The sequence below is a fragment of the Albibacterium sp. genome, assembly GCF_035514885.1.
In the GTDB taxonomy this organism is placed as follows: Bacteria; Bacteroidota; Bacteroidia; order Sphingobacteriales; family Sphingobacteriaceae; genus Albibacterium.
Map to the genome: position 1 here is coordinate 57672 of NZ_DATJCH010000012.1, position 57671 is coordinate 115342.

General features: G+C 36.5%; 55 protein-coding genes and 1 tRNA gene (2 of these 56 cut by a window edge). 38 read left to right on the plus strand and 18 right to left on the minus strand.

Translation table 11 applies throughout. The features are described 5' to 3' along the window. From VL047_RS04060 to VL047_RS04075, 4 genes are all read left to right on the plus strand, one after another. Positions 1-361: the end of a hypothetical protein gene (locus tag VL047_RS04060; RefSeq protein ID WP_325358786.1), read on the plus strand. 2282 nt of this gene lie to the left of the window's left edge; 361 of the gene's 2643 nt are visible here — the last part of the coding sequence; the start codon falls outside the window, past its left edge; the stop codon is at positions 359-361. Positions 362-420: 59 nt separating this feature from the next. Further along, on the plus strand, positions 421-1878 hold the full coding sequence (locus VL047_RS04065; protein WP_325358788.1) for a TlpA disulfide reductase family protein: 1458 nt from the start codon (positions 421-423) through the stop codon (positions 1876-1878). A 40-nt stretch (positions 1879-1918) separates the two neighbouring features. Beyond that, positions 1919-2896: a glycosyl hydrolase gene (locus VL047_RS04070; protein WP_325358790.1), complete on the plus strand. Its 978-nt coding sequence runs from the start codon at positions 1919-1921 to the stop codon at positions 2894-2896. Between the two features lie 155 nt (positions 2897-3051). After that, positions 3052-3174, plus strand: coding sequence for a hypothetical protein (locus VL047_RS04075; RefSeq protein WP_325358792.1), 123 nt, complete (start codon positions 3052-3054; stop codon positions 3172-3174). On the opposite strand, the gene VL047_RS04080 is transcribed toward VL047_RS04075, so the two are convergent. After that, entirely contained in the window at positions 3171-4604 is a 1434-nt protein-coding gene (locus VL047_RS04080; protein ID WP_414635305.1) for an alanine/glycine:cation symporter family protein, read from the minus strand. The genes VL047_RS04075 and VL047_RS04080 overlap by 4 nt on opposite strands. A 220-nt stretch (positions 4605-4824) precedes the next feature. On the opposite strand from VL047_RS04080, the gene VL047_RS04085 reads away from it, so the two are divergent. Beyond that, entirely contained in the window at positions 4825-5271 is a 447-nt protein-coding gene (locus VL047_RS04085) for a 3-hydroxyacyl-ACP dehydratase FabZ family protein (protein WP_325358796.1), read from the plus strand. A gap of 12 nt (positions 5272-5283) precedes the next feature. On the opposite strand, the gene VL047_RS04090 is transcribed toward VL047_RS04085, so the two are convergent. After that, positions 5284-5787 (minus strand): GNAT family N-acetyltransferase, encoded by a 504-nt coding sequence (locus VL047_RS04090; RefSeq protein ID WP_325358798.1) that lies wholly within the window; start codon positions 5785-5787, stop codon positions 5284-5286. 130 nt (positions 5788-5917) lie between these two features. Between VL047_RS04090 and VL047_RS04095 the strand changes: the two genes are divergently transcribed. The 6 genes from VL047_RS04095 to VL047_RS04120 are packed head-to-tail and all read left to right on the plus strand — an operon-like array spanning position 5918 to position 11034. After that, complete coding sequence (locus VL047_RS04095) at positions 5918-6829, plus strand: metal ABC transporter solute-binding protein, Zn/Mn family (protein WP_325358800.1); 912 nt, start codon at positions 5918-5920, stop codon at positions 6827-6829. Continuing rightward, positions 6829-7611, plus strand: coding sequence for a metal ABC transporter ATP-binding protein (locus tag VL047_RS04100; protein WP_325358802.1), 783 nt, complete (start codon positions 6829-6831; stop codon positions 7609-7611). The genes VL047_RS04095 and VL047_RS04100 overlap by 1 nt, the downstream gene beginning before the upstream one ends. Beyond that, positions 7611-8900: an iron chelate uptake ABC transporter family permease subunit gene (locus VL047_RS04105; protein WP_325358804.1), complete on the plus strand. Its 1290-nt coding sequence runs from the start codon at positions 7611-7613 to the stop codon at positions 8898-8900. Before VL047_RS04100 ends, VL047_RS04105 begins: the two co-directional genes overlap by 1 nt. A 13-nt stretch (positions 8901-8913) precedes the next feature. Next, complete coding sequence (locus VL047_RS04110; protein WP_325358806.1) at positions 8914-9810, plus strand: metal ABC transporter permease; 897 nt, start codon at positions 8914-8916, stop codon at positions 9808-9810. Beyond that, on the plus strand, positions 9811-10524 hold the full coding sequence (locus tag VL047_RS04115; RefSeq protein WP_325358808.1) for a tRNA1(Val) (adenine(37)-N6)-methyltransferase: 714 nt from the start codon (positions 9811-9813) through the stop codon (positions 10522-10524). It abuts the gene before it with no gap. A 15-nt stretch (positions 10525-10539) separates the two neighbouring features. Next, a complete protein-coding gene (locus tag VL047_RS04120; RefSeq protein ID WP_325358810.1) occupies positions 10540-11034 on the plus strand; it encodes a metallophosphoesterase family protein in 495 nt (164 codons plus the stop codon). Here the strand turns inward: VL047_RS04120 and VL047_RS04125 are convergent, their stop codons facing one another. After that, a complete protein-coding gene (locus VL047_RS04125; protein ID WP_325358812.1) occupies positions 11035-11370 on the minus strand; it encodes a MerR family transcriptional regulator in 336 nt (111 codons plus the stop codon). 116 nt (positions 11371-11486) lie between these two features. Between VL047_RS04125 and alaS the strand changes: the two genes are divergently transcribed. The 3 genes from alaS (at position 11487) to VL047_RS04140 (ending at position 16015) form a co-directional block, all read left to right on the plus strand. Beyond that, on the plus strand, positions 11487-14102 hold the full coding sequence (gene alaS, locus VL047_RS04130) for an alanine--tRNA ligase (RefSeq protein ID WP_325358814.1): 2616 nt from the start codon (positions 11487-11489) through the stop codon (positions 14100-14102). Between the two features lie 29 nt (positions 14103-14131). Beyond that, positions 14132-15229, plus strand: a complete 1098-nt coding sequence (locus VL047_RS04135) for a TlpA disulfide reductase family protein (protein WP_325358816.1) — start codon at positions 14132-14134, stop codon at positions 15227-15229. A gap of 96 nt (positions 15230-15325) precedes the next feature. Then, the gene (locus tag VL047_RS04140) at positions 15326-16015 is read left to right on the plus strand and encodes a response regulator transcription factor (RefSeq protein WP_325358818.1); all 690 of its coding nucleotides are present in this window, start codon (positions 15326-15328) and stop codon (positions 16013-16015) included. 12 nt (positions 16016-16027) lie between these two features. Here VL047_RS04140 and VL047_RS04145 read toward each other — a convergent pair whose 3' ends face one another. Then, positions 16028-16390, minus strand: a complete 363-nt coding sequence (locus tag VL047_RS04145) for a response regulator (protein ID WP_325358820.1) — start codon at positions 16388-16390, stop codon at positions 16028-16030. 215 nt (positions 16391-16605) lie between these two features. Between VL047_RS04145 and VL047_RS04150 the strand changes: the two genes are divergently transcribed. Beyond that, entirely contained in the window at positions 16606-17343 is a 738-nt protein-coding gene (locus tag VL047_RS04150) for an RluA family pseudouridine synthase (RefSeq protein WP_325358822.1), read from the plus strand. A gap of 28 nt (positions 17344-17371) precedes the next feature. On the opposite strand, the gene VL047_RS04155 is transcribed toward VL047_RS04150, so the two are convergent. After that, a complete protein-coding gene (locus tag VL047_RS04155; RefSeq protein WP_325358824.1) occupies positions 17372-18760 on the minus strand; it encodes an arginine decarboxylase in 1389 nt (462 codons plus the stop codon). 105 nt (positions 18761-18865) lie between these two features. Here VL047_RS04155 and rocF point away from each other — a divergent pair, with 105 nt between their 5' ends. Then, entirely contained in the window at positions 18866-19813 is a 948-nt protein-coding gene (gene rocF, locus VL047_RS04160; RefSeq protein ID WP_325358826.1) for an arginase, read from the plus strand. Between the two features lie 18 nt (positions 19814-19831). Continuing rightward, positions 19832-21610: an arginine--tRNA ligase gene (argS, locus tag VL047_RS04165; RefSeq protein WP_325358828.1), complete on the plus strand. Its 1779-nt coding sequence runs from the start codon at positions 19832-19834 to the stop codon at positions 21608-21610. A gap of 15 nt (positions 21611-21625) precedes the next feature. Here the strand turns inward: argS and VL047_RS04170 are convergent, their stop codons facing one another. Together VL047_RS04170 and VL047_RS04175 are read right to left on the minus strand one after the other, a co-directional pair. Next, positions 21626-22480 carry a 3-hydroxybutyryl-CoA dehydrogenase gene (locus VL047_RS04170; protein ID WP_349255175.1) on the minus strand — a complete coding sequence of 285 codons (855 nt, stop codon included), beginning with the start codon at positions 22478-22480 and terminating at the stop codon, positions 21626-21628. Positions 22481-22615: 135 nt separating this feature from the next. Then, on the minus strand, positions 22616-23386 hold the full coding sequence (locus tag VL047_RS04175) for an XRE family transcriptional regulator (RefSeq protein WP_325358831.1): 771 nt from the start codon (positions 23384-23386) through the stop codon (positions 22616-22618). A 101-nt stretch (positions 23387-23487) separates the two neighbouring features. Here VL047_RS04175 and VL047_RS04180 point away from each other — a divergent pair, with 101 nt between their 5' ends. Beyond that, on the plus strand, positions 23488-23829 hold the full coding sequence (locus tag VL047_RS04180; RefSeq protein ID WP_325358833.1) for a GIY-YIG nuclease family protein: 342 nt from the start codon (positions 23488-23490) through the stop codon (positions 23827-23829). Between the two features lie 35 nt (positions 23830-23864). On the opposite strand, the gene VL047_RS04185 is transcribed toward VL047_RS04180, so the two are convergent. The 5 genes from VL047_RS04185 to ribD form a co-directional block, all read right to left on the minus strand. Further along, positions 23865-27023, minus strand: a complete 3159-nt coding sequence (locus VL047_RS04185) for a basic secretory protein-like protein (protein ID WP_325358835.1) — start codon at positions 27021-27023, stop codon at positions 23865-23867. A gap of 68 nt (positions 27024-27091) precedes the next feature. Beyond that, positions 27092-29416, minus strand: coding sequence for a transglycosylase domain-containing protein (locus VL047_RS04190; RefSeq protein WP_325358837.1), 2325 nt, complete (start codon positions 29414-29416; stop codon positions 27092-27094). A gap of 117 nt (positions 29417-29533) precedes the next feature. Further along, positions 29534-30151 carry a YigZ family protein gene (locus VL047_RS04195; protein WP_325358839.1) on the minus strand — a complete coding sequence of 206 codons (618 nt, stop codon included), beginning with the start codon at positions 30149-30151 and terminating at the stop codon, positions 29534-29536. Further along, positions 30138-31001 (minus strand): EamA family transporter, encoded by an 864-nt coding sequence (locus VL047_RS04200; RefSeq protein WP_325358841.1) that lies wholly within the window; start codon positions 30999-31001, stop codon positions 30138-30140. Before VL047_RS04200 ends, VL047_RS04195 begins: the two co-directional genes overlap by 14 nt. Beyond that, on the minus strand, positions 30998-32047 hold the full coding sequence (ribD, locus tag VL047_RS04205) for a bifunctional diaminohydroxyphosphoribosylaminopyrimidine deaminase/5-amino-6-(5-phosphoribosylamino)uracil reductase RibD (RefSeq protein WP_325358843.1): 1050 nt from the start codon (positions 32045-32047) through the stop codon (positions 30998-31000). The genes VL047_RS04200 and ribD overlap by 4 nt, the downstream gene beginning before the upstream one ends. Before the next feature lie 86 nt (positions 32048-32133). Between ribD and prmC the strand changes: the two genes are divergently transcribed. The 3 genes from prmC (at position 32134) to VL047_RS04220 (ending at position 34776) form a co-directional block, all read left to right on the plus strand. Then, entirely contained in the window at positions 32134-32994 is an 861-nt protein-coding gene (gene prmC / locus VL047_RS04210) for a peptide chain release factor N(5)-glutamine methyltransferase (protein ID WP_325358845.1), read from the plus strand. Positions 32995-33211: 217 nt separating this feature from the next. After that, positions 33212-34453 (plus strand): MFS transporter, encoded by a 1242-nt coding sequence (locus VL047_RS04215; RefSeq protein WP_325358847.1) that lies wholly within the window; start codon positions 33212-33214, stop codon positions 34451-34453. Between the two features lie 250 nt (positions 34454-34703). After that, positions 34704-34776: transfer RNA gene (locus VL047_RS04220), tRNA-Lys, on the plus strand. Positions 34777-34869: 93 nt separating this feature from the next. Here VL047_RS04220 and VL047_RS04225 read toward each other — a convergent pair. Together VL047_RS04225 and VL047_RS04230 are read right to left on the minus strand one after the other, a co-directional pair. Further along, entirely contained in the window at positions 34870-35409 is a 540-nt protein-coding gene (locus tag VL047_RS04225) for a zinc ribbon domain-containing protein (RefSeq protein ID WP_325358849.1), read from the minus strand. A gap of 20 nt (positions 35410-35429) precedes the next feature. Continuing rightward, entirely contained in the window at positions 35430-35705 is a 276-nt protein-coding gene (locus tag VL047_RS04230) for a recombinase family protein (protein ID WP_325359538.1), read from the minus strand. 241 nt (positions 35706-35946) lie between these two features. Here VL047_RS04230 and VL047_RS04235 point away from each other — a divergent pair, with 241 nt between their 5' ends. The 15 genes from VL047_RS04235 (at position 35947) to VL047_RS04305 (ending at position 52119) form a co-directional block, all read left to right on the plus strand. Further along, positions 35947-42027, plus strand: a complete 6081-nt coding sequence (locus tag VL047_RS04235; RefSeq protein WP_325358851.1) for an ATP-binding protein — start codon at positions 35947-35949, stop codon at positions 42025-42027. A gap of 506 nt (positions 42028-42533) precedes the next feature. Next, on the plus strand, positions 42534-42992 hold the full coding sequence (locus VL047_RS04240) for an Arm DNA-binding domain-containing protein (RefSeq protein WP_325358853.1): 459 nt from the start codon (positions 42534-42536) through the stop codon (positions 42990-42992). Positions 42993-43311: 319 nt separating this feature from the next. Continuing rightward, positions 43312-43551 carry a hypothetical protein gene (locus tag VL047_RS04245; RefSeq protein WP_325358855.1) on the plus strand — a complete coding sequence of 80 codons (240 nt, stop codon included), beginning with the start codon at positions 43312-43314 and terminating at the stop codon, positions 43549-43551. A gap of 23 nt (positions 43552-43574) precedes the next feature. After that, positions 43575-43796 (plus strand): tyrosine-type recombinase/integrase, encoded by a 222-nt coding sequence (locus VL047_RS04250; RefSeq protein ID WP_325359539.1) that lies wholly within the window; start codon positions 43575-43577, stop codon positions 43794-43796. A 181-nt stretch (positions 43797-43977) separates the two neighbouring features. Beyond that, positions 43978-44634, plus strand: coding sequence for a helix-turn-helix domain-containing protein (locus VL047_RS04255; RefSeq protein WP_325358856.1), 657 nt, complete (start codon positions 43978-43980; stop codon positions 44632-44634). Then, positions 44631-46103, plus strand: coding sequence for a phytoene desaturase family protein (locus tag VL047_RS04260; RefSeq protein WP_325358857.1), 1473 nt, complete (start codon positions 44631-44633; stop codon positions 46101-46103). Before VL047_RS04255 ends, VL047_RS04260 begins: the two co-directional genes overlap by 4 nt. Before the next feature lie 5 nt (positions 46104-46108). Beyond that, positions 46109-46945 carry a phytoene/squalene synthase family protein gene (locus VL047_RS04265; RefSeq protein ID WP_325358858.1) on the plus strand — a complete coding sequence of 279 codons (837 nt, stop codon included), beginning with the start codon at positions 46109-46111 and terminating at the stop codon, positions 46943-46945. Between the two features lie 116 nt (positions 46946-47061). Then, positions 47062-47394, plus strand: coding sequence for a hypothetical protein (locus VL047_RS04270; protein WP_325358859.1), 333 nt, complete (start codon positions 47062-47064; stop codon positions 47392-47394). A 3-nt stretch (positions 47395-47397) separates the two neighbouring features. Next, entirely contained in the window at positions 47398-47865 is a 468-nt protein-coding gene (locus VL047_RS04275) for an SRPBCC family protein (RefSeq protein WP_325358860.1), read from the plus strand. Position 47866: 1 nt separating this feature from the next. Then, positions 47867-48325, plus strand: coding sequence for a beta-carotene hydroxylase (locus VL047_RS04280; RefSeq protein ID WP_325358861.1), 459 nt, complete (start codon positions 47867-47869; stop codon positions 48323-48325). After that, on the plus strand, positions 48322-49023 hold the full coding sequence (locus VL047_RS04285) for a lycopene cyclase domain-containing protein (RefSeq protein ID WP_325358862.1): 702 nt from the start codon (positions 48322-48324) through the stop codon (positions 49021-49023). Before VL047_RS04280 ends, VL047_RS04285 begins: the two co-directional genes overlap by 4 nt. After that, positions 49007-49570 carry a lipocalin family protein gene (locus tag VL047_RS04290; RefSeq protein ID WP_325358863.1) on the plus strand — a complete coding sequence of 188 codons (564 nt, stop codon included), beginning with the start codon at positions 49007-49009 and terminating at the stop codon, positions 49568-49570. Before VL047_RS04285 ends, VL047_RS04290 begins: the two co-directional genes overlap by 17 nt. Then, on the plus strand, positions 49560-50861 hold the full coding sequence (locus VL047_RS04295) for a deoxyribodipyrimidine photo-lyase (RefSeq protein WP_325358864.1): 1302 nt from the start codon (positions 49560-49562) through the stop codon (positions 50859-50861). The genes VL047_RS04290 and VL047_RS04295 overlap by 11 nt, the downstream gene beginning before the upstream one ends. A gap of 433 nt (positions 50862-51294) precedes the next feature. After that, positions 51295-51555 carry a HAMP domain-containing sensor histidine kinase gene (locus VL047_RS04300; RefSeq protein ID WP_325359540.1) on the plus strand — a complete coding sequence of 87 codons (261 nt, stop codon included), beginning with the start codon at positions 51295-51297 and terminating at the stop codon, positions 51553-51555. Positions 51556-51696: 141 nt separating this feature from the next. Further along, complete coding sequence (locus VL047_RS04305) at positions 51697-52119, plus strand: response regulator transcription factor (RefSeq protein WP_325358865.1); 423 nt, start codon at positions 51697-51699, stop codon at positions 52117-52119. Between the two features lie 129 nt (positions 52120-52248). Here VL047_RS04305 and VL047_RS04310 read toward each other — a convergent pair whose 3' ends face one another. Both VL047_RS04310 and VL047_RS04315 read right to left on the minus strand, forming a co-directional pair. Beyond that, positions 52249-53007: a glucose 1-dehydrogenase gene (locus tag VL047_RS04310; RefSeq protein ID WP_325358866.1), complete on the minus strand. Its 759-nt coding sequence runs from the start codon at positions 53005-53007 to the stop codon at positions 52249-52251. 26 nt (positions 53008-53033) lie between these two features. Beyond that, entirely contained in the window at positions 53034-53624 is a 591-nt protein-coding gene (locus VL047_RS04315) for an NADPH-dependent F420 reductase (RefSeq protein WP_325358867.1), read from the minus strand. A gap of 242 nt (positions 53625-53866) precedes the next feature. Here VL047_RS04315 and VL047_RS04320 point away from each other — a divergent pair, with 242 nt between their 5' ends. Together VL047_RS04320 and VL047_RS04325 are read left to right on the plus strand one after the other, a co-directional pair. Continuing rightward, the gene (locus VL047_RS04320; RefSeq protein ID WP_325358868.1) at positions 53867-54895 is read left to right on the plus strand and encodes a N(4)-(beta-N-acetylglucosaminyl)-L-asparaginase; all 1029 of its coding nucleotides are present in this window, start codon (positions 53867-53869) and stop codon (positions 54893-54895) included. Positions 54896-54913: 18 nt separating this feature from the next. Continuing rightward, a complete protein-coding gene (locus VL047_RS04325; RefSeq protein WP_325358869.1) occupies positions 54914-55651 on the plus strand; it encodes a copper homeostasis protein CutC in 738 nt (245 codons plus the stop codon). A 4-nt stretch (positions 55652-55655) separates the two neighbouring features. Here the strand turns inward: VL047_RS04325 and VL047_RS04330 are convergent, their stop codons facing one another. Together VL047_RS04330 and VL047_RS04335 are read right to left on the minus strand one after the other, a co-directional pair. Continuing rightward, positions 55656-56357, minus strand: a complete 702-nt coding sequence (locus tag VL047_RS04330; RefSeq protein ID WP_325358870.1) for a response regulator transcription factor — start codon at positions 56355-56357, stop codon at positions 55656-55658. After that, positions 56354-57671: the 3' portion of a HAMP domain-containing sensor histidine kinase gene (locus tag VL047_RS04335; protein WP_325358871.1), read on the minus strand. The gene runs 65 nt beyond the window's last position; only the last 1318 of its 1383 coding nucleotides appear in the window; the start codon falls outside the window, past its right edge; its stop codon occupies positions 56354-56356. The genes VL047_RS04330 and VL047_RS04335 overlap by 4 nt, the downstream gene beginning before the upstream one ends.

Sequence of the window (57671 nt, forward strand, 5' to 3'; positions counted from 1 at the left end):
ATTCGAATACAATACCACTTTTACGTACTCGGAAAATAACTATGCAAATGCTGCAAAGAATGATATTAGGTCCAATAATCATTTTCTTAATATTATGATTTATCCTGGTAAACGGCATAGTTTGACTATCAATAACGCATATTATCAAACCAATATTAAAGGGTTGAAAGACCAGTACTTCTTGGATATCAGTTATCGCTACCGGGTTGAAAGGTGGAAAACAGACATTGAGATTTCCGGACAGAACTTATTGAATAAGGATCGCTATACCCAGCAGTTTTCGACGGATTATCAGCTTGTAGAAACCTATTTTGATCTTAGACCGAGACAGGTTGTTGTCTCAACACGGTTTAGGTTTTAGTGTAAATTAATTTTAGAGTACGAAACCAACACTTTATCTGTACATTAAAAACCATTTATATGAAAACATCATTCATTTTTATTTGCTTAGCAGTATCGTTGTTTAGCTTTTCTGCATGTAGCCAACTATCTAATTCTGAAACAGAAGCAGTTGAAGACAAAAATATCGTTGTTGTTTTTCTAAAGAATCCAATACAGAAAGAGAGCAATACAGATAATATATTTGCCAGACCTAATAGTCTGAGTTATTATGGGGAGGATTTAATCAGGAATGATATAAGATTGAATAACCCATCAAGGAATGATACAATAATTGTTCCTGGTGTTCAAGAGTTTATGCCGGTGGATTTATATTATAATAATGTAACTTTTAACTATTATTTTAAACAAAGGGATACGGTAGTTTTTACGTTTAAGGATGATGTGCCTGTTGCTGAAATTGTTAATAGAGAAACACTTCCGAATGATGCTAATTTCTCATTCTTTGCTAAAAAGCACGATAACCAACCGGTTAAAATAGATGATAAATTAATTTATTTGACGCTATCTGAAATGAGCCCTGAAGAAGCAGTTAAAGGAAATTACAACAAATATTTGAAGCGACGCAGTTACCTAGATTCACTGGAAAGCAACAAATTGGTGTCTCCAAATGTGAAAGATTTCTATAGTGAGCAGAATAGATACGAGTTTGTTGATGCATTATTGTATCAAAAACAATCGCAAATAGCCGCTGATCTGCTAAAGAACTTCAGCATTGACTCAATGATAAATGACGAAACTCTTTTATATAGTGAATTCTTTCACAGTTTTCTTGATAGATACCTATGGAGCGATGATTTTTCAGTAAAAATAAGAACAGCTCAAAGCATATCAGTTGACTATAAGCTTCTTTATGAAAAAATAAAAACAACTTTCTCTAATGTAAAAGTGCGTAACTACCTGCTTTTCTATTGCCTTCAAAAAATTCAGGAAGAAGGTTCTTCGGAATCATTAAAAGACTATGTGGCTAAATTTAAAACCGATGTAAGAGATACAATTTATAACGACTATATAAATAAGAATTTCTCAACATATCCAAGCATATCAGGAACAACCATGTTAGCCAGTCTTCAGGGAACAGAAGATATTGACCTTAAGCAGTATATTAAAGAATCAGTTAATAAAGTTCTCTATGTTGATTTATGGGCAAGTTGGTGCATGCCTTGTCGGGCAGCTTTTCCTGCATCAGAAAAACTTAGAGAAGATTATAAAGATGATCCTATAAACTTTGTTTATATCTCTATTGATGCGAAATATACGGATTGGGAAAAAGCTTCTCACAATGAGTCTTTATCCGATTATTCCAATAGCTTTTTGCTTCGTGATGCGAAGAATGCAGATCTCCTAAAGGAAATAGCACTCACAACAATACCCCGCTATTTAATCTTTGATAAAAAGGGCAGCTTAGTTTTTGATAATGCACCTTCACCTGAAAGTCCTGAGTTAAGAAAGATTTTAGCTACGTATATTAGTGAATAAATGATACTTTTATAAGTTAGGACATTAAAATTACATACTTATGCGAACGATTAAATTCCTATTTGTCTTATTTGTCAGCTTCCCTTTATCTCTTCATGCTCAAAGTAAACATACTTTATCTACACCATATCCATCTAAAGAAGCAGTGGCATTGTATGCTTATATTAATGATATGTTTGGGAAAAGAATGCTTTCTGGACAGATGGAATCAAGTTGGGGAATAGAAGAGATGGAATATATTGAAAAAGTGACAGGAAAACTGCCTGCTATCAGAGGAATGGATTTTATTAATAATAAAGATAATAATAATGAAGTTCAGGATGCTATTGATTGGTGGAAGGGTGGAGGTATTCCTACTATTATGTGGCATATGGGAGCTCCTGGTATTGGTCAGGGTTATGAAAATAGTAAAAAGGAGATTGATATAGATAAGTGTTTTGAAAAGGGAACCCCTGAGTATAATGCTTTTTGGAGTGAACTTAAAGAAAAGGGTGACTTACTGGAAAAATTGAGAGATGAGAATGTGCCCGTATTATGGCGACCCTTTCACGAGTTAAATGGTAACTGGTTTTGGTGGGGGAAACAAGGACCGGAAAAATTTAAGCGCTTATGGACAGCTATGTATGACTATTACGTAAATGAGAGAAAATTAAATAACCTGATTTGGGTATTATGTTATACTGCTGATGCGGACAGTGCCTGGTATCCTGGAGATCAATATGTTGATATTGTAGGAGCTGATACATACGATAAAGGTGATAGTCCGGAAACTGAAATGTATAATGGAGTAAAGAATATTGTAGGCGATAGAATGCCGATAGCATACCATGAATGTGGTGTGCCTCCTGATCCTGATAAATGCTTTAATGAAGGTGCAATGTGGTCCTGGTGGATGGAATGGCACACAAGTCACTTAACAAATGTAGATAAGGATTATTTAAAAAAAGTTTACAATCATGATCTGGTAATCACACTTGATGAAATACCTGATATAATGCAGGTGTATGGGAATAATTAACTAGTGTAACCAATGATATATTCGGCACTTGGTCTGTGTTAACTCCAACAGAAGCACTTGTTTCGTTGAAGCTTAGTTTATATGCATAGGTAAACAAAGTGAACAGTTTTGTGTTGTACCAAAGAGAAACTAAATTTCACTTTAAAAGACATGGTATGCAAAATTGGCTAAAAACAGTAATTGCGGGAGCTGCCGCCTGGAGATGGGGCGGAGGTTGTTTAGGAACAATATTAGTGTTCGTGATTATTTATTGGTTATTGGGACAAAGCGGCTGTTAAGTTTTATCATCGCCCCATTCCTCGGTGTTTTTGATTCCTAGTTTTTTAGCATTAAAGACTGGTCTGATTCCTTGTTTACGTTGAGCTACATAGTCTTTAAATGCAATAAATGCGGGTTTCCTTAATAGGATTATAGCGATAAAGTTTAACCAGGCCATTAATCCGACACCGATATCACCAAAGGTCCAGGCTAATTCTGCCGATTTGATAGTTCCATAAAATGTTGCGACCATAATTAGTCCTCTAAGTGACCAGAGCATCCATTTTTTGGTTCCTTTGCTATATAAATAGCTGAGGTTGGTTTCTGCAATATAATAATAGGCCATTAGTGTAGTAAACGCAAAAAACAGGAGAGCCAATGCCACGAAACCGCTGCCTATTGCTGGAAAATGAGTGCTGACTGCGGATTGTGTAAATGAACTGGGACCCGCACCTGGTATATTTTCAAGAATAAATCCGCCAGCCGGATTCTCAACATTATATTGTCCGGTGAAGATAATCATTAAGGCAGTTGTTGTACATATAAATATAGTATCTATGTATACAGAAAAGGCTTGTACTAAGCCTTGCTTTACCGGGTGGCTAACTTCTGCTGCTGCGGCAGCATGAGGTGCTGTACCTTGTCCGGCTTCGTTTGAATAGATACCTCTTTTTACTCCCCAGGCAACTGCCATTCCGAATATACCTCCAAATGCTGGTTCTAAATCAAATGCTGAACGAAATATCAGGCTAAAAACAGCAGGTACTTCGGTGATATTTATACAGATAATAGCTATTCCCATTAAAATGTAGGCACCAGCCATAAAAGGAACTACGATTTCAGCAACTTTCCCAATTCTTTTAACCCCTCCAAAGATGATAAGGCCAAGCAGTGTTGTTATAATTGCGCCAGTTGCCCATACTGGAATCTCAAAGGCATTAAACATACTGGAGGCAATGCTATTGCTTTGTACACCTGGCAAGAAGAAAGCGGTACTTAAAATAGTGACTATCGCAAATAAAATGGCATACCATTTAATTCCTAATCCTTTTTCAATGTAGTAGGCAGGCCCTCCGCGAAACTGTCCGTCTTTTACAACCTTATATATTTGCCCTAATGTTGCTTCTACGAATGCTGATGAGGCTCCTAAGAATGCAATTGCCCACATCCAGAATACGGCTCCCGGACCGCCCATGGCGATGGCTGTAGCAACTCCCACAATATTACCTGTACCAACTCTCCCTGAAATTGCAATTGAGAATGCTTGAAATGAGGACACACCTTGGTTGGAAGCTTTCCCATCGAAAAGCAAGCGAACCATCTCTTTTATATATCTGAGCTGTAGAAAACGAGTTGCAACTGAAAAATATATACCTGCTCCGATACAAAGAAGTATAAGTGCATTACTCCAAATAATATCATTGATAAAGGTAGCTACTTGCTCCATAATTGGTTTTTTGTTGGTTGTTTGTCACGAAACAGGCATCGGGAAGAGCTGTTTCTTCTGTAAAGAAAGGAAAATTAAAATAAAAAATTCAACGGTATTTGATTATTTATTGATAATTATTCAAGAATTCGTTAAGGTTTTGCATTATTTGCACTAGTTTTATAGAGGTATAGGATCAATGTATTTAGTTTAAGCAGACACTTTGTTTTAATAGATTTTAATTATGGATATAAAAGAAATAATAAACATTTTACCTTATAGTAAGCCATTTCTTTTTGTTGACGATCTGCAACGACTAGATGAGAATGGAGCAGTAGGGACTTTTACATTTGATCCAGATCTGGATTTCTATAAAGGACATTTTAAAGATAACCCAGTTACTCCGGGTGTGATTTTAACAGAAACAATGGCACAAATTGGACTTGTTTGTCTGGGACTATATTTGGTTGGCGACACAGATGAAAGCTCAAGTGCGCATGTGATGCTTACTTCAACAGCTATTGATTTTATGAAGCCGGTATTTCCGGGAGAGAAGGTTACTGTAACATCTGAAAAGGTTTATTTTCGCATGAAGAGACTGCACTGCAATGTATCTATGCAAAATGAGGCTGGAGAGGTGGTCTGTAAAGGAACGCTTTCAGGAATGGTGACGAAGATATTGAAGAATTAATTATATTTCATCTTAGGATATTTGCTTTTGATATAAATTATAGATAGAAAGCGGAAGGGTTTTTTCTCCGACTTTTAAGAATCCTTGGTTTTCATAGTACCTGCATAGTTTTACATTCTTTGAATCGCAGTCTAATCTTAAAAAACTATAGTTGTTTTCCCCAGCTTCGTTTTCGATCCTCTCCAGTACTTTCTTTCCAATTTTATGACCTTCAAACTCTTCAGAAATAACCAAGGAATGCACATATTTTGCCTTGTCATTCATCTCACCCCAATACAATAAATCTTTATCCATTATCCTCACCATTCCTATAATTTCATCTTGAAAACTTTCAATAAAGAAAAACTCATGGTTTAATAAACCTTCTTTTACCCAGTTTACTTTTTCAATTGGCGGGTTTGTCCAGTACTGCCAATAATCAATATTCATTTTTGCAATTTTTTCTGCTGCTAATTTAAACAGGCTTAGTATTTTGTCTATTTCTTCTCTATTTGCTTGTCTTAGTTTGAAATCCATCTTTGTTTTGTATTAAGTTATAAGTATTAACTTCTAATAAAGATACAAAAGTTAAAGTATTTTATAAATTTAATTGTTAGGTTAGTCTAAATTATTTAGTTTTGTATTGTAAACTTGTTTAGTTCATTTTATGCGGTATCTGTTTGTTCTTATAATATTGGTTTTCTCTCTTTCTTCTTGTCGAGATCGGGAGGTAGAATCGCATGATAAACCTTTGATTGTTGTTACAACAAGTTTATTGGCAGATGCTATTCATAATATTGTACAGGATTCTGCAAATGTTCAATCTTTAATGGGAGCGGGAGTAGACCCTCATTTGTATAAGGCTAGTTTGGGTGATTTAGAAAAACTAATGGAGGCTGATTATATATTTTATCAAGGGCTTCATTTAGAGGGTAAGTTAGGGGAGGTGCTTGATAAATTGAGTCGCACAAAGAATGTGATGGCCCTGGCAGATGAAATTCCTGAGCAAATGATTCGAAAGGTTGATGTGAAAGGGAATGTTCCGGATCCTCATATTTGGTTTAATGTAAAGATATGGAAAGAAGTAGTGCTTACTGCTTGTGAGAAATTGTCAGTTCAAATACCAGGTTCTGCTTCTTATTTTGAATCGAATACGGCAGCTTATATTAAAAAGTTGGATAGTTTGGATAGGTATGTGGAAGTGGAAATCTCTAAAATTCCTGAAAGCAGGCGAGTACTTATTACTTCGCATGATGCCTTTAATTATTTTGGAGCTGAATATCATATAGAAGTGAAGGGCTTGCAGGGAATATCTACGCTCTCCGAATTTGGATTACGTGATGTTTCTGATTTAGTTAAAATGATTATTGAGAGAGATATTCAGGCAGTTTTTGTTGAAACATCTGTTTCTTCGAAATCGTTGAATGCAGTAGTTGCAGGTGTTCGTGAGAAGGGAAAGGAAGTTAGGATTGGCGGAACGCTTTACACAGATGCGTTGGGTGAACCCAGTTCGGCAGAAGGGACCTATATAGGAATGATGGAGTATAATGTAAACACGATTGTTAAAGCATTAAGATAATGAATGAAAATAGTGTTCTTAAAGTAAATAGTCTGACAGTTGGATACACTCGGAAGCCTGTATTATGGGGAATTGATTTTGAAATTCCGCAAGGTAAAATAGTTGGTATTGTGGGTCCGAATGGTGCAGGTAAATCGACTCTGTTGAAGTCCATTATGGGAGTTATTCCCATTACGAACGGTTCAGTAAAGATATTTGATGAGTCGCTTGATGAGGTTAGAAAACGAGTAAGTTATGTGCCGCAGCGTGAGTCTGTAGATTGGGATTTTCCGGCTTCTGTTTTTGATGTAGTAATGATGGGCAGGTATGGCAGATTAGGGCTCTTAAACAGACCTCGCAGGGCTGATAAAGAAGTGGTATTGGATTGCTTGGAGAAAGTTGGTATGGCTGACTTTTCTAAGCGTCAGATATCTCAACTATCTGGAGGACAGCAACAGCGGGTGTTTATAGCAAGGGCTTTAGCGCAGCAAGCTGATTTTTATTTATTGGATGAACCCTTCGCAGGTGTTGATGCAGCTACTGAAGAGACGATTATTCAGTTACTGAGAAAGATGTCGGAAGAAAATAAAACACTGATTGTTGTACACCATGATCTGCAGTCTGTTAAGAAATACTTTGATTGGATAATCATGTTGAATGTGAATTTAGTGGCTTATGGACCAACGGAAACAACATTTACAAAAGAAAACATTCAGAAAACCTATGGTGGGAAGTTAACCTTGCTTTCTGATGTTAGAAATATTTTGGCTAATACACCTTATTCAACAAAGGAAAATAAATAATGCAGGCAGTAATAGATTTTTTCTCCTTTTCAGATCCTAATATTCGCTATGTTGTATTGGGATCTATGTTATTGGCGGCGAGTTCCGCCATTGTTGGGGTATTTATTGTGCTAAAGAAAAAGGCTTTGATTGGTGATGCTGTTTCGCATTCTGTTTTACCGGGGATATGTGCAGCTTTCCTTTTTGCAGGTAATAAAAATATTCCTTTGATGATTGTCGGTGCGTTTATATCTGGCTGGCTGGCGATTGTTATCATTGATTATATTACGAGTAATTCTAAGATTAAGAAAGATGCTGCAATCAGCATTATTTTAACGGTTTTTTTTGGATTGGGTGTTGTTCTGCTAACTCATATTCAACATAGCGGTTATGCCTCACAAAGTGGATTAGAGAGTTTTATATTTGGGAATGCAGCAGCTTTGATTGGAAATGATGTAATCGTATTTTCCATTATCGCTATTATTTTATTTATTACAGTTATCGCCTTTTTTAAGGAGTTTACATTAACGTCTTTTGATGAGCCTTATGCCAAAACGCTTGGTTTACCTGTATCCAGATTAGAATTGTTACTTACAACGCTTACTGTATTGGCAGTTGTTACAGGTATTACTGCAGTTGGAGTGGTTTTAATGGCTGCTATGTTAATTACTCCGGCCGCTGCTGCCCGGTTCTGGTCCGATAATATAAGAAAGATTGTTATTATATCAGCATGTTTTGGTGCATTTTCTGGCTTAGCCGGAGCATTTATATCTTATATGGCACCTGCCATGCCTACGGGACCATGGATGGTGGTTGCTTCTTCATTCATTGCATTTTTTTCTTTCTTTTTTGCACCAAAGAGAGGTTCGATATTCTTGTGGTGGAATAAAAGGCAGTATATTAAAACAACCGATGAAGAAAATATACTTAAGATCTTTTATCAATTGGGAGAGCCTTCGGATAATTTTGAATGTGAATATTCTGTTTCAGAATTGATGGAGAAACGGACAGTTGGTCAGGATAGATTTAAATCTGCTTTAAATCGTTTGAAAAGGCAGAATCTTATTGAAAGTATAGGAGAAAATTGGCAGCTTACAAAAGGAGGTATGAGAGAATCGGCCAGGATTGTGCGTTTGCATCGGTTATGGGAACTTTATTTAACAAAATACATGCAGATGCCAGCTCATAAAGTACATGAGAATGCCGAAATGATTGAACATGTTTTAACACCAGAATTGGAAAAGGAACTTGAGATTCAATTGGGCTTTCCGGATCGGGACCCACACGAATCTATTATACCTAGAATTTAAAAATATAGAAGCGATGATCTCATTTTGGATAATATTAACCGGTGTTTTGGTTGCTGTTTCAGCAGGTTTGCTGGGTTGCTTTTTGGTTCTTCGCCGAATGAGTATGGTAGGGGATGCCATTAGTCATGCCGTTTTACCCGGAATAGTAATTGCTTTTTTGATTAGTGGGAATAGGGAGCCTTTAACAATATTAATTGGTGCCAGTACACTGGGCCTGGTCACTACCTTTATTATTGAATATCTTCATAAAAAGGCGAAGGTGCAGGGAGATGCGGCCATTGGAGTAACTTATACTTTCTTATTTGCTGTGGGGGTAATTTTGTTGAGCCTTTTTGCCGGACAGGTTGATATTGATCAGGATTGCGTTTTATATGGTGAAATAGCCTATGTGCCTATTGATACATTGATTACTGCATCAGGCATAAATTTGGGTCCAAGACCGATTTACTTATTGGGAGGCTTACTGATTGCCATTGTATTGTTTATTATATTCTTTTATAAACAGCTTTCGCTTACGGCATTTGACCCGGGTTTTGCTTCAGCTATAGGTATTTCGACTGTGCTGTGGCATTATTTATTAATGGGTTTGGTTTCTATTACAACCGTTGTTTCCTTTCAATCCGTGGGTGCAATTCTGATAATCAACTTCTTAATCGGACCTCCTTCTATTGCTTATTTAATAACTAAAAGCTTAAAAAGGATGCTTATTTATACTGTTATTATTGGTATATTGATCGCGTTTTTTGGGTATCAGATAGCAGCCTATCTAGACGTTTCGGTTGCTGGCTGCATGGCGGTTACAACGGGCATTATATTTGCGGTTTGCTTTATCTATACCAGTTATAATTCAAAAATGAAGAAGAAAGATATTGAATTAAATCGGTTGGCACAACCTATTGGAACTGTTTAGATGGAAGAAGATATATTCAGATTTAAACAGTTTAATGTTAATCAGGCGGGTTGTACAATGAAAATAAACACCGACGGTGTTTTATTGGCAGTAAAGGCAAATCAGGATCATCATGTTGGACATATATTAGATATAGGTACAGGTACGGGTGTTATGGCATTGATGCTTGCTCAGCGTTATCCGGATGCTTATGTTGAATCAATTGATATTGATGAGGGTGCAGTGTTTTGTGCGGAAGAGAACTTTAAGAATTCGCCTTTTGCCAGCCGCTTGGCAGTACACCATATTGGAATTGAAGATTACCAAACTACGGTTTCCTATGATCTGATAGTTTCTAACCCACCTTTCTTTATTAATTCATTAAAGAATCCTGATAAAAGAAAAAGTTTGTCGAGGCATGGGTCCACCAAGTTTTATAAGTTTTTATTTAATAAGTGCAGTGCTCTGCTGAGTGCTGATGGTTCTTTCCAGATTATCTGGCCGATGGAGATCAGGGATCAAACGTTAAGTCTGAGTTTATCTGCACATCTTTATTTAAACAATGAGGTTTATATCAGCTCTTTTCCTGATTCAGCTCCTTTTCGGGTAATCTCCACTTTTAAAAAGAGACCACCAGATTCGTATGTAAGTAAGAATTTCAATATTTATAAAGAGGAGAAAGTTTATTCTGAACAGTATAAGGAACTGTTAAAGCCTTTTTTTATTAACTATTGATTTCCGGATTAGGTTATGAAAAAGATTGGATTGCTTTCGGATACACATAGTTATTTAGATAAGGCAATTTTTAAGCATTTTGAATCTTGTGATGAAATATGGCATGCAGGCGATTTTGGTAATATCGAACTTGTAGATGCTTTAGCTGCTTTTAAACCTTTGCGAGGAGTGTTTGGTAATATTGATGGCCAGGAAGTACGAGCAGTATTTCCTGAACAGAATAGATTTGCATGTGAGGATGTTGATGTATATATGATACATATTGGAGGCTACCCGAAGCGTTATCAACCCATTGTGAAAAATATAATGCAGGTAAATCCTCCTAAGTTGTTTATATCCGGGCATTCACACATATTAAAAGTAATGTATGACAACGAATATGCTTGTCTGCATCTGAACCCCGGAGCCGCTGGTAAACATGGCTGGCAGAAAGTAAGAACTCTTTTACGGTTTACGATTGATGGGGATTCTATTCAGAATATGGAATTAATTGAGTTAGGACCGAGGTAATTATAAGCTTTCCCTTACGTCTGTTAAAAAGGCTTTGATTTTTTCTAACGAGTTTATAATGCTTTGATTATCCTGAATTTCTTTTTTATTGGTTTTCATATAATCACGCGCACCTTGTAAGGTATAGCCCTTGTCTTTTACTAAGGAAAAGATAGTTTTTAGGTTGTCAATATCTTCCGGGCGGAAATAGCGATTCCCCTTTTTATTCTTTTTGGGTTTAAGGATGTCAAACTCACGTTCATAAAATCTGATTTGAGAAGCATTTACATCAAACATTTTTGTTACTTCTCCCATACTGTAATACAATTTTTCGATATTGGGTTCTTTGTATGGCATATTTATAATATTGATTAATTAGTAGAGCTAGTACAAAGCTACTTTATTGATGATTAATATCCTATTTTTTATCTAATTAGGGATAAACGATTAACTTTGCAAATTATAGCAATCACATGACGAGTAAAGAAATTAGACAAGCCTTTTTAGATTTTTTTGAATCAAGACAACATCAGATAGTCCCTTCAGCACCAATCGTTATAAAAAATGATCCTACCTTGTTATTTACCAATGCAGGAATGAATCAATTTAAGGATTATTTCTTGGGTAATAGCATACCTGAATTTAAAAGGGTGGTTGATACTCAGAAATGTTTGCGCGTTAGTGGTAAGCATAATGATCTTGAAGAGGTTGGTGTGGATACGTATCATCATACGATGTTTGAGATGCTGGGAAACTGGAGCTTTGGCGACTATTTTAAAAAGGAAGCCATTGAATGGAGCTGGTTATTGCTTACGGAGGTTTTTAAGATTGATGCAGATAAGATTTATGTAACTGTATTTGAGGGTGATGAAAAAGAGGGATTGCCCTTTGATCAGGAAGCTTATGATGAATGGTTGAAATGGATAGCTAAGGATCGGATCTTAAGAGGAAATAAGAAAGATAATTTCTGGGAAATGGGAGATACGGGCCCTTGCGGACCTTGTAGTGAGATTCATGTTGATTGCCGTTCAGAATCAGAGAGGAAGAATGTTGATGGAAAGGATCTTGTCAATGCGGATCATCCTCAGGTAATTGAGATTTGGAATAACGTGTTTATGGAATACAACCGCCTGAAAGATGGTTCTTTACAGGTATTGCCAGCAAAGCATGTGGATACAGGAATGGGTTTTGAGAGGCTGGTAAGAGTATTGCAGAATAAACAAAGTAATTATGATACAGACGTTTTTACTGGTACTATTCAAGAGATTGAGAAAATAGCCGGTAAAAAATATGATGGAAGTGATAGCAAAGAGGCTGTAGCTTTTCGGGTTCTATCCGATCATATTCGTGCGGTAGCGTTTGCGATTGCAGATGGACAATTACCATCAAATACCGGAGCCGGATATGTTATACGTAGAATATTACGCAGGGCAGTTCGCTATTATTACTCTTATTTGCATGTAGAGGAAGCTTTGTTGCATAAATTAATTCCGGTTCTTTCTTCTCAGTTTGAATCTGTTTTTCCAGAATTAAACCTGCAAATGGATTTTGTGTCGAAGGTAATAAAAGAAGAGGAAGAGTCATTTTTGAAAACCCTGGAAAAGGGATTGAAAAAAATGGATGACATTGTACGGAATCCTGAGGAAAACCGGGTTATAGTTGGTAAGAATGCTTTTGAACTATACGATACTTTTGGGTTTCCGATTGATTTGATCCGTTTGATTGCCAGTGAGAATAACTTTACAGTAGATGAGGCAGGCTTTGAAGCAGAAATGCATAAGCAGAAGAATAGGAGTAGAGTTGCTACGACTGTGGATACGGAAGATTGGAAGGTTTTATCGGCTAAGGATGGGTCTGACTTTGTAGGTTATCATGATTTGCTGATTGAAACAAGGGTATCTCGCTATCGGAAAATAAAGAATAAAGATAAAGTACAGTATCAGGTAGTTCTGGAATCAACTCCGTTTTATGCAGAGAGTGGTGGTCAGGTAGGAGATACGGGTGTTTTATCTTTTGGTGAAGAAGATATTTATGTAACAAATACTAAAAAGGAGAATGAATTAATTATTCATTTTGTTGATAAGCTACCGGTCGATATTGCAGAAGCTGTTATTGCTAAAGTTGATTTCGAGAAGCGCCTGAACACAAGTTATAATCACAGTGCTACACATCTTTTGCAGGCTGCGTTAAAGCGTGTTCTTGGTCAGCATGTGGCTCAAAAGGGATCGCTTGTCTCTCCTGATATTTTGCGATTTGATTTTGCTCATTTTGCTAAAATGAGTGAGGATGAGATTCGTGAGGTTGAGATCATAGTAAATGAAGAGATACGTAAAAATATCGTTGTTGATATCACTGAAATGCCGAAAGAAGAAGCCTTGGAGTTAGGAGCAATGGCGCTTTTTGGTGAGAAATATGGTAATCAAGTGCGGGTGGTTACAATGGACCCAGACTTTTCAATTGAGCTTTGTGGAGGTACTCATGTTCCTCAAACAGGGATGATTGGCTTATTTGTAATTACGTCAGAATCAGCTGTGGCTTCTGGCGTGCGGCGTATTGAAGCGTTGACAGGTTCAGCAGCTTTGCGTTATTATGGAGAGAAAATACAGCAGAGTAAGCAGATTTCAGATTTATTAAAGGGTAATAATCCGATAAAGGCATTGGAAGATTTAATTACAGAGAATGCCAAGTTAAAAAAGGAACTTGAGAAGAATTTGGTTGAAAAGACTCGAAGTCTTAAGGCAGAGCTTTTAAATAAAATAGAATCGGTTAATGGTGTGAATTTTATCGGACAGAAGGTTGATTTGCCCAATGCAGATGCTTTAAAAACACTTGCTTTTTCATTAAGAGACTCCGTTGATAATTTGTTCTTAATATTGGCTGCCGATTTTGAAGGTAAGCCTAATTTAAGCGTTATGATCTCTGATAATTTAATAAAGGACAGGAATTATAATGCCGGTAATATTGTTCGTGACTTGGCTAAATCCATTCAAGGGGGTGGCGGCGGCCAGGCATTTTTTGCAACTGCGGGTGGTAAAAACAGTGAAGGGTTGCAAGAAGCAATTAATAAAGGACGGACAATTATTCAATAGAAATGATTGTGTTAAATAAAGGAAAGAAAATGAGAAGAATGTTAGTAGGGCTGATAGCCTTATCGTTGTTTGCGTCATGTTCTAATAGTGAACAATTTGTTTTGAATGGCAAGGTTGAGAATGCCGGAGACCTTAAAAAGGTGTTGCTATACGAAGGAGATAATATAGTAGACTCAGCCTTCCTTAATGAAGATGATAATTTTCGGTTTAAAAGGACTGCATTGGAGGCCAAGCCTTATACACTTGTTGTTGCGAACAGACCTTATATGTTAGTGTTGATGAACGGCGACAATGTAGACTTCAGTACTGATTTGAATAAGAATGAAGATCAATACACTGTTAAAGGTTCTGAAATATCTGCCAAATTGCAGAAATTGAGTACCATACGTGCAGCCTTTCAGAAAAGTCAGAGTGAGATTCAGGCAGAATTCGAAAAAAGAATCTTAACAGAAGATGAAGCAGCAGTGCAAAATGAATTGATGGCTAAGAATGACCTGATTATTAAGGAGAATTCAAAGCAGACTTTCAAGTTTGCTCAAGATAATCGGGATAATCTGGCTGGATTCTATGCGATGTTATCCTTGTTTTCTTTGGATCCAATAGCCTATGAGAAGGAGTTAATAAGTTATGCAGATGAAGCACGTGTTAAGTTTCCTGATAATTCGGCTGTACAATCGTTTGCGAATCATATGGCAGAATTAAAGCCTGTAAGCATTGGACAAAAGGCTCCTGATTTTGAATCATTATCAACTACCGGAAAGAAGATCAAACTATCTGATTTTAGAGGTAAGTATGTTTTGTTAGATTTTTGGGCGTCGTGGTGTGCTCCTTGCCGGGAAGAGAATCCGAATATCGTAAAACAGTATAATACATTTAAAGATAAGGGGTTTACTGTTCTTGGTGTTTCTCTGGATGATAATCAGTCGGCTTGGTTAAAGGCAATAAAAGATGACCAACTGGATTGGTCTCAGGTTTCAGAGTTAAAAAGATGGGACAGTGAAACCGGCCAGTTGTATAAAATAACAGCGATCCCTGCTTCCTTTCTGATTGACCCGGATGGGGTAATTATCGGGAAGAATTTACATGGTTCTGATTTGGAAAATGCCTTGAAAGAAAGACTTCAATAAATTAAATCTGTAGTTAACGTAATCATTAACAATTTGTTAATATTGTGGTAATGATATGGTTTTAATTAATTCATACATTCGTCTAAAATATAAAGAATGAATACTTCGAAAAATAATATTTTAGTTGTTGATGATGAACCGGATATTCGCGAGCTTATTGAATACAATTTAAAGAAGGAAGGCTATCGTGTTGCAACAGCTGCCAATGGCAAGCAAGCGATTGTTCAGGCCAAACGCGAGATTCCTGATCTCATTATTTTAGATATCATGATGCCTGAAATGGATGGTATCGAAGCGTGTCGTTTAATGCGTACGATGCCTGAATTTAAGAATACCTTTATGGTGTTTTTAACAGCAAGAAGCGAGGAGTATTCAGAAATTGCAGGTTTTAATGTTGGTGCCGACGACTATATTGCCAAACCTATAAAACCCCGTGTATTAGTAAGCCGGATAAATGCTATTTTAAGACGTAACATTCAACAAGAGGAACCTATATTGAATAAGTTGGAAGTGGCTGACTTAGTTATAGATCGTGATGCCTTTATGGTCTTTAGAGACGAAGAAAGGATTACATTGGCTAAAAAGGAATTTGAGCTGCTCTATTTATTGGCATCAAAGCCAGGCAAGGTATTTACACGGGATGTTATTCTGAAAAGTATTTGGGAAGACTCTGTGGTAGTTACAAATAGGACGATCGATGTTCATATTCGTAAGCTTCGGGAAAAAGTGGGAGGTAATTATGTATCTACCGTAAAAGGAGTGGGTTACAAATTTGAGATAGTATAATTTACCCATTTATCAGATTTTGACATATTTATATGCCAAACTTTCTAACTCTTCTAAATCAAAAGGTTTTCTAAGATAATCATCGGCTCCGGCTTCTTCTGCTAATTGGGGTAGGTTGCTGTTTGCTGAAAAAATAATTACTGGAATACTCCTGAGATCCGGATTTGCTTTTAATTGTTGAGTTGCCTTTACTCCTCCAATATCAGGAATCCAATTGTCTATTAAAATAATATCTGGTTGTGACGCTTCAACTTGAGAAATAATATCATTGCAATGGTTTGAAGATATCACAGTAAACCCTAGATTTTCGAATACATAGGTACAGAAAAATAAGATATCTGAGTCGTCATCAAGAATTAGTATTTTATGCGCCATATTTATCAGTTGATGGAGGTTTATGTAGCACAAAAGTGAGTCCAAATTTAATAAAAAGAGATTATGTAAGATAAATTCTTTTTATAATACTGATAGATAGCTTGTTATGCGTTTTATTATTATAGTTGTAAATTGGAAATAGATTTGCTTTCGGACTTTTGTATTTCTTTGCCTACATTTTCTTAATCAGTTATTCTTATTGTACTTTTGTTGCAATGGATAAATCAAAATCACAAACCAAGTTTATAAAATTTAGCGACCTTATCATTTTTGAGAATGACAATCTTATTGTGATTAACAAACCACCTTTAGTTTCATCATTAGATGATCGGGAAGGTGGAGATATGAATATACTTCGAATGGCAAAAAAGTATAATGAGGAGACTCAGATTTGTCATCGATTAGATAGGGAAACATCGGGAGTAATGCTAATTGCTAAGAATCCTGAAACTTATCGTTTGGTGTCGATAGAGTTTGAACATAGGAGGGTAGATAAAAAATATCATGCCCTAATTGAAGGTGTGCATAAGTTTGATAATTTGAAAGTTGATTTACCCATTCTTAACCAGGGAAACAAGAATGTAAATATTGATCGTATAAATGGTAAAAATGCAATCACTTATTTTAATTCTATTCGCTATTTTAATCATTTTACGTTGGTCGAGTGTAAACCTATTACCGGAAGGATGCATCAGATCAGGATTCATTTAGCTACTCAACGTGCTTCTATTGTAGGAGATAATCTGTATAAAGGTAAGCCAGTTTATTTATCTCAATTAAAACGTGGATACAGTCTGGGAAAAGGACAAGAGGAATTGCCGATTATGAAGCGTTTTGCGTTGCATGCAAGATCGGTTAGTTTTACTATAGATGGGTCTTTGTTTGAATTTGAGGCTCCTTACCCGAAAGATTTTTCAACTTTAATTAAACAATTAGAGAAGTTTGATTCATAATTAAAAACCAAACCTCTCTAATTAATTATTAATAGCCTAGTATTTTTAATACCTGTTTACTGTTTTGTTCTTCACCGAAGACTTCGAAGTTGAAAGTTTCGTCTCTATTTCTTCTTATGATAACGTGTTTAGGAGAAGGCAATAGGCAATGATGTATACCGCCATAACCACTTAATACTTCTTGATATGCACCGGTATGAAAGAAGCCGAGGTATTGGACTTTCCTTGTTTTTGGCATAAACACGTTATTCATATGCGCCTCAGAATTATAATAATCCTGACCATCGCAGGTTATTCCTCCTAAGTTCACTTTTTCGTATTCAAAATCCCAATTGTTGACTGGAAGAAGGATGTATTTTTGGTTTAAAGCCCAAACGTCGGGTAGGTTTGTTATGAATGAACCATCAAGCATTAACCAACGCTCACGATCATTTTGTTGCTTTCTTCCGATTACTTTGTAAAGTATTCCTGAGGCTTCAGCAACGGTATACTTGCCGAATTCTGTAATGATATCTGGCTCCATAACTTCATGAAGTGCACAGATTTCTTTGATTCTATTAACGATTTCATTGACCATATATTCATAATCGAAATTATGTACCAATGAATCCTTAAATGGCATACCGCCTCCGATATCCAATGTGTCAAGATCTGGATTGATTTTTTTGAATTTACAATACAGAGTAACGTATTTCTCCAATTCCGTCCAATAATAAGGAGTATCAGATATACCTGAGTTTATAAAAAAATGTAGGAGTTTAACCCGGAAATTGGGATTTGGAACAATCTTGTTGTTATAGTAGTCAATGATGTCCTCCATTCTGATTCCTAATCTGGAAGTGTAGAATTGAGAATCAGGTTGCTCTTCTGCTGCAATACGGATACCTAAATTGCAGGGAGTGTCTAATTCTACCTCATCATCGAAAAGGTTGAATTCTTCCTTGTTATCAAGCACCGGAATGATATTTTTGAAGCCATCATGGAGCATGTCAATAATGTATTGCTTGTATTGATATGTTTTGAATCCATTACAGATCACGGTTATATCTTTATTTACAATACCCTTCTTTTCAAGAGCATCAATTACAGGCATATCAAAAGCAGATGATGTTTCTAAGTGAATATCATTTTTTAATGCTTCTTCGACAATATGTCTGAAATGGGAACTCTTGGTACAGTAGCAGTACTTATATGATCCCCTATAATTATTTTTTAAGATAGCGGTCTGAAATAGAATTTTAGCCTGTTGTATTTTTTTACTAATAATAGGCAAATAGGTAAAACGTAGGGGAGTACCATACGTTTCGATCATTTCCATTAGATTGATATCGTGGAAATAAAGTTCATCGTCTATGACTTCGAATCCGTCTTGTGGAAAACCAACACTTAAGTCAAGAAATTCCTGATAGGTCTGCATTATTTTTCTAATTTTGGCAAAGATATGCTTTCGCAATGAGATGTTGAACATAAGTAATCAAATTTTGTTCCATCTTTAAATTGTGGTTTTAATTTGTGTATTGAAATGAGAGAGATTCAATTAATTGAAGTGAAATCTGAGCTAGGAGCTGGTACCCGCGGTGCGAGTATGGGTGTTGATGCGATAAAGATTGCTGCGTTAGATTTTGGGAGTCGTTTCTTTAAACAATATCCATCCATTGAGGTTCAGCACGAGAATCATTTACTATTTGAATCTTCCGGAAGCCCTTATGCTAAACGCATATCAGGTGTACTTACTGTTTGTGAACGTGTTGCAGATGAGGTTCATAAAACTTTTGACCTTGAGAAGTTTCCGGTTATATTATCGGGTGATCATAGTTCAGCAATTGGTACCATAGCGGGTATTCGTAAAGCTTATCCAAAAAAGAGGTTAGGGGTAATATGGATTGATGCTCATGCAGATATTCATTCTCCTTATACAAGTCCTTCGGGAAATGTTCACGGGATGTCTGTTTCAGCATCATTAGATGAGGATAATATAACACAGAAAGTTAACCAACCGGATCAGGAAACTCTAAATTATTGGTTTCAGTTGAAAAATGTCGGTGCCATGGCTCCGAAAATATTGTCAAAAGATCTTGTGTATATAGGCGTTCGGGATATTGAATCACCTGAATCATATCTTTTAAATAAGAATAAGATTAAAAATGTATCGGTGTCTAGTTTTCGAAAGCTAGGTGTTGAAAGGGTTCTGAATGATATTATGAATCACTTGGATCAGTGCGATCTGATTTATGTGTCTTTTGATGTAGATTGTATGGATCCCTCTATATCCAGGGGTACCGGTACGCCCGTTCCTAATGGATTTACTGAAAGAGAGATGGGGAATCTGATCGCTCGTTTATGCGGCTATCCGAAAATCTGCTGTTTCGAAATTGTCGAAGTAAACCCTACCTTAGACACCGAAAATTTAATGGCTGAAAATGCTTTTGAAGTTTTGGTTCGTGCGATAAACGCACTGACCAATGATTAATACGGTTTACAAATTACAATGAATATACAAGATCAAATTATAAAGGCTACTCAGCAAGCTGTAAAAGATTTATATGCAGTGGATCTGTCTGAGGATCAGATAACTTTACAGGAGACCAGGAAAGAGTTTAAAGGGCACTTTACTTTAGTGACTTTTCCTATTATTCGATTTGCCAAAAAATCGCCTGAACAAACTGGTCAAGAAATAGGAGGGTATTTGAAAAGCAAGATTGCATCTATTGTTGACTTTAATATTATTAAAGGTTTTTTGAATATAGAATTAAGCTCCGATTATTGGTTTGATCGGTTGAAGGATGAAATTTCTAATCCGGATTATGGTTTCTTTCCTCAAAATGGAAAGAAATTGATATTGGAATATTCTTCACCTAATACAAATAAGCCTTTGCATTTAGGCCATATCAGGAATAATTTATTGGGTTATTCTGTGGCTGAGATTTTAAAGGCGTACGGTTATGAGGTTATAAAAGCGAATTTGGTGAACGATAGGGGAATCCATATTTGTAAATCAATGCTGTCATGGAAGTTGTTTGGCAATGGAGAAACTCCTGAATCATCTGGTTTAAAAGGAGATCATTTGGTTGGTAAATACTATGTGCGTTTTGATAAAGAGTATAAAAAGGAGATTGAGGGGTTAATTAAAAGCGGGAATACAGAGGAGGAAGCTAAGAAGAATGCTCCATTGATTAAGGAAGCGCAATCTATGTTGCAAAAGTGGGAGGCTCACGATACAGAGGTGGTTGAGCTGTGGCGTATGATGAATGCTTGGGTTTATGCCGGGTTTGCTGAAACCTATAAACAGTTAGGTGTTGACTTTGATAAATATTACTATGAATCGGATACTTATCTATTAGGGAAAGACATAATCCAGGAGGGGCTTGATAGTGGTGTGTTTTTTAAGAAGGAAGATAATTCGGTATGGATTGATTTAACGGATGATGGTTTAGATGAGAAGCTTGTTTTGAGAGGAGATGGAACGTCTGTTTATATTACTCAGGATTTGGGCACTGCTCAGCTTAAGTATGATAATTTTAAAACAGATGAGTCTATTTATGTTGTTGGTAATGAACAGGATTATCATTTTAAAGTGTTGTTTTTAATACTTAAGAAACTAGGAAAACCTTGGGCTAACGGCTTGTTTCATCTATCATACGGCATGGTTGATTTACCATCGGGTAAGATGAAATCTCGTGAAGGAACCGTTGTAGATGCTGATGATTTGATAGAAGAAATGATATCAACAGCAAAGGCACGTACAGAGGAGTTAGGAAAAGTAAGTGATTTTTCTCCTGAAGAGAAAGAAAAGCTCTATTATAATATTGGTTTAGGGGCATTAAAGTATTTTCTATTAAAGGTTGAACCAAAGAAGAGACTGCTATTCGATCCCAATGAATCTATCGATTTTCAAGGGCATACTGGTCCGTTTATTCAATATACCTATGCTCGGATTAATTCTGTCTTAAATAAAGGTTCGTATAATGCGGATGCGCTGATAGATAAACCAGCGGTATTAAAGGAATCAGAACTGGATCTTATTCAACTGTTGGATCGATTTCCTGAGAAAATTGAAGCTTCGGCTAAAGAATTCAGTCCGGCTCAACTGGCCAATTATATTTACGACCTCTCCAAGCTTTACAATAAATTCTATCATGAGGAAAGTATTTTAAAAGCAGAGGATGAACGTGTTAAGAACTTCAGATTAAAGCTATCAAAGGTAACTGCACGAACCATTGCTAAAGGAATGAAGCTATTGGGTATCGATGTTCCAGAGAGAATGTAGAATTAAGGGGTTCTATTATTCATAATCGTAGAACCCCTGTTTAGTTTTCTTTCCTAACATACCAGCATTTACCATATTGACTAAGAGGGGACAAGGAGCGTATTTAGGATTTCCGAAACCCTTTTGGAGGACTTTAAGGATCGCCAAACAAACATCCAGACCTATAAAATCTGCCAATTGAAGCGGCCCCATTGGGTGAGCCATACCTAATTTCATTACCTGGTCTATTTCTTCTTTGCCGGCAACTCCTTCATATAAGGCATAAATCGCTTCGTTAATCATAGGCATCAGTATTCTATTTGCAATGAATCCTGGGTAATCATTTACCTCAACGGGGTTTTTACCTAAGTTTCTAGACAATTCCATGATTGTTTGAGTAGTTTCGTTGCTGGTGCTGTATCCCCTAATAACTTCAACTAATAACATGATTGGAACTGGATTCATAAAATGCATTCCGATAATTCTATCCGGGCGATTCGTTACCGATGCCAGTTTTGTAATTGAAATCGAAGATGTATTTGAGGCTAGGATTGCCGCTTGTTTACACCATTGATCCAGTTCTTTAAATATGGACAGTTTTGTGCCTCTATTCTCAGTTGCTGCTTCTATTACCAAATCTGCATTCCATATTGCTTCTTTAAGATTAGTGAAAGTTCGGATGTTTTTAAGTGTCTGCTCTTTTATAGCAAGGCTAATGGTTCCTTTATTTAACTGTCGGTCGAGGTTAGTATTGATAGTTTTCTTTGCATTAGTTATTGCTCGTTGATTTATATCTACCAATGATACTTGAAAGTTATTTTGTGCAAATGTATGGGCAATACCATTACCCATAGTTCCAGATCCAATAATTGCAATGTTTTTCATATTGATTTAGATATTATTCTCTTATGTAATTAAAAAACGGCCCACTACAGGAAAATGGGCCGCTAATTGGCTCCGTACCAAAGAGCCTACAGTAGCTAACCTGAAGAAAGGAAGGGGTTAGTCTACTGTATAGATCTTAAATTATCTTTTCTTTAAATCAATTAATTTCTTCTGCATATCAAGCATCAAATTTGATATATCATCAATGGTAGGCCCATTTTGGGCTTCAGGGAACTGCGTACTAAGATATGCTTTAGCCTGCCATATTTCAAGGACATCGTCTAATTCAATCCAATAGGGAGGATAATTTTTATTATCAGAATGAACTCTTAGTCCTTTCTCGTTATTGGCTTTATTACCCAGACGTTTATAAACTATCCCTTCAGATTTAGATACAACAACATAAGTTTTACCCACTTTAATGTCATTCCAATGTTCTACGTATTCGGCAATAACAATTGTTCCTGTGTCTAATGGTAGCATCGAATCTCCTTTAAGTTCAAAGGCACGAAAAGTTCCGTCCTTAAAAAGAGGCAGACTGAAGCGAGGTAATTCTTTAACAAACTCAGGGTCGGCATACCCGTTTAGGTAGCCTGCACTTGCCTTCTGCGGCACTAACTCTATGTTTTCTTTATTTTTTTTGTCGACGGTGATACTTAAAATCCGTAAAGAAGAACTGTCTCTGACTGTTCTTGGTTTCCAATCATCATTAATTACATCCTGTGCAAGTTCATCCATACTAAGATTAAAAAATGTTGCCATTTTTTTTAGCAGGTCGTATTTGGGCTCTGCTCTATATTCTTCATACGCTCCAACAAGAGAACGTTTTATTTCCATTAAATCAGCGAATTTTTGTTGAGTTAAGCCTTTTTTCCTACGCAAGTACCTTAAGTTTGGTGCAATATTCGACATTTTTAAAATAATTTTGTTTTTACTAAAATAGTTAGTATCATTGTGCCATTAAAGTTAGTAATTAATATCTAATTCGCCAAATATTAGTCAATAATTAAGCTATGAAACAGTTCATTTATATTTTAACAGATAGTAATCGTAAGAATCTTCATGTTGGTTTGACCCATGATTTAGCCTATACTATGAACTATTATAAGGAGATGCATTCATTGTTTTTTGATGGCAATAAGAAAGTTTCCAGGTTGGTTTATTTTGAAGAACTTGGATCTTTAGAATTGGCGCTCAAAAGATTTAAAGAAGTAAGCATATTTACACGAATTCAAAAGGAGAAACTAATCAGGCTTAATAATAACAATTGGAATGACTTGAGTATTCAGCCTTATGCTACGGTAAGTTTCAAAAATGGTTTACAACAATACGAAAGACTGGTTACTGCCTCTTAAGTTTAGGACAGAACCAGCCTCTTTAATACTCATTGCTACCAACCTGGTGCAAAGTTAATTCCGAAAGTTCCAAATTTAACATCCTTTCGTTGAAAAGGAACTGCGTAATAAGGTTCTATTACAAAATACCCGAACATATTGATTCGAAGAGATACACCAGCACTCATGGCGGGTACTCGTTCGTATATGTCTATTCGGCTATTAGGATTATTAGGATCCGTAATTGTTTCTAACAGATCTGGTTGGTTCTTAAATGCAATTTTATCACCTTCGCTCCATGCCAGTCCCATGTCAAAGAATATATTCAGATCAGAGAAAAGCATACTCGATTTTAACAAAGATAAGCGTTCCGGACCTGTAAATGGAATACGTGCTTCGAGGTTTAGAACGGCAATCCGGGTTCCTGTTAATTGATTGTAATTGAAATTGGTAGCTGCTCCGGTTCTGTCATTATAAAAGCTAGCTGACTCATAACCACGTATTAAATAAGGATATCCCAAGAATAATGGATATAGTTTATCATCGTCCTTACCTACACGCATATAAGTATATGCCCTTGCTGCAAGAGAAACATGTTTCATGCGGTGATACTTTCTTAAATCAGCAGTATATCCCCTGAAATTATAATCTCCGAAATACTGCTCAACGCCTAATCGGTAACGGTAACCATCTAAGGGAGCTGCTATTCCAAATACAGAATTATCACCTACAAACGCAGTGTTTACCTGTTGTATGGTAAAGGAATCAAAGCTACTATTATATGTGTTCTTTGCTTCCTCTGATGATAATTTATGACGATCGCCACCTATAAAGTATAAAGGGTAGCCATTGTCGTCTGCAGCGTAGTAATTCGTATAACGATCAATACGGTAGCTATAATGAGAAAATGCCGCTCCGGCTTCTACACGTGTAGTACGAGAAAAAGGATAGGCAACGAAACCCTCTACTTGTTCCTGAAAAGTTCTAATAATGTCGTAATTATCTAAGTAAGCTATACCCGTAGGTGAGGCTGCTGAATTTGGGTCGATAGAGTAAGAAACCAATCCTGAAATGAATGGAATATGAGAAACAGCCCCCCCCCAATTTAAACGACTGCTTTGATTAATATAAGCAACTTGACCACCGAAGTCATAAATCTCTCCATTGATTGATAAGCCGGTGAAAATTTGGTTACGTCCTAAGATGTCGGAAAATATCCCTTGAACACCACTGGCTAATCCTGAACCGTATCGGCTTCCTACAGATACGCCCATACCACTACTTGCTAGGTAATCTAACTTAAACTTAGGCGTATATGGAATTTGATTTATTAAAGAGGTGTCAATTCTCGAAAAATTATTAAAGTTTTTAAGGTTGGTATTGATAACATCTACACCGTATGTTTGAAAAGGAGGGATCATGGCTGCTGCAAAATCCACATCTTCGTTGTTTACTGGTTTTGCTTGAAACTCATTAGCCTTAGCATTATAAATAGTATATGTTTGAGACCGATAGTAAGAATATATGATATCATCATTTGCTGAAACGCTCAGTGCAGGTGAATACTCTGTAATACCGCTTATTCCAGTAAAATAATCTGTTAATTGTTCTGTTGTGTTAGTTGAAATTGTGTAACGATATAAGTTCCTGAAACCATCACGATTAGATAAGAAATATATCTGGCTGTCATCTCCGGAAAATTGAGGGTTTAAATTATTAGCTAGAGGAAATACACCTAAATCTCTTGTTTCATTGCTCATCAAATTCATAATGGATAGATTGAAACTGATGTCGGCTGTTTTGTCATCACGAGAAAAACTTCCACGATCCGTACTATAAACTAATAGTTTACCATTATGAGAAAACGAAGGATGGTATTCTGAATAAGCGTCGTTTGTTAATTGTTTTAAGGCTTTAGTTTGAAACGTGTATTGATATAGATCGCTTTGTCCCTCCTTTAGTCCTGAAAACACAACTGAATTTCCATCTGGCGCCCAGGTAATATTACTAAACTCTGAGACATCGCCCATTCCTTCTAAAAACAGGGTTTTCCCATTATCAACGTCTGTAATTAGTAATTTATTCTTTCCTCCCGAAAAGACACTGTATGCAAATTTTCGACTATCGGGAGAAAATGTTCCTGCAGATTCGATGTAGCTAAATTCATCTATATGGCTATTTGAAATTCGACTGGTTAATTTCCTGATAATTTTTCCAGTTTCTGCTTCTGCTAAATATAAATCAATACTTAGCAGATCTTTTTCGGAAAGGAAAGCAACGTATTTTCCGTCAGGAGAAATGGCTGGTGAGACGTTTGTGTTTCCTGCATTGTTTTTATCAATAATTATCTTTCCTATTGGTACTTGTGCGGTATCTTTTAATAGGGGTTTATATGTGTTTTCAATGGCTGTTTTCCAAAGATTCGAAAGTGTAGTCTCATTGTAGCCAAATACTTGTTGAATGGCCATTTGGTAGCCGTATTTTGCAGTAGCCTTAAATAGAGGTACAATGACCGTGTCGCCATAAGTTGATCCTATATAAGACCAAAACGCTTGACCATATCTGTATGGAAAATATTTATTGCTTTCTGTTAGATCTCTTAGAGAAGGAATATCCTTATTTAAATAAGCATCCCGCATCCACATAGCTGTAAAAGCATCCTTCTTTCCGATTGAAAGGTATTCGGCCATACCTTCTACCATCCATAGTGGAAGATTTCCAATATTTTCTAATTGAGTGGAGTCTCCTTCAATTAAGGAGTGATATTGAAAAGCATGCACCATTTCATGTCCCAGAACATGTCGGGTCTGACTGTTAATTTGCATGATCGGCATTACGACCCTGTTTTTAAAGCCTTCTGTAACACCTCCTGTTCCAACTCCTATGGTACCTTGTATCGCAGTTGTTTGTTGGAAATCAGGGTGGTTATTATAAATAATCAGCGGATTCTTATTGGTGAATGTATCACGGAAAATCTGTTGGTGCAATTCGTACCAAACTTCACTTTCTTTTGCTATATTCTTAATTAATGAATCGTTCTTTAAATAGTAATAAAGGTCGAAATGCGGAGTTTCATATACCTTGAAATCTAGCTTCTTATAACGCATCTTGTTTTGACCAAAGTATTGGGCATGCGCACTGAAAGTAAGGATAAGAAAGAGAAAACTTAAAGAAAATCGCACAAGGAGCAGGCGATCAAAATTTCTGGTATCCATATATTTCATAATTCACTGAATTTTTAGTCAATAGTTAAAGTTACTTAATTTTCTTACTCTAAGCCTTATTAAAATGAGGGTAACACTTGCTTTGATTCTTCTATTATTTTATCCATATCTATGTTGTCCAAAAATGGAATGGAATCAATCTCGATTGCAGTGGAATCAGTAGGATTGGATTGAACTGGTCTGGGAGTAGGGCAGTAATAAGTTTTTGTTATTTCTACGCCTGGCTCTGGAAATGGACCATATGTGTATCCACTATTCTCATCATGGTATAGTTTTTCCATGAACTTGCCGAAAATCGGTAACGCAGTGTGCGCACCTTCTCCTGTCGACGAGCTTTTGAAGTGAATGCTTCGCTCATCATTTCCCACCCAAACACCTGTCACAAGATCTTTTGTTAATCCCATATACCAGCCATCTACATAATCGGAGGATGTACCAGTTTTACCGGCAATCTGATTTCCTTTTTTCCATAAATCCCACTCCCACAACGCTTGTGAGGTTCCTCCTGGTTCTTCCATTGTGCCACGCAGCATATACATCATTAGCCAGGCATTTTCTTCACTTAATACACGTTTACTCTTTGATTTGAATTCAGCTATCACATTTCCATTCCTGTCTTTGATTGTTGAAACTAAAATAGGATCAACACTATTGCCTTTATTTAAGAAAGTAGAATATGCTTTTACCATTTCAAAAACACTTACATCATTAGGTCCTAAACTAACCGATGGGACTGCTTTTAGCGGACTTTTAATCCCCAAACGATGAGCAGTCTCAACTACCTTATCCCAACCCACCTTCTCTGTAATTTGCGCTGTTATTGAATTAACAGAACGTCCCATGGCCCATCTTAGCGACATGTTTTGATAAGTAAAATTCCAGTCTGCATTTTTAGGTTCCCATTCCATTTCCTTACCATCTTCGGTATAGCTGATTTTAACTGGTTTATCAATAAATATATCGCAAGGCGCCATTCCCTGCTCAATTGCGGTTAGGTAAGCAAATGGTTTAAAAGTAGAGCCTGCCTGCCTTTTTGCTTGATCTACGTGATCAAATTTGTAATATTTATGATTAATACCACCCACCCAAACTTTAATCTCTCCTGTAAAGGGATCCATAGACATCATACCTGTATTGAGCATTTTAGCATAATGCGCGATAGAGTCTAATGTGGAATAGTCCACTTTTTTCATTCCATTCCATGTGAAAACTTCCATCTCTTTTTTCCTGTTCAGATAATAATTAATACTATCTGAATTTCCTTTATATTTCTCTTTCAGGAAAGTGTAAAAAGGAGTTTTTGCTGCCAGGTTCTCTAAGAAGTTATCAATTATTTCGCCTCCAGAATCGCGCCATGGCAAATCATTCCCCCAAACATTATTGAATCTGTTTTGTAAGGTTTTCATTTGATTTGAAACGACTTCTTCCGCGTAAGTCTGCATTTTAGAGTCGATGGTTGTATAGATCTTTAATCCATCTTCATAGATGTTATAACCACTTTCTTTACTCCAATCGTTTAAGAAGCGTAATACCGCTGCTCGAATATAGGAATCTTCGCTAGAGTCCTCATTGGTTTCGTTTACGGATAAATTAATAGGCAAGTCCTGAAATTTAGCTAACTCTTCTTTTGTTATAAAATTGGCTTTTTCCATTTGAGATAAAACCACGTTTCTACGCTTCTTCGAGTTTTCCGGATTTCGAATTGGATTATATAAAGTAGTACCCTTTAACATTCCAATTAAAAGTGCCGACTGTGGTACATTTAATGAATCTGGTACAACATTGAAATAGTATTTTGCAGCAGTTTTGATTCCGTAATTATTGTTGCCAAAGGAAACCGTATTTAAATACATCGTTAGAATATCTTCTTTGCTGTATTTAGTTTCTAATTTATACGCTGTAATCCACTCTTTTACTTTAATGACTATTAATCTGACACCTGGAATTTTACCCAATAGGCCGGCAGACTTATCGTAGCGTGTTTGATAGAGGTTTTTTGCTAATTGTTGAGTTATTGTACTTGCACCTCTTCTATCACCTTGAACAGTTGAGAAAAGACTTGTGAAGACTGCTATAAAATCGACTCCATTATGTTTGAAAAATCGAATATCTTCTGTTGAAACCAATGTGTTTAGAAGAGCTTCGGAGATTTCATTATATTGAACCGGGTTGCGGTTCTCTTTAAAGTATTTGCCTAATAATTTGCCGTCGGCGGTATAAAGCTCTGATGCTATATTTAGATCGGGCATCAGAATGTCATTTTTGTTTGGTGAGTAACCAAAAAGGTTTAGAAAGTTTATTTCAATTGCGCATATGAGAATAATGAAGAAGTAGATAAATAGGACTATATAGCGCAGGGGTTTATTCTTGATTCTTCTAAACATATTCGTAAATATCGTAAATGTTTGCTTAAAAAGCTGCTTTGTATTTTAAATACCTATTAACAAGATTTGAAAAATCAGGAAGTTTTGGATCTTGTATTTTTGCAACGCTATGAATACTTATATTGTTTTTAAATACTTAAGTTTAAGTTCTGATAGTACAGAGAAATTAGTAGTTACCCGATTAACCAAAGATGATCTGATTGCAACTTCCATTCTACAGTTGTTGTTAAAGTTTTGACTTAGAATAGTTAGATCTTCGTCTTTAATTATCCTCATCACATTGTTCATTTGAAGGTAATCGAAATCAATTTCATAAATATCTTTTTGATACTTCTCAATAATTTCAGCATTGTTAATTGATTCTTGGGTGGCTGCTTTATAAGCGTTTATAAGTCCGGGTATACCTAAAAGCGTGCCTCCAAAATATCGAACCACGATAACCAGAATATTCGTCAGATCGTTTGATAACAAGGTGTTTAAAATAGGTCTTCCTGCTGAACCAGCTGGTTCATTGTCGTCGTTTATCCTGAAAACTGACCTGTCCATACCTAAACGATACGCATAGCAATGGTGGCGTGCCTTAGGATGTATACTTTTAAGTTCGCTTAAAATATCTTTTAATTTATTTTCATCTGTAAAAGGGTAGGAGTAGGCAATAAATTTGCTCCCTTTATCTCGAAAGGTGCCTTCAGAAATTTTATCAACTGTTTTATATTGATCTTCAAATAGATTCATTACCTGCAATTATAAGAATTGCTACGATAGCGAGCAAGATTCCTATCTTGTTTAAGATCGTTAGTTTCTCTTTAAAAAGAACCATTCCAACCAGTGCACCTACTCCAATAACTCCTACGTTCATTGCAGAAAAAACAATTGAAGGGTTTTCCGGAATAGCATTATGGGCTTTTAAGTAAAATAGAATATTTCCAAAATTAAATATTCCGAGACCAACACCCCAAGTGAACGCGGATAAACTAGGTTTCTCGAGCCGCTTGTAAATTCTAATACCGATATAAGCAGATGAAATAATAAGTGCAGTTAGAAATATAAAGAAAACTGACGATGTATATGGGACTTCTGTATGCTGCGCAACTTGTTTGAATAATATATCGATAATACCCATTCCAAGAAAAATAATTAATGGATATAACCATGTATTATTCTTAGAGTGCTTATCGGGTACCCATCGAATAGAAAAAAAGATTGCCAACAACCCAATAGCGATCCCAATTAATGAGCGCGGGGTAGGGGTTTCATTAAAAAGCAGGAATGCTGCAATTAATGGAATAAAGATAGAGACCCGTTGGGCCACTTCTGTCCTGACAATACCTGTATAACGGATTGAAGCAGCAATGGCTAAAAAAAGGGCAGGAAGTAAAAAACCTAAAACAAGATAAAGGCTGGTATTTCCTAAGTTAAACGATATAGCCTGTATATTAGGTTTATTAAATAAAATATTTAATAATAAAGCTGTAGGGTAATTCCAGGCAATTAGTTGGTTGGTTGGTATTGCATATCGTCTGGATAATTTCAGTATAACAGATACCAGGACGCTGCAAAAGATGCTTAAAAGTACAAAGATCATAAATGATAGTAAATTGAAAGAACATCATTCCCCAAGGCTATCTTTTCATCAGCAGATTGTTTAATAGTTGGTGCATAAAGACCTTGTCCCCATTTAGAATCTGATACGAATATCCGAGCTTCATCCCAGATCCCAGCTTCCAAAAATAGGTTAAGGGTTTTGGCGCCTCCTTCAATAATTACAGATTGTATATCGAATAAAAACAATTGATAGCAAATGCTTTCTGCCAAGTAGAAGTCGAAATTCTCTAATGCAATGTACTTTGTAGGCCCTTCAATTTTGGTTTCCCTTTCGTTGAGGATAATTGTTTCAATACTATTATCGAAAATATTTAAGTTCTTAGGTAATTCCAGATTCCGATCCAACACAACCCTTTTCGGATTTTTACCGGGCCATAATCTTGTATTTAGTTGAGGATTGTCAATTAAGGCGGTGTTTTTTCCAATAAGAATTGCATCTTCTTCTCCTCGCCAACGATGAACTAATTGCTTAGCCTGCTTACCGCTAATCCATTGTTGTTTTTGATTTTCCTGAGCAAAAAATCCATCAGCTGTTTCTGCCCATTTTAGAATAATATATGGTCTTTCTTTTTTTACACGAGTAAAAAAGCGGCGATTAAGATGTAAAGCCTCTTTTTCTAAAACACCTTCAACAATAGACACGCCTGCATCCTTTAAACGTTCTATTCCTCGTCCGTTTACTGCATTAAAAGGATCACGACATGCAATCACTGCATTTGGAATAGCGTGTTGTATAATTAAGTCTGCACAAGGTGGGGTTTTTCCTTTATGAGCACAGGGTTCTAAACTTACATATATAGTACTATTTTTTAATAGTGTGCATGCTTCTTCCGGATAGCTTTCTAAAACCTTATTAATTGCATTGACTTCTGCATGAGCTTTTCCATATTCTTGATGCCAGCCCTCGCCGATGATCTGATTATTGTGTACGATTACACATCCCACCATTGGATTTGGACTTACTTTTCCTGCTCCCAGCGCTGCTAAATCCAGGCAGCGTTTCATGTATAGTTCATGCTCTTGCATATTGCAAATATACTCCCTTTAGTTATTTTATGTAGATTTGATCAAATTAAATTATCAATATACTATTAGTCAGTTCTTGCAAATTAATGATCGAAATTAAACATTTGAAGCATCGATTTATAAGTCATTTAGAATCCAATTATGGAGTGGATGAGTCTGTTGAATTGTTTTGGATGAGTATGGAGCATATTCTACAAATTCCTCGTCTTCAACTAAAAATGAAGCAATCAATCGATTTGTCAGATGCTCAACAATCAATATTGAATTATATACTTAGTGAAATGCAAACTGGTAAACCAATCCAATATATTCTAGGGTATGCCTGGTTTTACAATCAGAAATTTGCAGTAAACGAATCCGTATTAATTCCTCGACCTGAAACTGAAGAATTAGTGTCACTGATATTAAATGAAAATTCAGGAAAGGATTTACGAGTTTTAGATATAGGTACCGGAAGTGGGTGTATTCCTATTTCACTAAAAAAGAATCTTCCAGAAAAGTCTAAAGTAATTGGAGTTGACATTTCTGAAGATGCATTAAACGTAGCCAGGTTAAATGCTGATAAATTAGCTTGTGTGGTAGATTTCTTTCAAATGGATATTCTCAAAGAAATTTCACTTTTAAATACGGAGGGAAAGTTTGATGTCATTGTAAGTAACCCACCATATATTACTCCCAAAGAGAAGCGTTTAATGCATAACAATGTATTGAAGTTTGAGCCACACATCGCTTTGTTTGTTGAAGAGAGCAATCCTCTTGTCTTTTATAATGCGATTGCTGATTTCGCAATAAAAAATCTTAATCAGAATGGAAGGCTTTATTTTGAAATCAACCAATTATATGGTAACCAAATACTCCTTATGTTAAAGGAAAAAGGGTTTCAAGAGATTCAAATGAAAAAAGACATCAGTAATCATGATCGTATGATATCAGCGATTTTAGCTTAATCATTATATTTTATACAATATTTAGCTCTCTATAACTTGTAATTATATAGGGTTAATTATAAGTATTTTAAGGTTTAAGCAATAAGTGTTCAGGATAGAGCAGGTTGCTGTTTATTTTTTAGACAATTATATTTATTTTGCAAGCATCAAAAACTTTAGTAGTTTTAGACCTGCAAACTAAATTGTGATTATTACAAACCAATTAAATCTATTATCAATGAACGAAAACATTAACAAAAGTGCTTTATTTAACGGAAGTTGTTTTGCACTAATTACAACCGCTTTTACATTTGCCATTAGGGCAGGTATTCTGCCTCAGTTGGGTGAGGAATTTAATTTAACAGCAGAACAACTTGGATTTATAAATTCAATGTGGTTCTTAGGATTCCCAATATCCATGGTTATAGGAGGGCTTGTTTACCACTCGGTTGGTCCAAAAAATATTATGAGAGTTGCATTAATTGCTCATACCATTGGTATTATCATGACCATTTACTCGGGAGGATATACAGGTTTGTTAATTTCTACGCTTTTCATTGGTTTTGGTAACGGATGTACAGAAGCAGCTTGTAATCCTATGATTGCAGATATGTATTCTGGTATGAAAATGAACAAGATGCTTAACAGGTTCCATATGTGGTTCCCTGGAGGAATCTTTGTTGGAAGTTTGATTTCTAAGTTCATGACCGATTTTGGTTTTACATGGCAAACTCAAATGTGGGTTCTTATGATTCCTACAGTTATTTATGCTGTTTTATTCTACGGAAAGACTTTCCCGAAACCAACTACAGAAGGAGTTACATCGCTTTCAGCAAACTTTAAATCAATGTTAACCCCTCTTTATATTTTCTTATTCTGCTGTATGGCTCTTACCGCGATTACAGAATTCGGTACTCAACAGTGGGTAGGTATTATAATGAGTAGTAGCGGCGCTAGTCCAATGTTAATTTTGGCATCGGTAACCGGATTGATGGCAGTTGGTCGATTCTTTGGTGGTCCTGTTGTTAAATTTTTCGGTCAGACTGGTGTATTATTAGTATCTGCAGTTTTTGCAGCAATTGGTATTTTCTTGTTTAGTACAGTTACAGGGCCAATGGTATATGTTGCGGCAGTGCTTTTTGCAATAGGAGTTTGTTACTTCTGGCCAACTATGATTGGTGCAGTTGCACAACGAGTACCTTTAAGTGGTGCCTTAGGAATGTCGATTGTTGGTGGCGTAGGTATGCTTTCTACTTCTATTTTTCAACCAATAATTGGTAGATGGATTGATATCTCTACATCTGAACATGCTGCTGCGGGTTTAACTGGTTCACAATTGGAGTTGGCAGCAGGACAGGATACTCTATCAAAAATATTAACCTTCCCGTTGATACTGATTGTTTTGTTTATCATTTTCTTCTTTTGGCAAAAAAAGTCTAAAGCTGTAGATAATAGTCCTGAAGTGCAACCTATGGTGTAGTATAGAAACTTTATAATAATAATTATATAAAAGCAGAAAGGCTGTTTCATTGACGAAACAGCCTTTCTGCTTTTATAATGAATGATTTTAATGATTAATTATAGAGAGATAGAACCATTAGCTATATTTTTATCTCTGAACTCTAAGTAGTTAAATATATATTTGAATTTAACTCTAAATATTTTTGGACAGTATAGCTAAGAATTCTATCTTTGCATCACTTTCAAGAAAAGGAAAGGAATTAATATCGGATTCCGTAGCTCAGCTGGTAGAGCAATACACTTTTAATGTATGGGTCCTGGGTTCGAATCCCAGCGGGATCACATCTTGGGACAAGTCTAAAAACGATAGACTTGTCCCATTTTTTTTGACTTGTAATTTACTGGTATTCTGATATATAAGCGTTATCCCGGAATTTATTCGTGCGGTTCGATGTCGTGTTCCGTCAAACACCAAGAAATCAGGGAACATCGAACCAACTTTGCTCGTTTTTCTTCAATATCGCCGTTCTCATACCTTCTATCAAGGTTTGCAACCTTTTTTAAGGCAGAAGCTACTAAATCCTTTATTTCACTGTTTATTATCGCCAAGTCATTTAGTCGCTGCTCCAATTTTTCAATCCTACCTTTGGTCAATTTCTTTACTTCTTGAAAATCGTCGTCCGCCATTTCTCCATCGGCATTCTTTAAAAGTGCGTTTTGGTAACGTTTGTTCAAAGCATCAATCTCACCTATGATATTTGTTCTTTCACTGTTTTGGGCTTTTGTTTGCTTATTGAAATCGCTTATAAACGCTTCAATAAAGATATCTACCATATCTGCCTTAAACCTTGTACCGCAGGAGGAGCTACAATGGTAGTAGTTATAATATGCGTTTCTCCCTTTTGAGGCACTACCTGAAAGCATCCTTTCGCACTTAGGGCATTTCAGAAAGCCTCTAAGCGGCAAATTTTCCATCGCCACTATCTTAGGCTTAATTACCCTTTTTCTTCATCAAGTATATCTTGAACATCGGCAAACGTCTTTTCACTGATTAGCGGTTGATGTTGCCCAGCTACAAAATGACCTTGCTCTTCTTTATACGGAGGAATGAAAATCTTACCGCAATACAATGGGTTTCGTAAGGCTACCCAAAAGTTGTTCTTGCTGAACCGACCTTTTCCATTAACTTTTTCTCGTACCGTTTTCCATATATCTACAATTTCTGTGGCTTTAACCTCTATTTTGATTAAATTCGCTAATAAAGTGCTCAGTTATTTATATAATGCCAAGTTTTATAATGTTAAATATTAATTATTAACCAATTAAAATAAGTGCAATTGCTATATGTTGCCAAAAAACATTCTAAAACTTTAGTAATAGCTGCTAAAATAGGTATAGAACAACTCCAATGTATTTGGACAGATAATGAAATACATGAAGACCTCTTTGGATTTAGTTAGAAGCATATAAAAATTGATTACTAATGTATTAACATTTTAATATACTTATCAAATGAGTGATGACATGATATCGGCAATGGGCGAACGGGCTGCGATGGGTGGTTATGTGCCTCAATTCAATGAATTTGCCCGCTTTGCTTACCGCGAGCTGGTAAATAACAATCTTGAATGGATTAAAATTGCCGATCCCGAAGCTGAAAAATTAGACGATATTCAATTTGCTACCAAAAGTGAAGTTCACGCTTATCAAGTGAAATGGACTATTGCCGGTCAAACCATCAGCTATCTCAATTTCGTTAATTTATTACCCTTGATTCTATCGAGCTGGAAAGGGCTTGGAGAAATCCATTCCAAAAACAAGAAAAAAGTTATCGCTCATTTACTGACTAATAAGACACTTTCCAAACATGATCGTATAATGTCTGGAAAAAAGATGATCGGGACTTTTGCTGATTTTTACGTAGAGGTTTGGCAAAAATGGAAACTTGGTCAACCCGTAGTAAAAAAATGGAATTCAGTCATTAAGGAATTGATAGACAATCTGAAACTATCAGAACCTGAGTTTAAAACATTCATTTCCCAGTTTGAATTTCATCCCGCTCACATCGGTGTAGACCTCAAAGTTGGTTTGCGAGTGCACTCAGGCGAAGTAGATGATTTACTAACCTTTAGATCATTTTTGCTAGAAAAAGTATCTGACCCTGCGCGGGTAGTACCATTTACAAAAGAAGAAATCATTGATGGTCTGGTCTGGGCTACAAAGTTTAAGACAACATTTAATCATGAATTAAGTGTTGATGTTAACCGCTATCAATCCATAAGGCCAACAGTTAATGACCTGAATGAAAAATTATCAACACATAATAGCGGCTATCTTTTTTTGGTCGGTGGCCCAGGAAGTGGTAAATCCACACTACTGACAGAATGGATGAGGGGGCGCACGGAGCGAATTATTAAATACTATGCCTTTGACTTTACCAATCCATCATTCGCAGTCAACTACCAGGATCGTGGTGATGCAACCAACCTGTACTTTGATCTGGTTTTTCAGTTGAAGGAAGCAGGATTTTATAGAAAGTCGGTTTTGCCTTATAAAGATCTTGGGTTCTTAAAATCTGTTTTTTCGGAACAATTGGAAGAGCTTGGGCGTGAACATAAGGAGCATAAAACCAAAGCTATTATCGTTATCGATGGACTGGATCACGTACCCAGGGAGTATACGTCAGTCAAACAAAGCTTCCTACGGGACTTGCCCTTACCTACAGATTTGCCGGAAGGTGTTTTTATTGTGCTTGGTAGTCAATCTTATGAGTTGGAAGATCTTAGTCAGGAAATTAAAGCGGAGTGGGGGTCAGGTAGCCGTTCAGTCCAGATGAATCCTATGGGCAAAAAAGAGGTAATTCAATATGCCGAATCTTCAGAAATTACACCCGTCCTTACCACTGAACAGCAAGAATTGCTTTTCGACAAGTCTCAAGGACACCCACTATATTTATCTTATCTCGTAGAGCAATTGAAAAATGCTGAAAATAGGGACGAGACATTAAGTGGATTTATCACAATTGAAGGTAATATCCTGTTATATTACAATAAAATTTGGGAACCAGTCAGTGGCAATGCTGGGCTGATTGAAATGCTTGGTCTGATGGCTCGGATCAACGAAAGTATCTCAATTGATTTCGTTAAAGAGTGGGGGCTGCCGAAACAATCTCTACTCGATTTTAATAGGAATGCTCGGATACTATTTGACGAAAGCCAAAATTATTGGACTTTTTTTCATAACTCGTTTCGACTGTTTCTACTATCAGAGGCGGCAGTTGATCCATTGACTAATAAATATGACGCCAACCAGGACATCAGCTACCACCAACGCTTGGCAAAATTCTATAATATGTCGACAGTCGAACCTAGCTGGAAACAAAATTATCACCTATTTGCATCAGGTGATTTTGAACAATTTATTGCAGCAACTTCTCCTGAAGCATTCTTTTCACAACTAATCAATTTTCGCCCGCCTGATGAGATTAGAAGAGATATTAAGTTGGGAATCGAAATTGCGCAAAAAGACAGTAATTTAAGTACCCTGCTTCGTTATTTGTTTTCTTTGGCAGAATTAGATCGGCGGACTTTTAACGTTGAGCCAGCTTCATATATTGAAGAATTGCTGTTATTAGGTAAAATAACACAAGCTAAACACTACGCTAGGAAAGGGGCAACACTCTTGATAAACCAGCGTTATGCTTTGGAAGTAGCCAGACTGTTTTACGAGTTCGGAGAATGCGCCGAAGGTTTGTTGCTGTTTAGTCTGGCACAGCCCGAAATGGTTACAGAAGAAGGTATTATCTTGGATTACCGGGAGAATATCGACAACTCCTCTTATAACTTGTTGCAGGAGTGGGTAACCTCGGCGGCATTATTCCAAAGCCACAAGACAGTCTTGCAAAAAATCAGTAACCTTAAGGCGATCAACCTCCCGATAGAGCGTGAACCAATGATAACCCCTGAGTTGATTACTAGTCTGCTGATGCGTGACTTGGCTATCGCACTAATTAATCAGGAAAAATTTTCTGAAATGCAAGAAGTTCTCGTTTGGTTTGATCTAACGGTGGACCAACAGAAAACCCATTTCTTCCACATATTACGTTATGCAGTAAATGCTAATGCAGGACAAAACAAGGACGAGGCAAGGAAGTTCTTGAAAATTTTGCTTGCCAACTTTTCACCTTCAAATACTAGCAATGGTAAACGGATCGCGATGGCAGAACTGATCTTAAGCCTCGAAAAGGACAAAGAACTCGCGGCTAAATGGATTGACGGTGTTAAGCAGCCCCTGATACAAAATAGTGAAAAATTAGGCTTTGAGCCGAGCTTTAATGTATTTCGGCCTCTAATAAAGCTCAATAAAGTAATGAACTTGATTGGCAAAGGGGTGACTATAACAGCTGCTGTCCCTTCAGACTCATACACCTCAGACGACCATGTTATTGTTGAATTTCAACGTATGCTGTGTATGATAACACAGTTACTATGCGAGGGATTAGAAAGCAAACCTATTATCGACCTCACTCGGCGGATTAAACCAATTATCCAGTTTTACAATCGTGAGTTTCCAATGCGGAATTCGTATTGGTACCGACTCACGCAAATGAAAACAGATTATTTTGATTTTCTGATACAAGCAGTGTACGCTTCAGGCAGGAGAAATGTGGAGGGATTAATTACTGAGCTGGAAGCCAATATCGCCAAACATTGTAAATATTGGACCAGCGAACACGTACGTGGCATTGCCAACACCTTACTCACAATGAATTTGGAAGTCGAAAGAGCTTTGACATTACTATCCTCACAGGAATCGATCATGCTAATCGATAAAGATATTAACGGTAGGATTACTGAATGCATGGAGCAGGCAAAAAGCTATCTGTTAGTCGACGACAAGGAAAAGGCAGAAAAATGGCTAAAAAAAGGAATAGAAGAATCTATCGGTGTTGGCTACCGCAAAGACTATCAATACAACACTTGGCTAGACTGGCTGATTCAAAATATCCAAAGACATCCAGAAACAGCATCACAAAATATTGGTTGGTTCTTATCCCACCTACATCATTTGAGGGAAGCCACGGAGGGACGAGCGGCTGATCTGGCAGCAACTAAATTACTGGGCTTGACACTCAATTGGAATCCGAGTGCTGGCGTTACACAAATGAAATGGATGCTCGATAATGCCTTAATCGACTATGAAGATGCCGTAAGCACTTTTGTAAAATCATTGTTGGCAAAAGAAACTAGTTTACAGGAATATGAATTATTAGTCGGAATCTACGCAAATCTCTATTTATTTTTTGCGGTTGATTCCGACCATAGTTTACTGAAGCGTTTATTACGAAAAGGGGAAGTACTTTATTCTGAGACATTTGGCGATATTTGGATACCGACCATGTACCACATCATTACGACAAAAGCACTTGATGAACAACGCCCTGGATTGCTCATCGTGCTGGAGGAGTTCCTGAAGGACACCGGAAAAAAAGTGCATGAACTGATTCCGGGTTTTGCCATTCCTGAAGAACCCGATCATCGTAGGTCTGACTCGTCTTCTTCATCAAACACACTTGTTATCGGTGCAGATCATCAAAGTATGCTCCATAGAGACGTTATAGCTTTAGTGAATAATTACGAACAATTCAGGGATTTGCTAAAGAAAGAAGACAAGGCTAATTCCTGGTATAATTGGACAGAAGTTTATAAGAAGATAGAATCCTCAATTGATTTGGCTAGAATACAGGAGATCAGCGAAATCATTATCGGAAACCGGAAGCCGATTGAGTTACTTGTTTTGTTAAGTGAAAAAGCTTACGAACTTGGCGATAGCGCGTTGGCTGAACAACTGGTTAACGAAGGAATCTCTCAGTCCAGTGCTAGTGGCTGGATAACATTTTATGATGGAGGTTCCCGCATTAAAACTTTTACAGCGCTACGTAAAATAAAAGGTGCCGCTGGGATAAAAAAAGCATTTGATGTATTTAGTTATGACTTATTGCATAGTGAATCGGCCGGAAATTATGCAGAAGCTTTGGATGAAATTTTACCTGTGATAGCACCCGGATATGATGAAGATGCTATATGGTCACAACTGTTTGGATACCTTCAAAGATTAATGTCCACCAGCACACCTTCAGAGAATTTACCTGACCTAAGTCCGCAAGATAAAAGCCTTTATGATAATATCATTGATTTGATGAACTATTTTTCGGCATATCCAGTAACCCTTGTTTACACGGCAGCACAAAAATTGCTTGCAGGTCAATTAAGTGGTAAGATGCAATATCCGATTCAGGTTGTTTCCTCGTTGCAAAAGGATAATGATGAAAGTGCAGAACTATTCATCGGTCTATTACTATTATGCCAAGAATACGGAAATGATATTTCTGTCTTTTACACACAACTCAATCAATTAGCTATGTCATCTAATTTTATGATTAGGTCTGAGGCTGCTCAATTACTAGAATTAAATGGTCAACAAATTCCCGAGATTGCTGAGCAAACCTTATCGCCGTTCTATAAGTTGGATCTTGATAGCTCTGGCTCAGATAGCATTACCCTTAACATCGAAGGAGAAGTACACCCACTTGGTCAGATCATCAGGTTAATCAAACCGCTAGACCGGGATCTGAAGATCTTATCCAAGATGACGGGAATTGCTGAAAAAACGCTAATATACCGCACATATATACTGTTAAGCCGAACTGGTATACCTGTAGATTGGCTGAATGGAGACGATGGCGATTTTAGTAAGCATTTGGAAAGGATACGCTTGAGGTATAGTTACACTAAGCCCCGCGTCCTAGCCGTGAAACGCGCTATCGCAAGAGTGGTGTCCGAATTGGTAGATGCCGGAACATTTGATAAGGAATCTGCCGTTCAATTTTTTGGCCCTCGTGACAAAGGTCCCGATTTATTTGCTGCTACTAAAAGACCTGTATTTATTAGACGGCTGGGTGAAAAGAAATTCATGCTGGACACTAAACATTGGCTGGAGGAAATAGAGAAAAATCCGAGATTGAAAGAGACTGTATTACGTAATGAAGATGGACGTAATATTATTGGCGAATACACAGTCCTTACCAGCCTATTTTGGGGTAAAGCAACGCAGGTGTTCATGAGCCAGATTAAAGGTAGCCCGGAAACGAACTATGGGTGGTTTATCTTTGGAGGTGTAATCAATAAACAAACAAATGATTACCACAACCTTAAAAAAACAGGTAATAGTCTAATTATTATTCGAGAAGAAACTCATGGTAATTTTAGTACATTATCCAGTTGGATCGCCTTCAATCCGGTCTTAGCAAAGTATCTCGGATGGCAACCGCTTCCAGGAAAGTTATTTGCTTGGGCAGATGAATATGGCAATTGCCTGATAGAGTCTGTTTATTGGCTGGATGGAAATATCAAAATGCAACCACCACATTTATATAGTGAAGCAGGTGAAGGTTGGTATGTATTAGCAACTGACCAAGCTTTAGCAAAAATAAAGGAGATCGAACCTTTGCTTTATCAAGAGAAATTTATTTATCGCTCTAAAGAAAATGACAGTGACTCTGAACAACACTCGACAATTATTGAACTTGAATAACTTACTGAGGTCAAAATCACTGTTTTATCTCTGTTCTTTGACAGTCGTGTTCATAAGTACAGAGTTGAAGGGGGGCTGTCTTGCTAAAAGCAACCAATCTAGAACCTCAGTATTGTTCAAATATTATCTTTTCAGTTTGATTGTGGCAGGCTGTATTTCTTTAGTATATATAATATCCTTTAAATCTGAAGCGTCTCTCAATTGATTCAACCGTCTCAAATCATCCAAAAAAGAGTTCGAGTTTTGTACCAGTGGGTTCACAAAAGGCGCAAGAAATTGCGCCTTTTTGCATTAAACGACCCTGTTTACTGCGATTTTTACAAAAAAGCGATTCATTTAATATCATTCTATAGCATATCATTCGGTGACCTATTCAGTGACCTATTTTAAATGGTAAATTTAGGTCACCGAATTAGACGGGTTTGATGAGGCGAATTGGACAAAAAGGACTCTCAAATATTTATTTGTTAACCTTTTAGTGTGGGATGATGAAAATCAAACAAAACATGGATTTTCTGCTTGGGATACGCAGAAGTCAAACGAAAAATGATGTGGCACCTTTGTACATCCGAGTGACCATTGACGGTATTTCTAAGAAAATATCGCTGGGAGTAAAAATTAATCCAAAAGACTGGGATATTAAATCCAAGCGGGTCAAAAAAACAGAGCCTTCTTATAAGGTCATTAATTCCAAAATTATTCAAACTCAAGTTGATTTAGATCGGCATTTCAACGCTTTGCAAACTCAAGTAGATCGGGTAACACCCGATATGGTAAAGAATGCATACCTAGGGAGGTTGGAAACAAAAGCAAACTCAGAGAAATCTGAAAAAGGGAAAGACACCATCCTATATGCTTTTGATGAGTTTATTATGCGCTTCAAAAAATGGTCGATAAAGGACTCTGATCATATGATACACTCAAGCATTGACGTACCACCAAAAAGAAGGTGGAATCATTTTTAGTGCATAATTATAAAGCGAAGGATCCTGCACTAAATAAAATTGAACCTAACTTCGGTGATAATTTCTATGATTACCTTACCCTTGAGGTAAAAGTTCCACTGGCTTAGCCATCGGCTAAGAAACATATCAAAAACTCCAAGCAGATTATTAAATCAGGTGTCAAAAAGAAGCTAATTACAGTCAATCCTATTGAGGACTTTAAATGCGGTGGCGATGATACTCAAATCCTGCCCTTAGAACTTCATCAGGTAGATGCCATCTACAATAAAGATTTTGGTATTGATCGCTTGAATGAAGTTCGTGACTCTTTTGTTTTCCAATGTTCACTGGCTTTGCCTATCAAGATATCTATGGGCTTACATTAGAGAACATTGTTCACGTCAGAACAGCTAAGGAAAAGTGGTTAATCAAAGACCGGGTCAAAACAGGTGTATCCGAAATGGTTCCAGTACTACCCATTGTGAATGATTTGATCAAGATGTATCGGAATCACCCCAAATGCATCATTAATAACCGATTGATGCCCATTGACTCCAATGCCGGTATAATAGCTATTTAAAAGAGATTGCGACTATCTGTGGTATCAAAAGGGATTTAAACACTCATCGCGCCAGGCACACCTTCGCCGATATTATGCTCAATTCTGGAGTGCCACTGGAAGATGTCAGCAAAATCCTTGGTCATAAAAATATCCGAACCACCCAACGTTACTGCCGTGTTCGGAAAGAACGTATCAGCCAAAGTATGCATATGGCTAAGAACAAACTGTTTTCTGAGGATGGAAAATTGATGTTGGTAGGTTGATGAAAAGAAGTTTTATGACTGTTTCAGTTGTGTGTAGAACAGTTAGCCTCAATCTCCAATTCCTATTAAGAACATTAATTAAAAGCCACTTCTACAATCAGCGTCAAAAAAACAATAGTATTAAGTTTATTATTATACCTTTTTTTATTTAATTTTGTATAATTACATACCATAATAAAATATGAAATACGACCTTTTAAAAAATGTTGTCAATCTTTTAGAAGAATTTGAGACGGAAAACGTATTAGGAAAAAAATATCCTAATGATATCGAAGGCTTTAAAAAATGGATAAATGCTAATGATGAGAATATAAATAATGAGCCATATTGGGAAGGGAAAGAAAATGGGCGTAGTGCCGAAAGTGTTATTAATACTTTAATTGTCCATATGAACAGATATGCCAAAAGTTATTCCAAGTCCGCCATATTTGGTTCAGATTTTTCTACGCAAGAAGATTTCATTTACCTTATTAACCTAAAAGCGTTTGGTGAAATGACCAAAATGGACTTGATCAAAAAAAATGTCCACGAGAAACCTGCCGGAATGCAAATTATCAATCGGTTGATTTCACAAGGCTGGGTTAATCAAACTGCTTCTGAAATTGATAAAAGAAGTAAAGTTTTAAAAATCAACGATAAAGGTTTAAAAGTTTTAGAAAATCAAATGGACGAAATCAGGAAAGCAACTAAAATCGTTACAGGAGATTTAACACATAATGAAAAGATGGAATTAATCGGATTACTTAATAAGCTCAATGATTTCCATCAATCGATTTATGAGAAAAATATTGAACCGAGAAATTTATTGAATGAGGTTTTAAAAGATAAAAAGGCATGAAGAAGAAAATAGCGGTTATCGGTTCTGGTTTTTCAGGATTGTCTGCTGCATCTTATTTGGCAAAAGCGGGAAATGAAGTTCACGTCTTTGAGAAGCACGAACAGCCGGGAGGACGCGCAAGGCAATTTTCTACTGTACAAGGATTCGTTTTCGATATGGGACCAAGTTGGTATTGGATGCCTGATATTATAGAGAGCTTTTTTGCTGATTTCGGTTATAAAGCTTCTGACTTCTTTGAGTTGATTTCATTAGATCCGCAGTTTGAAATGATTTTCTCAGAAGATAAAATCAGTGTTCCCGAAAGTTTGAAAGAATTAAAAAACTTGTTTGAACAAATTGAAAAAGGCGCAGGATTACGATTAGAAAAATTTATGAAATCGGCGAAATTCAAATATGAAGTAGGGATGCAGGATTTTGTGAACAAACCTTGCCATAACTGGGCGGAATTTATTTCTCCAAAAATTGCCAGAAGTGCGTTGAAATTGGATTTGCTGACAGACTTCAGATCGTACGTTGCAAAGTATTTTAAAAGTGAAAAACTAAGAACATTGATGGAGTTTCCTGTCATTTTTTTGGGTGCTTCTCCAAAAAATATTCCAGCATTGTACAGTTTGATGAATTACGGAGGTTATGCTTTGGGGACGCATTATCCGAAGGGCGGCTTTTATCAATTGGTTCTAGCGATGAAAAAGGTAGCTGAAATCAATGGTACGGTTTTTCATTTTAGTAAAACCGTTGAAAGCATAAATGCACAAAATGGCATGATAACATCATTGACCATTAATGGTCAAATCTATGGATTTGATGCAGTCATTGCTTCTTCGGATTATCATCATACAGAAACACTTTTAAATAAAGAGCTTAGAAATTATTCTGAAACATACTGGCAAAACAGAACATTTGCACCATCAAGTTTGATTTATTATTTGGGTATTAATCAAACTATTCCCAACCTCAAACATCATACACTTTTCTTTGAAAATGATCTGGACGAACATATTGATTGTATCTACGGCGAGAGAAAATGGCCCGAAAAACCATTGTTTTATGCCTGTTGCCCATCAAGAACAGATGATACCGTTGCTCCCGCAGGCAAAGAAAACCTGTTTCTTTTGATGCCTTTGGCTATCGCAATAAACGATGAAGAATACGTACGGGAAAAATATTTAGCACAAATGCTTTCAAGGATCGAAAGACATACAGGCACAACCGATCTACGATCAAAAATTGAATACAAAAGGAGTTATTGTATCAGTGATTTTATTTCAGATTACAATGCTTATGGCGGCAATGCTTATGGACTGGCAAACACACTCAGCCAAACTGCGGTCTTGAAACCTAAAATAAGAAACAAAAAATTAGAAAATTTATTCTATACAGGTCAGTTGACTATTCCTGGACCCGGAGTTCCCCCATCGATTATATCGGGGAAAATTGTAGCGAATGAGGTAATCAAACTTAAAAACTGAATGTTATGAAGCACCTGTTCGACGAGCTTTCTTACTCGGTAAGCAAGATAACAACCAAAAAATACAGCACGAGTTTCTCCTTAGGTATTTTAGCTCTGAAACCGTCTATTCGTTCTGCAATATATGCGATATACGGATACGTAAGACTAGCAGATGAAATCGTAGATAGTTTTCATGGGTACGATAAAGAGAAATTACTGAACAGATTAAAACAGGAAACAGAAAATGCGTTGCAGGAAGGCATTTCGCTCAACCCGATTTTACAGTCTTTTCAAGAAACCGTAAATCGATATAAAATCGACAAAAGCCTGATTGAACAGTTCTTACATAGCATGGAAATGGATCTGCAAAAAATAGATTATAATTCAGAATTGTACGAGGAATACATTTTTGGTTCAGCGGAAGTAGTAGGTTTGATGTGCCTCCAAGTATTTACGGATGGAAATAAAGAACAATATGAAAGGCTGAAACCCTATGCGATGAAGTTGGGTTCGGCTTTTCAGAAAGTTAATTTTTTAAGAGACTTGAAAGATGATTATCAGGTTTTGGGCAGGACTTATTTTCCCAATATTGATATGGAAGTATTTGATAATTACGTAAAGTGTCAAATTGAAAAAGAAATAGAGAAAGAGTTCAAAGAAGCCTTAACAGGGATTAAGAAACTGCCCCATTCATCTATATTTGGAGTGTATTTAGCGTATAAATATTATTTGTCTTTATTTAAGAAGATAAAAAGAAAATCATCCGTAGAAATACTCAATAACAGGGTTAGTATTCCTAATTCTGAAAAGGCATTTGTGGCGTTCAAAAGTTATATCCGATATAAAACAGCTTATCTATAATGAAATTTCTTGGTTTACTAATACCAACAATATTCTTTCTGACAAGTTTAACTGATTTGGATATAGTAAGAGTAAATTATAACAAAGTTATAGCAGACAAGGAACTGTGCAAAAAAATGATTGAAGAATTAGCGGAAACTAAGAACAATCCAGCTACTCATTCGGCTTATTTAGGTGCTTTGCAAACCATTTGGGCAAATCATGTTTTTAGTCCGATAAGTAAACTCAATACATTTAAAAAAGGAAAGAAAAACATCGAGCAAGCAATCAAAAAAGAACCTGATAATGTAGAATTGAGGTTTATTCGTCTTTCGGTTCAAAAAAACACACCGTCTTTTTTAGGATATAAATCAAACATAAATGAGGACACTGAATTTATCAAGAAAAACCGTCATCGAATTGGTTCAGAGATTGTGCATAAAAATATAAACAAGCTTTTAAAAGACTAGGCAATGAAACATCAATTATACAAAGAACAACAATTGCATTGTGATATCGAGACTGCGTGGAATTTCTTCTCTTCTCCGAAGAACTTGTCGAAGATCACACCCAATGATATGAGGTTTACCGTACGGTCGGATTATAACAGTGAACAGATTGTTGAAGGAATGATTATCGATTATACCGTTTCGCCGGTGCTGAAAGTTCCGTTGAATTGGAGAACACGGATTACTCAGGTGGAGTTGAACAGGAGCTTTACTGATTTTCAGGAACGAGGACCCTATAAATATTGGAATCACTTTCATGAATTTATACCCAATAATGAGGGTGTTCTTGTTAAAGATACAGTAGATTATGAATTGCCACTCGGTGTGCTAGGCGAAATCTCACATCGGGCATTTGTGAAAAGGAAATTAGCAGACATCTTTAATTTCCGTTACGGTGTTTTAGAAAAACTTTTTAACCCAATAAAAAAATAAGATGAATTTTGTAATCACATTGATCACATTTATATTGATGGAAGGAGCCACTTGGATTATCCACAAATACGTTATGCACGGTTTTTTGTGGGTTTTGCACAAAGATCATCACGATCACAGCAACGAAGGCGTTCTTGAAAAAAACGATTATTTCTTTGTGTTATTTGCTATACCTACGATTGCTTTAATGTATTTCGGTTCATTAAAAGATTTTAATTACTTGTTTTATATTGGATTGGGCATTATGCTTTATGGAATGGTTTATTTTTTTGTGCACGATATTTTTATCCATCAAAGGATTAAATTTCTGACCAAGGCCAAAAGTCCCTATTTTTTGGCCCTTCGCAGGGCACACAAACAACATCACAAGCATATTGGAAAAGAAGAAGGCGAGTGTTTTGGTTTTTTATTTGTGCCTTTCAGCTATTTTAAAATGTATTTTAATTCCGCTAAGAAATGATGGCATATACATATTCATTGATATTACTATTTACGATCATCATTTGTTTCATAGCATCTTTCGACAAGCGAATTCTTTTTAACCATCATTTTGGGGCATTTGTAAAGTCCGCAATTCTTGTGGCCGTTCCCTTCATAGCTTGGGACGTATGGTTTACGGCAACAGGTGTGTGGTGGTTCAATACGGATTATACCCTCGGAATAGTATTAGCGGGATTACCGCTTGAAGAATGGCTGTTTTTTATCTGCATCCCGTTTTCCTGCGTGTTCACCTATTTTTGTTTTGACAAATTTTTCAAGTTAGACTGGCTTTTAGGATTTAATAATATAATCGTTTTTGTCAGTGTGATCATCTGTTCGGTTATTGCTTTGTTGCACGATGACAAGATATATACGCTGGTCACAGCTATTGCTACCATAACAACTTTAATCTACCTGCATTTTATTGCCCAGGCGGACTGGATTGGCAAAGCATCACTGGTGTTTACAATACTGATGTTAGGTTTCATTCCGGTTAACGGTGTGCTGACCGGCACCGGACTGGAAACACCCATAGTGAATTACAATCCCCAAGATTTTCTGGGCATACGAATACTAACGATACCAATTGAAGATGCGGTTTATGGCTATACGCAATTCCTTTTGGTATTGTATTTTTTTAAACGATTTAAACATACACGCGATGAAAACGAAAGATAAATTTTTAGTAGTTGTCTTTTTTATAGGAGTAGTTACCCTCTTAAATTCTTGCGCATCCATTCCTAAAAATGCAAAGGCGGTAAAAAACTTTGATGTCAATAAATATTCAGGCACTTGGTACGAAATTGCTCGTTTTGACTTTCGTTTTGAAAAGGATTTAGACAATGTTTCCGCTCAATACAGTCTGGATAAAAAAGGAAATGTGAGCGTGTTGAACAGTGGCTACAATTTCATAAAAAAAGAATGGAAAAAAGCAGACGGTTTAGCCAAATTCGGGGAAGATGGAGATATAGCTAAATTAAAGGTTAGTTTTTTCGGTCCTTTTTATTCGGGATATAATGTCGTGGCATTGGATGAAGATTACCAATATGCGTTGATTGCAGGAAAGAATCTGGATTATTTATGGATTTTATCGAGAACAAAAGACATTCCCGAAGGTGTTAAAATCAACTATTTGAAAATTTCCGAGGAAATTGGTTATGACACGTCTAAACTGATCTGGGTAAAGCACGACAGGAACGATAATCCATTTTTGAATGAAGAGTAAGGTTTCCGTTTTCTGGTTTCGTAGGGATTTGCGATTGGAGGATAATGTGGGCTTATATCATGCCTTATCTTCAGGGTTTCCTGTTCTTGCCATTTTTATTTTTGATCCAACAATCTTGAATAAATTAGAAGATAAAAAAGATAGAAGAGTTGACTTTATCCATCAGGCACTTTCAATAATAAATGCGGGAATTAGCACATTCAATGCAAGGTTGAATACGTTTTACGGAAATCCGATTGAAATTTTTAAAATTATTTCTGAGAAATATGCTGTTCAGGGGGTCTTTTGCAATAGGGATTATGAACCGCAAACCGTTGAAAGAGATACAGAAATTTGTCAATTCCTTAAAGAACAAAATATTGCTTTTAAAGCATTCAAAGACCAAGTTGTTTTTGACAAAAACGATGTGTTGAAAAATGATGGAACGCCTTATACTGTTTACACACCTTATTCCAGAAAATGGAAAGAGTTTTTGAAAGAGCAAAATTACAAATCGCATGATCCTGATTACGCTAGTTTTTTTAAACAGGAGTTTGCCGAAATTCATTCGTTAAGTGAAATCGGTTTTGAAAGAACCAACATCACTTTTGAATACCCTGAATTAGATGCGTCACTCATTGATGAATACGACAAATTCAGGGATTACCCTGCAATGCAACGGACAACACAGTTGGGTATAGCTCTTCGGTTTGGCACCATCAGTATCCGTAAATGCGTAGCTTTTGCGTTGAACCATAATCAAACTTGGCTGAATGAATTGATCTGGCGGGAGTTTTTTATGCAAATTTTATATCATTTCCCGAAAGTGGTAACTCAATCTTTCAAAGCGAAATATGATAACATCAAATGGCGAAACAATGAGTGGGAATTTGAAAAGTGGTGCGAGGGAAAAACAGGCTATCCGATTGTAGATGCCGGAATGCGACAATTGAATCAAACAGGCTTTATGCACAGTCGGGTTCGGATGATTGTAGCGAGTTTTTTGTGTAAACATTTACTGATCGACTGGCGATGGGGCGAAGCCTATTTTGCTCAAAAACTGAACGATTATGATTTATCAGCCAACAATGGGAACTGGCAATGGGCAGCGGGTTCGGGTTGTGATGCTGCACCGTATTTCAGGGTATTTAACCCAATTATTCAAACCGAAAAGTTTGACAAAAAGTTGGAATATATAAAAAAATGGCTTCCAGAATTTGGAACAGAGGCTTACCCACAACCCATAGTAGAACATCGTTTCGCAAGAGAAAGGGCTTTAAAGGTATATGGCCAGGCTGTTAGAGAAAAATAATTAGTAACCCTCGTTTACCAAAAAGAGAAAAAAATCCTTTTTCTCAGAAGCCATTCAAACTGAAAGCGGAGAAGAAGTGTCTAACAAAGAAGTTAAGAGAAAATTCTAGAAGAATGGTGCAATAATTATCGGTACTGAATCAAAATTAAATTACATTTTTGATTCAGTTGAAAGACTTGGAGGAGTTTACCAATGAAGATACCGAAAGCGTATTCAATATTTGAGAGAAGAAACTTGAAATCGAACAGCAAATTAAACGCATAAAAGTTGGTGAGGATGTAAAGATAAGAAAGCGTGGAACCAACAGTGTATTCGATGGTTTGTTAAGCGGAAATTTCAAGGTTCTCTTACGCCTAACTTCCATAGTGATTATGCTGTTGAAGAAATACTTGACTTAGAGAATATTCTTGAAGACGTCAGATCTGAAATACTTATAAAATCTTATATTGAACTAGGGTGTTTAGTCATCAGCGTTTCGGATAACGGAATAGGTATCGACCCTTACAACCTGGATTTGATATTTAATAAACTTCATAGGGTAGAAAGTTCGGTCGAAGGTAACGGGGTTGGGCTTTACCTAGTAAAAGAGATTCTAGAAACTTCTGGTGGAAAAGTAGCGGTCAAGAGTGAACAAGGGAAAGGTTCAGTTTTTACTGTGTTCCTTCCAATCAAGAGCAAACCAAAGGCGCCATAAGGATACGGAGTGCTTGGGTATTTTCCTCCCATAGTCTCTTTTTTTACCTGTTTTAAGATAAATAAAAACTAATTATCCATCAGCTTGTCATTCTATTAATTATTGCTATTAAATGGAAGAATTGAAAGCACTAACTATTGTATGTTACGAATTTTACTCGCAGAGGATAATGACCTAGTTAGGGATAGCCTCAAACTTTTACTTGGACAGGAACACGACTTTATTGTTGACGATGCAGTTGATGGCGAAGAAGCATTGGCGAAACTCGAAAAGATTGAGGTAGATATTGTTATTACTGATCTTAATATGCCAAAGGTTGATGGTTTTGAACTTATAGAAGAGCTGAAAAAATGGAAACCCAAAATTCAGATATTGGTTTTTTCAGCCCTTGGCAACACTACTCACGTCGCCAGAGCGTTCCGTGCCGGAGCGTCTGCCTATCTGACGAAAGACAGCAGCGCCGATGAACTCATTTTTGCTCTTCGTCATGTCGCCCAGAAAAAGCGATACCTGAGTTCCAATTTGTCAATGTCAATCTTTGAAAAACATCATCAGTTTGATTAAGGGTGCAAACCCGCCCCTTGTATTGCATATTTCATATTTCCAAAAATGAGTTTAGGTTCTGTCCTAACAGGTTCACAAAAAAAGCCTTCAAAGTCAAATGATTTTGAAGGCTTTTTAATTTTATTAAAGTTAGAAACCATACATACCACCCGAAACAGAAATTTGCTCACCTGTAATCCAAGCTGCATCATCAGAAGCAAGGAAAACAGCAGCTTTTGCAATATCTTCAGGTTGTCCTCTACGTCCAAGCGGCGTTTTGGCAATAAACATTTTTTCATACTCACTGCCGGCAGTGACACCTGCAGTAGCTGCTCCTTCTGTTTCTGTAGCTCCTGGCATAATAGAATTAACACGAACGTTCCTTGTACCCAATTCTTTCGACAAGGCAATTGTTATAGCATCCAATGCTGCTTTAGTTGAAGAATACAACGAGGCTGCCGGAAGTGGCATTTTACTTGACCCTGAACTGATGTTAATGATATTGCCACCCTTATCACCAAACAGCTTCAAAGCAGATTGGATGGTAAGTATAGAACCCAAAACATTGACATCAAAATGCTTGTGAAAAGTTTCTACCGATACTTGATCAATGGGTAAAAATTGCTGGAAAACGGCATTGTTTACAAGGATATCTAAAGTGCCGTATGCCTCATTTGTTTCTTCGAACAACCTTGTTACATCAGCTTCCTTCGATATATCAGCCTTTACTGCAATGGCTGAGCCTCCATTATCTGTGATAGACTTTACTACACTATCTGCGCTCTCTTTACTTGAAGCATAGTTTACTACAACCTTTGCACCTTCTGCTGCAAAATGTTTGGCGATAGCTGCACCTATTCCTTTTGAGGCGCCTGTAATTACCGCTACTTTGTTTTCTAATCTAGCCATTTCTTTTAGTTTTTAATATTATTAGTTTATAATTTGATAAGGTTTAAAGTTGATAACGGTCCGCCAGGGAATCGTTGCAGTTTCCCACCTTCATGCAGACTGCCCAAATCAACACCCGCAAACCCGATGCGGTTAAGAATACTTGCTACTATTGCTTTGGCATCATCATCATTTCCTGAATAGAAAATCACTCTTTTCCCACCACCAACCTGTGGATTGGCAGCCAATACTTGTGCATATAAAGTATTAAAGGCTTTAACAACTTTTGCACCTTTAGTCAATTGACATACTACTTCACTGGATGTTTTCGAGCCCGGTTCTGCTAACACAAATTCCGGACTGTCCCAATTAGTTGGATCTATCACAACTTTACCTTCCAATGAAAGAGGATCCAATGCTTCGGCTACTTGTTGCCAACGTACAGCAAGAAGTATTACATCAGCCTTGGCTGCTTCCTCTACCGAACCAGCTACAATATTGCCACCGATTTGCTTTATTTTTTCTTTAAGTGTATCTGCTCCACGACTATTGCTGATAACCACTTCGTAACCTGCAGCGGCTACATGTTTTGCGAATGCTGTACCGATAGTTCCGGCACCAATAATTCCTATTTTCATCTTTTTTAATTTTTAAATTAATTATCAATTTGTATCACAAAGATACTATCGATAGTATACTTATGAAACTAATGTAAGTGATAGTGGTTACTTTCAGGTAACCAAAAAATAAAAAGCATGATGAGAGATCAAAGATTTTCCCCGCAGAATGCCCATTAAGTATCATTGTGGAGTAAATGGAAGCCATCTTTATTTATATATTTATACAGAGATAATTCGGCCAGGAAATTATAACTTAGTATATGTATCGTAGAAAATTCTTAAAGCTAACAGGAATGTCTGTCTCATTAAGTGCTATTGGCACAAAGGTGATAGCAAAGACCATTATTAATCCACCGAAGCAACAAAACAAACCAATTGTTATTTCTACTTGGGACTTCGGGATTGCGGCAAACCAAGCAGCTTGGAATATCTTATCGACTGGCGGCAGAGCGCTTGATGCAGTAGAGCAAGGTGTTTGGGTGCCAGAGGCAGATCCTAAAAACCAATCTGTTGGGTATGGAGGTTTACCTGATCGAGATGGCTTTGTAACCTTAGATGCTTGTATCATGGACGAATTTGGAAACTGTGGTTCCGTAGCTGCACTCGAACATATTAAGCATCCCATTTCTGTTGCTCGCAAGGTAATGGAAAAAACACCTCACGTAATGCTTGCTGGTGATGGTGCACTTCAATTTGCCCTGCAAAATGGCTTTAAGAAAGAAAACCTGCTCACAAAAGAAAGTGCAAAGGCTTGGGAAGAATGGTATAAAACAGCCAAATATCAGCCGGTAGTGAATATAGAGAATAAGCTTTTTGATAAGGTGACTCCTCAAAAATTACCTGGTAATCAATACAATCATGATACAATCGGCATGTTAGCCTTAGATTCAAAAGGTAACCTGTCTGGTGCTTGTACCACCAGTGGAATGGCTTATAAACTACATGGGAGAGTAGGCGACAGTCCCATTATTGGAGCAGGTTTATATGTAGATAATGAAATTGGAGGAGCTACTTCTACAGGAGTTGGCGAAGAAGTAATCCGGAATGTAGGCAGTTTTCTGGTTGTAGAACTCATGCGCCAAGGATATTCACCCGAAGATGCCTGTAAAGAGGCTGTGATGCGGATTATAAAGAAAAAACCAGATATAGCTAAAAACATACAAGTAGGCTTTTTAGCCCTCAATAAAATGGGTCAGTATGGTGCTTATGCTATACAAAAGGGATTTAGTTATGCAGTTTGCAACGCACAAAAGAATGATCTATTGATTTCTGGGAAAAGTTATTATTAACAGCACTTAAAAAAACGGATGATTAATATGGAAGTATGTGCCAACTCTTTAGAGTCGGCAATTGCAGCACAAAAGGGAGGAGCAATAAGGGTTGAGCTTTGCGATAATCTGGCAGAAGGAGGTACCACACCCAGCTATGCCCAAATAGCCATGGCTAAAAAGATGTTACAGATTAAGGTATATCCAATTATACGCCCCAGGGGAGGTGATTTTCTATATACGCAGTTGGAGTTTGAGCTAATGAAGGAAGATATTAAAATATGTAAGTCTTTAAAATGTGATGGTGTAGTCATTGGCATTTTAAAGGCAGATGGCAGCATTGATAAAGAAAGATGTAAGGTTTTAGTAGAGCTGGCCAGTCCCATGGGTGTAACTTTTCACCGTGCCTTTGATATGAGTAACGACTTCGAAAAAGCCTTGGAAGATATTATCGAAATTGGCTGTGAGCGTGTGCTTAGCTCAGGCGGCGAGTCTTCTGCTTTGAAAGGTGCCGCTACTTTAGCCAAGCTAATTGAGCAAAGTGCCGGCAGAATTATAGTGATGCCTGGTGCGGGTATATCCAAAACAAACATTACCGAACTCATCAAAATTACCGATGCTATAGAATTCCACGCTTCTGCAAGGCATACTTCAAGTAGCGAAATGCAATTCAAGAATCAGAAACTAAGTATGGGAGCAGCTGCTGATGAGTTTAGCCATGATCTTACCGACAGCCAGTTGGTAAAAGAATTAATTGATTTGGCAAATAGCAATTAACTCTTTATTTAGAATCCATATCTTGAAAGACAAATCCAACTCCATAAACATTATTGATTTGAATTCTTTTTGATGGCGAGAGTGCTTTACGGAGCCTTGAAATAAAAACATCTAAACTTCTACCCATAAAATAATCGTTTTCACCCCACAAGTTTGTCAGAATTTCTTCTCTAGAAAGAACTCGATTGCTAAACCGATACAGATACAGCAAAAGCTCTCCTTCTCTAATCGTAAGGAACACTTCTTTATTATTTGCAAAGGTCAACTTTAAAAGATCCTGGTTAAAAATAACATCACCGATTTTCAGACAATTCGGATTATCTAAATGATTTTTCTCAGTACTTCTTTTAAGAATATTGTTAATTCTTAATACCAATTCATCAATATCAAAGGGTTTTGTAATATAATCATCTGCTCCAAGCTTTAACCCGGTAAGCCGATCGGGTTTTTCATTTCTTGCAGTTAGAAACACAAACGGCTGATCTCGATTTAATTTTAAAATCTTACTTATAAAATCAAAACCATTACAACCAGGAAGATAAATGTCTACTATTAGAAGATCAAAATCCTGATCCTTTAAATACGTTTTATAAGCAGATTCGGCAGTTTTAAACAAACTCACCTTGAATCCTACAAGCTCCAAGTATTGCTTGACCACATTTCCAAGATCATTCTCATCCTCTAGATAAAGTATATTTTTTATCATAATATTGCTTTTTGAATAATGATACAAAATGTTGTGTAGTGACCATTCTTACTATGGACCTCCAATTGCCATTCGTGTATCTTTACAATCTCACTTACATAATATAACCCTAAACCCAAACCGCTTGTATTCTTTATAATACGTGCTTGATAAAATTTCTCAAATATTTTTTTACGCGACTTCTCTGGAATCCCTACACCATTATCCGTGATGTTGAGTCGTATTTCATTATTATTATTCTCTATTTCAAAATGAATTAGTTTAGATGGGGAAAGATTATGCTTAATGGCATTATCAATAATATTATTTAATAAAGTTATCAATAAAAAGTGGTCAGCTTTAATAAAAATAGGTTCAATGTTATCAAAATTATTGCTAAACTTTACGTTCTCATCTTTCTTTAATTCGTAATCTTGTGTTATTTCTTTTATAAATCCTATTAGTTCTAAATTTGTTTTTTTTATTTCTTTTTTATTAAACTTTGCGGTGTCCACAACATGATTTACTAAAGCTTTTAATCGCAAACTTTGCCGCTCAATAACATCTGTTAACACCACATTATTATTATCCCTTTGTAGGCTCTTATTAGCCACAAGGATAGTTGCAATGGGTGTATTAAATTCATGTGTTATACTATTTATAAAGTCTGATCTTATTTCAGAAAGTGCTTTTTGCTTTAACCAGTTTCTATAGGTGGAAAAATAAATTCCAATAACTAAAACAATGGAAATAAATGACAGAAGAAAGGCAGGCAGGGAACTTTTTAAAATCGCTAAGCTTCTGTTTTGTGTATCCACATGCAAAAGAAAGACAATGGAATAAGAATTCGGTTCTGAGCTACTTACCTTTAATGAAGTTATTAAATTCTGTGGATTGAGTTCAGTCAAACCACCGCTAATTATCGAAGAATGTTCATTCGAGGAATCCCTTTCAAACAAATTAATAAATTGGGTTCCGTCAAAAGTGATGTTTAGACTTTTTATAACCAAAGCGTAACGTAGATCTTCCTTTAAGTGATTCTTTTTAATGATACGATTAATCACATCATTCATATTACTCGATTGTTTGAGTCTTTTTAAAAGACTGTCGCTTATCAATTCAGTTTTTTCAGTAAATCCTTTTGGGGTTGTGCTATAAAGTATCTTTAATTGAGGCAGGTTAGGGTATATATAATCATCTATAATCTCTTGTCCTCCTGGAAAGAGTTTATCATTATGAATAATTTGATTATAGCTTTCGCTTATTGCCATCTTTTCATTTAAGTAATACTGTTTGTTATTTAATATAACGGTATTATAAAGCAATCTGGATTGA

Coding starts and splice junctions, on each gene's coding strand:
- VL047_RS04065 (WP_325358788.1), top strand. CDS start 421: ATGAAAACATCATTCATTTTTATTTGCTTAGCAGTATCGTTGTTTAGC.
- VL047_RS04070 (WP_325358790.1), top strand. CDS start 1,919: ATGCGAACGATTAAATTCCTATTTGTCTTATTTGTCAGCTTCCCTTTA.
- VL047_RS04075 (WP_325358792.1), top strand. CDS start 3,052: ATGCAAAATTGGCTAAAAACAGTAATTGCGGGAGCTGCCGCCTGGAGA.
- VL047_RS04085 (WP_325358796.1), top strand. CDS start 4,825: ATGGATATAAAAGAAATAATAAACATTTTACCTTATAGTAAGCCATTT.
- VL047_RS04090 (WP_325358798.1), bottom strand. CDS start 5,787: ATGGATTTCAAACTAAGACAAGCAAATAGAGAAGAAATAGACAAAATA.
- VL047_RS04095 (WP_325358800.1), top strand. CDS start 5,918: ATGCGGTATCTGTTTGTTCTTATAATATTGGTTTTCTCTCTTTCTTCT.
- VL047_RS04100 (WP_325358802.1), top strand. CDS start 6,829: ATGAATGAAAATAGTGTTCTTAAAGTAAATAGTCTGACAGTTGGATAC.
- VL047_RS04105 (WP_325358804.1), top strand. CDS start 7,611: ATGCAGGCAGTAATAGATTTTTTCTCCTTTTCAGATCCTAATATTCGC.
- VL047_RS04110 (WP_325358806.1), top strand. CDS start 8,914: ATGATCTCATTTTGGATAATATTAACCGGTGTTTTGGTTGCTGTTTCA.
- VL047_RS04115 (WP_325358808.1), top strand. CDS start 9,811: ATGGAAGAAGATATATTCAGATTTAAACAGTTTAATGTTAATCAGGCG.
- VL047_RS04120 (WP_325358810.1), top strand. CDS start 10,540: ATGAAAAAGATTGGATTGCTTTCGGATACACATAGTTATTTAGATAAG.
- VL047_RS04125 (WP_325358812.1), bottom strand. CDS start 11,370: ATGCCATACAAAGAACCCAATATCGAAAAATTGTATTACAGTATGGGA.
- alaS (WP_325358814.1), top strand. CDS start 11,487: ATGACGAGTAAAGAAATTAGACAAGCCTTTTTAGATTTTTTTGAATCA.
- VL047_RS04135 (WP_325358816.1), top strand. CDS start 14,132: ATGAGAAGAATGTTAGTAGGGCTGATAGCCTTATCGTTGTTTGCGTCA.
- VL047_RS04140 (WP_325358818.1), top strand. CDS start 15,326: ATGAATACTTCGAAAAATAATATTTTAGTTGTTGATGATGAACCGGAT.
- VL047_RS04145 (WP_325358820.1), bottom strand. CDS start 16,390: ATGGCGCATAAAATACTAATTCTTGATGACGACTCAGATATCTTATTT.
- VL047_RS04150 (WP_325358822.1), top strand. CDS start 16,606: ATGGATAAATCAAAATCACAAACCAAGTTTATAAAATTTAGCGACCTT.
- VL047_RS04155 (WP_325358824.1), bottom strand. CDS start 18,760: ATGCAGACCTATCAGGAATTTCTTGACTTAAGTGTTGGTTTTCCACAA.
- rocF (WP_325358826.1), top strand. CDS start 18,866: ATGAGAGAGATTCAATTAATTGAAGTGAAATCTGAGCTAGGAGCTGGT.
- argS (WP_325358828.1), top strand. CDS start 19,832: ATGAATATACAAGATCAAATTATAAAGGCTACTCAGCAAGCTGTAAAA.
- VL047_RS04175 (WP_325358831.1), bottom strand. CDS start 23,386: ATGTCGAATATTGCACCAAACTTAAGGTACTTGCGTAGGAAAAAAGGC.
- VL047_RS04180 (WP_325358833.1), top strand. CDS start 23,488: ATGAAACAGTTCATTTATATTTTAACAGATAGTAATCGTAAGAATCTT.
- VL047_RS04185 (WP_325358835.1), bottom strand. CDS start 27,023: ATGGATACCAGAAATTTTGATCGCCTGCTCCTTGTGCGATTTTCTTTA.
- VL047_RS04190 (WP_325358837.1), bottom strand. CDS start 29,416: ATGTTTAGAAGAATCAAGAATAAACCCCTGCGCTATATAGTCCTATTT.
- VL047_RS04195 (WP_325358839.1), bottom strand. CDS start 30,151: ATGAATCTATTTGAAGATCAATATAAAACAGTTGATAAAATTTCTGAA.
- VL047_RS04200 (WP_325358841.1), bottom strand. CDS start 31,001: ATGATCTTTGTACTTTTAAGCATCTTTTGCAGCGTCCTGGTATCTGTT.
- ribD (WP_325358843.1), bottom strand. CDS start 32,047: ATGCAAGAGCATGAACTATACATGAAACGCTGCCTGGATTTAGCAGCG.
- prmC (WP_325358845.1), top strand. CDS start 32,134: ATGATCGAAATTAAACATTTGAAGCATCGATTTATAAGTCATTTAGAA.
- VL047_RS04215 (WP_325358847.1), top strand. CDS start 33,212: ATGAACGAAAACATTAACAAAAGTGCTTTATTTAACGGAAGTTGTTTT.
- VL047_RS04225 (WP_325358849.1), bottom strand. CDS start 35,409: ATGGAAAATTTGCCGCTTAGAGGCTTTCTGAAATGCCCTAAGTGCGAA.
- VL047_RS04235 (WP_325358851.1), top strand. CDS start 35,947: ATGAGTGATGACATGATATCGGCAATGGGCGAACGGGCTGCGATGGGT.
- VL047_RS04240 (WP_325358853.1), top strand. CDS start 42,534: ATGGATTTTCTGCTTGGGATACGCAGAAGTCAAACGAAAAATGATGTG.
- VL047_RS04245 (WP_325358855.1), top strand. CDS start 43,312: ATGTTCACTGGCTTTGCCTATCAAGATATCTATGGGCTTACATTAGAG.
- VL047_RS04255 (WP_325358856.1), top strand. CDS start 43,978: ATGAAATACGACCTTTTAAAAAATGTTGTCAATCTTTTAGAAGAATTT.
- VL047_RS04260 (WP_325358857.1), top strand. CDS start 44,631: ATGAAGAAGAAAATAGCGGTTATCGGTTCTGGTTTTTCAGGATTGTCT.
- VL047_RS04265 (WP_325358858.1), top strand. CDS start 46,109: ATGAAGCACCTGTTCGACGAGCTTTCTTACTCGGTAAGCAAGATAACA.
- VL047_RS04270 (WP_325358859.1), top strand. CDS start 47,062: ATGATTGAAGAATTAGCGGAAACTAAGAACAATCCAGCTACTCATTCG.
- VL047_RS04275 (WP_325358860.1), top strand. CDS start 47,398: ATGAAACATCAATTATACAAAGAACAACAATTGCATTGTGATATCGAG.
- VL047_RS04280 (WP_325358861.1), top strand. CDS start 47,867: ATGAATTTTGTAATCACATTGATCACATTTATATTGATGGAAGGAGCC.
- VL047_RS04285 (WP_325358862.1), top strand. CDS start 48,322: ATGATGGCATATACATATTCATTGATATTACTATTTACGATCATCATT.
- VL047_RS04290 (WP_325358863.1), top strand. CDS start 49,007: ATGAAAACGAAAGATAAATTTTTAGTAGTTGTCTTTTTTATAGGAGTA.
- VL047_RS04295 (WP_325358864.1), top strand. CDS start 49,560: ATGAAGAGTAAGGTTTCCGTTTTCTGGTTTCGTAGGGATTTGCGATTG.
- VL047_RS04305 (WP_325358865.1), top strand. CDS start 51,697: ATGTTACGAATTTTACTCGCAGAGGATAATGACCTAGTTAGGGATAGC.
- VL047_RS04310 (WP_325358866.1), bottom strand. CDS start 53,007: ATGGCTAGATTAGAAAACAAAGTAGCGGTAATTACAGGCGCCTCAAAA.
- VL047_RS04315 (WP_325358867.1), bottom strand. CDS start 53,624: ATGAAAATAGGAATTATTGGTGCCGGAACTATCGGTACAGCATTCGCA.
- VL047_RS04320 (WP_325358868.1), top strand. CDS start 53,867: ATGTATCGTAGAAAATTCTTAAAGCTAACAGGAATGTCTGTCTCATTA.
- VL047_RS04325 (WP_325358869.1), top strand. CDS start 54,914: ATGATTAATATGGAAGTATGTGCCAACTCTTTAGAGTCGGCAATTGCA.
- VL047_RS04330 (WP_325358870.1), bottom strand. CDS start 56,357: ATGATAAAAAATATACTTTATCTAGAGGATGAGAATGATCTTGGAAAT.